General features: G+C 68.2%; 52 protein-coding genes and 1 pseudogene (2 of these 53 cut by a window edge). 32 read left to right on the top strand and 21 right to left on the bottom strand.

Translation table 11 applies throughout. The features are described 5' to 3' along the window. From purD to SB786_RS13365, 12 genes are all read left to right on the top strand, one after another. Window positions 1-471, top strand: the 3' portion of a protein-coding gene (gene purD, locus SB786_RS13420) for a phosphoribosylamine--glycine ligase (RefSeq protein ID WP_006752215.1). 810 nt of this gene lie to the left of the window's left edge; only the last 471 of its 1281 coding nucleotides appear in the window; its start codon lies off the left edge, out of view; its stop codon occupies window positions 469-471. Window positions 472-578: 107 nt separating this feature from the next. Beyond that, window positions 579-1499: an oxygen-dependent coproporphyrinogen oxidase gene (hemF, locus tag SB786_RS13415; protein ID WP_410727887.1), complete on the top strand. Its 921-nt coding sequence runs from the start codon at window positions 579-581 to the stop codon at window positions 1497-1499. Next, window positions 1496-2254, top strand: a complete 759-nt coding sequence (locus SB786_RS13410; protein WP_410727886.1) for a nicotinate-nucleotide adenylyltransferase — start codon at window positions 1496-1498, stop codon at window positions 2252-2254. The genes hemF and SB786_RS13410 overlap by 4 nt, the downstream gene beginning before the upstream one ends. A gap of 4 nt (window positions 2255-2258) precedes the next feature. Next, window positions 2259-2699, top strand: a complete 441-nt coding sequence (rsfS, locus tag SB786_RS13405; RefSeq protein ID WP_410727885.1) for a ribosome silencing factor — start codon at window positions 2259-2261, stop codon at window positions 2697-2699. A 19-nt stretch (window positions 2700-2718) separates the two neighbouring features. Beyond that, window positions 2719-3189, top strand: coding sequence for a 23S rRNA (pseudouridine(1915)-N(3))-methyltransferase RlmH (rlmH, locus tag SB786_RS13400; RefSeq protein ID WP_059468149.1), 471 nt, complete (start codon window positions 2719-2721; stop codon window positions 3187-3189). A gap of 50 nt (window positions 3190-3239) precedes the next feature. After that, window positions 3240-3872, top strand: a complete 633-nt coding sequence (locus tag SB786_RS13395; RefSeq protein WP_410727884.1) for a Maf family protein — start codon at window positions 3240-3242, stop codon at window positions 3870-3872. A gap of 8 nt (window positions 3873-3880) precedes the next feature. Further along, complete coding sequence (gene rng / locus SB786_RS13390) at window positions 3881-5350, top strand: ribonuclease G (RefSeq protein ID WP_006752221.1); 1470 nt, start codon at window positions 3881-3883, stop codon at window positions 5348-5350. 119 nt (window positions 5351-5469) lie between these two features. After that, window positions 5470-5805: a YggL family protein gene (locus tag SB786_RS13385; protein WP_006752222.1), complete on the top strand. Its 336-nt coding sequence runs from the start codon at window positions 5470-5472 to the stop codon at window positions 5803-5805. 453 nt (window positions 5806-6258) lie between these two features. After that, window positions 6259-7428: a collagen-like triple helix repeat-containing protein gene (locus SB786_RS13380; protein WP_410727883.1), complete on the top strand. Its 1170-nt coding sequence runs from the start codon at window positions 6259-6261 to the stop codon at window positions 7426-7428. 265 nt (window positions 7429-7693) lie between these two features. After that, the gene (locus SB786_RS13375; RefSeq protein ID WP_410727882.1) at window positions 7694-8662 is read left to right on the top strand and encodes a PRC-barrel domain-containing protein; all 969 of its coding nucleotides are present in this window, start codon (window positions 7694-7696) and stop codon (window positions 8660-8662) included. Continuing rightward, complete coding sequence (locus SB786_RS13370) at window positions 8659-9918, top strand: MFS transporter (RefSeq protein WP_410727881.1); 1260 nt, start codon at window positions 8659-8661, stop codon at window positions 9916-9918. Before SB786_RS13375 ends, SB786_RS13370 begins: the two co-directional genes overlap by 4 nt. 36 nt (window positions 9919-9954) lie before the next feature. Further along, window positions 9955-10521 (top strand): FUSC family protein, encoded by a 567-nt coding sequence (locus SB786_RS13365; protein ID WP_410727880.1) that lies wholly within the window; start codon window positions 9955-9957, stop codon window positions 10519-10521. Between the two features lie 53 nt (window positions 10522-10574). On the opposite strand, the gene SB786_RS13360 is transcribed toward SB786_RS13365, so the two are convergent. Together SB786_RS13360 and msbA are read right to left on the bottom strand one after the other, a co-directional pair. Next, a complete protein-coding gene (locus tag SB786_RS13360; RefSeq protein ID WP_410727879.1) occupies window positions 10575-10964 on the bottom strand; it encodes an RcnB family protein in 390 nt (129 codons plus the stop codon). Window positions 10965-11046: 82 nt separating this feature from the next. Beyond that, window positions 11047-12798 carry a lipid A export permease/ATP-binding protein MsbA gene (gene msbA / locus SB786_RS13355; protein ID WP_006761061.1) on the bottom strand — a complete coding sequence of 584 codons (1752 nt, stop codon included), beginning with the start codon at window positions 12796-12798 and terminating at the stop codon, window positions 11047-11049. A gap of 223 nt (window positions 12799-13021) precedes the next feature. On the opposite strand from msbA, the gene SB786_RS13350 reads away from it, so the two are divergent. From SB786_RS13350 to SB786_RS13340, 3 genes are all read left to right on the top strand, one after another. Next, window positions 13022-13774, top strand: a complete 753-nt coding sequence (locus SB786_RS13350) for a glycosyltransferase family 2 protein (protein WP_410727878.1) — start codon at window positions 13022-13024, stop codon at window positions 13772-13774. A 143-nt stretch (window positions 13775-13917) separates the two neighbouring features. Next, a complete protein-coding gene (locus SB786_RS13345; RefSeq protein WP_410727877.1) occupies window positions 13918-14760 on the top strand; it encodes a glycosyltransferase family 2 protein in 843 nt (280 codons plus the stop codon). 137 nt (window positions 14761-14897) lie between these two features. Next, window positions 14898-16178, top strand: coding sequence for an O-antigen ligase family protein (locus SB786_RS13340; protein ID WP_410727876.1), 1281 nt, complete (start codon window positions 14898-14900; stop codon window positions 16176-16178). 197 nt (window positions 16179-16375) lie between these two features. On the opposite strand, the gene SB786_RS13335 is transcribed toward SB786_RS13340, so the two are convergent. From SB786_RS13335 to dnaE, 3 genes are all read right to left on the bottom strand, one after another. Further along, on the bottom strand, window positions 16376-17554 hold the full coding sequence (locus tag SB786_RS13335; RefSeq protein ID WP_410727875.1) for a glycosyltransferase family 9 protein: 1179 nt from the start codon (window positions 17552-17554) through the stop codon (window positions 16376-16378). A 316-nt stretch (window positions 17555-17870) separates the two neighbouring features. Then, window positions 17871-18971: a glycosyltransferase family 9 protein gene (locus SB786_RS13330; protein ID WP_410727874.1), complete on the bottom strand. Its 1101-nt coding sequence runs from the start codon at window positions 18969-18971 to the stop codon at window positions 17871-17873. A gap of 319 nt (window positions 18972-19290) precedes the next feature. Beyond that, the gene (gene dnaE / locus SB786_RS13325) at window positions 19291-22824 is read right to left on the bottom strand and encodes a DNA polymerase III subunit alpha (RefSeq protein WP_410727873.1); all 3534 of its coding nucleotides are present in this window, start codon (window positions 22822-22824) and stop codon (window positions 19291-19293) included. Window positions 22825-23046: 222 nt separating this feature from the next. On the opposite strand from dnaE, the gene SB786_RS13320 reads away from it, so the two are divergent. Together SB786_RS13320 and gluQRS are read left to right on the top strand one after the other, a co-directional pair. Continuing rightward, window positions 23047-23901, top strand: a complete 855-nt coding sequence (locus SB786_RS13320; RefSeq protein WP_410727872.1) for a sulfurtransferase — start codon at window positions 23047-23049, stop codon at window positions 23899-23901. A gap of 22 nt (window positions 23902-23923) precedes the next feature. Beyond that, window positions 23924-24817, top strand: a complete 894-nt coding sequence (gluQRS, locus tag SB786_RS13315) for a tRNA glutamyl-Q(34) synthetase GluQRS (protein WP_410727871.1) — start codon at window positions 23924-23926, stop codon at window positions 24815-24817. A gap of 126 nt (window positions 24818-24943) precedes the next feature. Here gluQRS and SB786_RS13310 read toward each other — a convergent pair whose 3' ends face one another. The 4 genes from SB786_RS13310 to purT form a co-directional block, all read right to left on the bottom strand. Then, the gene (locus SB786_RS13310; protein ID WP_410727870.1) at window positions 24944-26503 is read right to left on the bottom strand and encodes a DEAD/DEAH box helicase; all 1560 of its coding nucleotides are present in this window, start codon (window positions 26501-26503) and stop codon (window positions 24944-24946) included. A gap of 442 nt (window positions 26504-26945) precedes the next feature. Beyond that, entirely contained in the window at window positions 26946-27329 is a 384-nt protein-coding gene (locus SB786_RS13305; RefSeq protein WP_410727869.1) for an MliC family protein, read from the bottom strand. A gap of 105 nt (window positions 27330-27434) precedes the next feature. After that, window positions 27435-27629: a DUF6726 family protein gene (locus tag SB786_RS13300; RefSeq protein WP_410727868.1), complete on the bottom strand. Its 195-nt coding sequence runs from the start codon at window positions 27627-27629 to the stop codon at window positions 27435-27437. 18 nt (window positions 27630-27647) lie between these two features. After that, complete coding sequence (purT, locus tag SB786_RS13295; RefSeq protein ID WP_410727867.1) at window positions 27648-28862, bottom strand: formate-dependent phosphoribosylglycinamide formyltransferase; 1215 nt, start codon at window positions 28860-28862, stop codon at window positions 27648-27650. Window positions 28863-29078: 216 nt separating this feature from the next. Here purT and SB786_RS13290 point away from each other — a divergent pair, with 216 nt between their 5' ends. Beyond that, entirely contained in the window at window positions 29079-29624 is a 546-nt protein-coding gene (locus SB786_RS13290; RefSeq protein ID WP_006753762.1) for an META domain-containing protein, read from the top strand. Window positions 29625-29804: 180 nt separating this feature from the next. Then, complete coding sequence (locus tag SB786_RS13285; protein WP_410727866.1) at window positions 29805-34541, top strand: DNA translocase FtsK; 4737 nt, start codon at window positions 29805-29807, stop codon at window positions 34539-34541. Window positions 34542-34641: 100 nt separating this feature from the next. Here SB786_RS13285 and SB786_RS13280 read toward each other — a convergent pair whose 3' ends face one another. Then, a complete protein-coding gene (locus SB786_RS13280; RefSeq protein WP_410727865.1) occupies window positions 34642-35889 on the bottom strand; it encodes a lactonase family protein in 1248 nt (415 codons plus the stop codon). Window positions 35890-36055: 166 nt separating this feature from the next. On the opposite strand from SB786_RS13280, the gene SB786_RS13275 reads away from it, so the two are divergent. After that, entirely contained in the window at window positions 36056-37885 is a 1830-nt protein-coding gene (locus SB786_RS13275; protein ID WP_410727864.1) for a glycoside hydrolase family 15 protein, read from the top strand. 211 nt (window positions 37886-38096) lie between these two features. Further along, complete coding sequence (locus SB786_RS13270; protein ID WP_410727863.1) at window positions 38097-39587, top strand: polyhydroxyalkanoate depolymerase; 1491 nt, start codon at window positions 38097-38099, stop codon at window positions 39585-39587. A 102-nt stretch (window positions 39588-39689) separates the two neighbouring features. Here SB786_RS13270 and SB786_RS13265 read toward each other — a convergent pair whose 3' ends face one another. Further along, window positions 39690-40322: a TetR family transcriptional regulator gene (locus SB786_RS13265; RefSeq protein WP_034176600.1), complete on the bottom strand. Its 633-nt coding sequence runs from the start codon at window positions 40320-40322 to the stop codon at window positions 39690-39692. Window positions 40323-40477: 155 nt separating this feature from the next. On the opposite strand from SB786_RS13265, the gene rsxB reads away from it, so the two are divergent. Together rsxB and nth are read left to right on the top strand one after the other, a co-directional pair. Next, on the top strand, window positions 40478-41497 hold the full coding sequence (gene rsxB / locus SB786_RS13260) for an electron transport complex subunit RsxB (RefSeq protein WP_410727938.1): 1020 nt from the start codon (window positions 40478-40480) through the stop codon (window positions 41495-41497). Next, window positions 41494-42138, top strand: coding sequence for an endonuclease III (gene nth, locus SB786_RS13255; protein ID WP_410727862.1), 645 nt, complete (start codon window positions 41494-41496; stop codon window positions 42136-42138). Before rsxB ends, nth begins: the two co-directional genes overlap by 4 nt. Before the next feature lie 79 nt (window positions 42139-42217). Here nth and SB786_RS13250 read toward each other — a convergent pair whose 3' ends face one another. Continuing rightward, window positions 42218-43147, bottom strand: a complete 930-nt coding sequence (locus SB786_RS13250; protein ID WP_410727861.1) for a DMT family transporter — start codon at window positions 43145-43147, stop codon at window positions 42218-42220. Between the two features lie 249 nt (window positions 43148-43396). Between SB786_RS13250 and SB786_RS13245 the strand changes: the two genes are divergently transcribed. Next, the gene (locus SB786_RS13245; RefSeq protein ID WP_410721207.1) at window positions 43397-43864 is read left to right on the top strand and encodes a DUF1841 family protein; all 468 of its coding nucleotides are present in this window, start codon (window positions 43397-43399) and stop codon (window positions 43862-43864) included. A gap of 72 nt (window positions 43865-43936) precedes the next feature. Here the strand turns inward: SB786_RS13245 and SB786_RS13240 are convergent, their stop codons facing one another. Next, window positions 43937-44296: a c-type cytochrome gene (locus SB786_RS13240; RefSeq protein WP_410727860.1), complete on the bottom strand. Its 360-nt coding sequence runs from the start codon at window positions 44294-44296 to the stop codon at window positions 43937-43939. A 41-nt stretch (window positions 44297-44337) separates the two neighbouring features. Next, window positions 44338-44697, bottom strand: a complete 360-nt coding sequence (locus SB786_RS13235) for a c-type cytochrome (protein ID WP_006754446.1) — start codon at window positions 44695-44697, stop codon at window positions 44338-44340. A gap of 244 nt (window positions 44698-44941) precedes the next feature. On the opposite strand from SB786_RS13235, the gene SB786_RS13230 reads away from it, so the two are divergent. From SB786_RS13230 to SB786_RS13210, 5 genes are all read left to right on the top strand, one after another. Further along, window positions 44942-45784: an AAA family ATPase gene (locus SB786_RS13230; protein WP_006761211.1), complete on the top strand. Its 843-nt coding sequence runs from the start codon at window positions 44942-44944 to the stop codon at window positions 45782-45784. A gap of 21 nt (window positions 45785-45805) precedes the next feature. Beyond that, on the top strand, window positions 45806-46981 hold the full coding sequence (locus SB786_RS13225; RefSeq protein ID WP_410727859.1) for a vWA domain-containing protein: 1176 nt from the start codon (window positions 45806-45808) through the stop codon (window positions 46979-46981). A 56-nt stretch (window positions 46982-47037) separates the two neighbouring features. Continuing rightward, complete coding sequence (locus tag SB786_RS13220; RefSeq protein WP_410727858.1) at window positions 47038-48249, top strand: benzoate/H(+) symporter BenE family transporter; 1212 nt, start codon at window positions 47038-47040, stop codon at window positions 48247-48249. Window positions 48250-48417: 168 nt separating this feature from the next. Then, window positions 48418-49371 (top strand): transaldolase, encoded by a 954-nt coding sequence (gene tal / locus SB786_RS13215; protein ID WP_410727857.1) that lies wholly within the window; start codon window positions 48418-48420, stop codon window positions 49369-49371. A 246-nt stretch (window positions 49372-49617) separates the two neighbouring features. Then, on the top strand, window positions 49618-50073 hold the full coding sequence (locus SB786_RS13210; protein WP_410727856.1) for a VOC family protein: 456 nt from the start codon (window positions 49618-49620) through the stop codon (window positions 50071-50073). A gap of 69 nt (window positions 50074-50142) precedes the next feature. Here SB786_RS13210 and mctP read toward each other — a convergent pair whose 3' ends face one another. The 3 genes from mctP to SB786_RS13195 all read right to left on the bottom strand — a co-directional run bounded on the left by mctP (window position 50143) and on the right by SB786_RS13195 (window position 53048). Next, window positions 50143-51693: a monocarboxylate uptake permease MctP gene (mctP, locus tag SB786_RS13205; RefSeq protein WP_410727855.1), complete on the bottom strand. Its 1551-nt coding sequence runs from the start codon at window positions 51691-51693 to the stop codon at window positions 50143-50145. After that, window positions 51690-51932 (bottom strand): DUF3311 domain-containing protein, encoded by a 243-nt coding sequence (locus SB786_RS13200; protein ID WP_006761217.1) that lies wholly within the window; start codon window positions 51930-51932, stop codon window positions 51690-51692. The genes mctP and SB786_RS13200 overlap by 4 nt, the downstream gene beginning before the upstream one ends. A 198-nt stretch (window positions 51933-52130) precedes the next feature. Next, complete coding sequence (locus tag SB786_RS13195; RefSeq protein WP_410727854.1) at window positions 52131-53048, bottom strand: spermidine synthase; 918 nt, start codon at window positions 53046-53048, stop codon at window positions 52131-52133. A 217-nt stretch (window positions 53049-53265) separates the two neighbouring features. On the opposite strand from SB786_RS13195, the gene SB786_RS13190 reads away from it, so the two are divergent. Then, a complete protein-coding gene (locus SB786_RS13190; protein ID WP_410727853.1) occupies window positions 53266-53520 on the top strand; it encodes a hypothetical protein in 255 nt (84 codons plus the stop codon). A 129-nt stretch (window positions 53521-53649) separates the two neighbouring features. On the opposite strand, the pseudogene SB786_RS13185 reads toward SB786_RS13190, so the two are convergent. Further along, a pseudogene (locus tag SB786_RS13185) lies at window positions 53650-53862 on the bottom strand (DNA-deoxyinosine glycosylase); the annotation flags it as partial. A 98-nt stretch (window positions 53863-53960) separates the two neighbouring features. On the opposite strand from SB786_RS13185, the gene SB786_RS13180 reads away from it, so the two are divergent. Continuing rightward, the gene (locus SB786_RS13180; RefSeq protein WP_410727851.1) at window positions 53961-54554 is read left to right on the top strand and encodes a nucleotidyltransferase domain-containing protein; all 594 of its coding nucleotides are present in this window, start codon (window positions 53961-53963) and stop codon (window positions 54552-54554) included. Then, on the top strand, window positions 54547-54966 hold the full coding sequence (locus SB786_RS13175) for a hypothetical protein (RefSeq protein ID WP_410727850.1): 420 nt from the start codon (window positions 54547-54549) through the stop codon (window positions 54964-54966). Before SB786_RS13180 ends, SB786_RS13175 begins: the two co-directional genes overlap by 8 nt. A gap of 35 nt (window positions 54967-55001) precedes the next feature. On the opposite strand, the gene SB786_RS13170 is transcribed toward SB786_RS13175, so the two are convergent. The 3 genes in view from SB786_RS13170 to htpG are tightly spaced (at most 8 nt apart) and all read right to left on the bottom strand, a layout consistent with a single transcriptional unit that may run on beyond the window. Then, entirely contained in the window at window positions 55002-55478 is a 477-nt protein-coding gene (locus SB786_RS13170) for a DNA-deoxyinosine glycosylase (protein WP_410727849.1), read from the bottom strand. Continuing rightward, a complete protein-coding gene (locus tag SB786_RS13165; protein ID WP_410727937.1) occupies window positions 55478-56059 on the bottom strand; it encodes a chorismate--pyruvate lyase family protein in 582 nt (193 codons plus the stop codon). Before SB786_RS13165 ends, SB786_RS13170 begins: the two co-directional genes overlap by 1 nt. Window positions 56060-56067: 8 nt before the next feature. After that, window positions 56068-56463, bottom strand: the final stretch of a protein-coding gene (htpG, locus tag SB786_RS13160; RefSeq protein WP_410727848.1) for a molecular chaperone HtpG. It continues 1503 nt past the right edge of the window; the window shows 396 of its 1899 coding nt (coding positions 1504-1899); its start codon lies off the right edge, out of view — the gene reads right to left on this strand; it ends in the stop codon at window positions 56068-56070.

The raw sequence follows: 56463 nt of genomic DNA, 5'->3' as shown, positions 1-56463 counted from the left end.
GGCCTGATGATCGACAAGGAAGGCAATCCGCGCACGCTCGAATTCAACTGCCGGATGGGCGACCCCGAGACGCAGCCGATCATGGCGCGCCTGAAGAGCGATTTCTCGAAGGTCGTCGAACAGGCGATCGCGGGCACGCTCGATTCGGTCGAGCTCGACTGGGATCGCCGCACCGCGCTCGGCGTCGTGCTGGCCGCGCACGGCTATCCGGACGCGCCGCGCAAGGGCGACCGCATCAACGGGATCCCGGCCGAGACGGCCCAGGCCGTGACGTTCCATGCAGGCACGACGCTCGCCGAAGGCGACAAGCTCGTCACGTCGGGCGGCCGCGTGCTGTGCGTGGTCGGCCTCGCCGATTCGGTGCGCGAAGCGCAGCAGCATGCGTACGACACGATCAACCAGATCAATTTCGAAGGCATGCAGTACCGGCGCGACATCGGCTTTCGCGCACTGAACCGCAAGAGCGCGTGACGCACTGACCGCCTGCCCGCGCAGGCCCCTCTGCCGGGGTTCGATAGAATGCCCGGCAGTGGCCTTTTTTACGGCCCCCGCTTCGCGCGGGGGCACCCAGTCCAGACATGACCGATTCCACCTACGACGTGCCACGCGTGCGCACCTACCTCCAGGGCCTGCAGACTCGCATCGCCGACGCGCTCGGCGCGCTCGACGGCACGCCGCTTGCAACCGACGCATGGCAGCGCGGCCCGGAAGAGCGGCTGCGCGGCGGCGGCTGTACGCGGATTCTCGAAGGCGGCCGCGTGTTCGAGCGCGCGGGGATCGGTTTTTCCGACGTCGCGGGCGACGCGCTGCCGCCGTCGGCGAGCGCCGCGCGCCCGCAGCTGGCCGGCCGCGGCTTCGAGGCGCTCGGTGTGTCGCTGGTGCTGCACCCGCGCAACCCGTACTGCCCGACCGTACACATGAACGTGCGGATGCTGATCGCGACGAAGCCGGGCGAGGCGCCGATCTTCTGGTTCGGCGGCGGCATGGATCTGACACCGGTTTATCCGTTCGAGGACGACGCGCGGCATTTCCACCAGGTCTGCAAGGACGCGCTCGATCCGTTCGGCGCCGAGCTCTACCCGCGCTTCAAGACCTGGTGCGACGAGTATTTCTTCCTGAAGCACCGCAACGAGACGCGCGGCATCGGCGGAATCTTCTTCGACGATTTCTCCGAGCCCGGATTCGAACGCTCGTTTGACACGATGCAAAGCGTCGGCGACGCGTTCCTGAACGCGTACCTGCCCATCGTCGAACGCCGCGCCGCGCTGCCGTACGGCGAGCGCGAGCGCGACTTCCAGGCCTACCGGCGCGGCCGCTACGTCGAATTCAATCTCGTGTTCGACCGCGGCACGCTGTTCGGCCTGCAAAGCGGCGGCCGGACCGAATCGATCCTGATGTCGATGCCGCCGGTCGCGAACTGGCGCTACAACTGGCAACCCGAGCCGGGCTCGCCGGAAGCGCGCCTGAGCGAGTTTCTCGTGCCGCGCGACTGGGTGTGAGCCCGCCGCGCCCCGCCGCCCCAAGAACAGGACACGTTTTTCTGGACACCACCGCCCGCCCCGCCCCGCAGCCGCACCTGCCGTTACGTCGCATCGGCCTGCTGGGCGGCACGTTCGACCCGATCCACGACGGTCACCTCGCGCTCGCGCGCCGGTTCGCCGACGTGCTCGGCCTGACCGAGCTCGCGCTGCTGCCGGCCGGGCAGCCGTACCAGAAACGCGACGTGTCGGCCGCCGAGCATCGGCTCGCGATGACGCGCGCCGCCGCCGGCTCGCTGCATCTGCCCGGCGTGACGGTCACCGTCGCGACCGACGAGATCGAGCACGCCGGGCCAACCTATACGGTCGAGACGCTCGCGCGCTGGCGCGAGCGGATCGGCCCCGATGCATCGCTGTCGCTACTGATCGGCGCCGACCAGCTGGTTCGGCTCGACACCTGGCGCGACTGGCGCAAGCTGTTCGACTACGCGCACGTGTGCGCGTCGACGCGCCCGGGTTTCGACCTTGGCGCGGCGTCACCGGCCGTCACGCAGGAAATCGCGCGGCGGCAGGCCGGCGCCGACGTGCTGAAAGCGACGCCGGCCGGCCATCTGCTGATCGATACGACGCTGGCGTTCGATATCGCCGCAACCGACATCCGCGCGCACCTGCGCGAATGCATCGCGCGTCATGCGCAAATGCCCGATGCGTCGGCCGAGCATGTGCCGGCCGCCGTCTGGGCCTATATTCTTCAACATCGTCTCTACCATTCCTGATTCCATGGATATCCGCAAACTGCAGCGCGTGATCGTCGACGCTCTCGAAGACATCAAGGCGCAAGACATCAAGGTGTTCAACACCAGCCACCTGACCGAACTGTTCGACCGCGTGATCGTCGCGTCGGGCACGTCGAACCGCCAGACCAAGGCACTCGCGTCGAGCGTGCGCGACAAGGTCAAGGAAGCCGGCGGCGACATCGTCAGCTCCGAGGGCGAAGACACCGGCGAATGGGTGCTGGTCGACTGCGGCGACGCGGTCGTGCATATCCTGCAACCGGCGCTGCGCCAGTATTACAACCTCGAGGAAATCTGGGGCGACAAGCCCGTGCGGATGAAGCTCGGCGGCGGCAAGGACGGTTTCGCGACGGCCAGCGAAGGCGAGGACGACGACGAAGAAGCGCCCGCACGCCCGGCGCGCAAGACGGCGGCCCGCCGCCGCTGAGCCGCAGCGAGTCGCCCCGATGAAGCTTTTCATCCTCGCGGTCGGCCACAAGATGCCCGGCTGGATCGCGTCCGGCTTCGACGAATACACGAAGCGGATGCCGCCCGAGCTGCGCATCGAGCTGCGCGAGATCAAGCCCGAACTGCGTTCGGGTGGCCGCAGCGCGGAAAGCGTGATGGCGGCCGAGCGGCAGAAGATCGAGGCCGCGCTGCCGAAGGGCGCGCGCATCGTCGCGCTCGACGAGCGCGGCCGCGACTGGACCACCATGCAGCTCGCGCAGGCCTTGCCCGGCTGGCAGCAGGACGGCCGTGACGTCGCGTTCGTGATCGGCGGCGCCGACGGGCTCGATCCGGAACTGAAAGCGCGCGCCGACGTGCTGCTGCGCATCTCCAGCATGACGCTGCCGCACGGGATGGTCCGCGTGCTGCTTGCCGAACAGCTTTACCGGGCGTGGAGCATCACGCAGAATCATCCCTATCATCGCGCATGACGTGCCGTCCTCGGACGCGCGCCGCGCGCGCTCACCGAGATAACGACACCATGCCGTCCAGCACGCCTTCCGCCCTTTTCCCGCTCCTTTACCTCGCTTCACAAAGCCCACGCCGCCAGGAATTGCTGCAGCAGATCGGCGTGCGCTTCGACCTGCTGCTGCCGCGCCCCGACGAGGACGCCGAGGCGCTCGAAGCCGAACTGCCCGGCGAAGCCCCCGACGCGTACGTGCGGCGCGTCACCGTCGCGAAGGCCGAGGCCGCGCGTGCGCGCCTCGTCGCGAGCGGCAAGCCGGCCGCGCCGGTGCTCGTCGCCGATACCACGGTGACGATCGACGGCGCGATCCTCGGCAAGCCGGCCGACGCCGACGACGCGCTCGCGATGCTCACCCGCCTCGCGGGCCGCGAACACGAGGTGCTGACCGCGGTTGCCGTGATCGGCGCCGACGGCGAACTGCTGCCGCCCGCGCTGTCGCGCTCGTCGGTGCGCTTTTCGGCTGCACCGCGCGACGCCTTCGCGCGCTACGTCGAAACCGGCGAGCCGTTCGGCAAGGCGGGCGCGTATGCGATCCAGGGCCGCGCCGCTGAATTCATCGAGCGAATCGACGGTTCCCATTCGGGTATCATGGGTCTGCCCCTTTTTGAGACTGCCGCGTTGCTGCGCACCGCGCGCCTCGCCTTCTGAATCCCACCATGAACGAAGAAATCCTGATCAACCTCACGCCCCAGGAAACGCGGGTCGCACTCGTCCAGCAAGGCGCGGTGCAGGAGCTTCACGTCGAGCGCACGCTGTCGCGCGGGCGGGTCGGCAACATCTACCTCGGCAAGGTCGTGCGCGTGCTGCCCGGCATGCAGTCGGCGTTCATCGACATCGGCCTGGAGCGCGCGGCGTTCCTGCACGTCGCGGACATCTGGCATCCGCGGCTCGCCGGCGAGCCGCAGTCGGGCGCGCCGCACCAGCCGATCGAGAAGATCGTGTTCGAAGGCCAGACGCTGATGGTCCAGGTGATCAAGGATCCGATCGGCACGAAGGGCGCGCGCCTGTCGACGCAGGTCAGCATCGCGGGCCGCACGCTCGTGTATCTGCCGCAGGAGCCGCACATCGGCATCTCGCAGAAAATCGAGAGCGAAGCCGAGCGCGAGGCCGTGCGCGCGCGCCTGACCGCCGTGATCCCGCCGGACGAGAAAGGCGGTTACATCGTGCGCACGATCGCCGAGGATGCCACCTCCGAGGAGCTGGCCGGCGACGTCACGTACCTGCGCAAGACCTGGGCGACGATCGTCGCGCAGGCGCAGCGGCTGCCGGCGACGAGCCTGCTGTACCAGGATCTCGACCTCGCGCAGCGCGTGCTGCGCGATTTCTCGAACGACGACACGACGCGCATCCAGGTCGATTCGCGCGAGACGTACCAGCGCCTCGCGGAATTCGCGGACGAGTTCACGCCGGCGGTGAGTCCGAAGCTGCATCACTACACCGGCGAGCGGCCGCTGTTCGACCTGTACAACATCGAGACGGAGATCCAGCGCGCGCTGTCGCGCCGCGTCGACCTGAAGTCGGGCGGCTACCTGATGATCGACCAGACCGAGGCGATGACGACGATCGACGTGAACACCGGCGGCTACGTCGGCGCACGCAACTTCGACGACACGATCTTCAAGACCAACCTCGAGGCCGCGCACACGATCGCGCGGCAATTGCGGCTGCGCAATCTCGGCGGGATCATCATCATCGACTTCATCGACATGGAGAACGCCGAGCATCGCGACGCGGTGCTGTCGGAGCTGAAGAAGGCGCTGTCGCGCGACCGCACGCGCGTGACGGTCAACGGCTTCTCGCAGCTCGGGCTCGTCGAGATGACGCGCAAGCGCACGCGCGAATCGCTCGCGCACGTGCTGTGCGAGCCGTGCCCGACCTGCCAGGGCAAGGGCCAGGTGAAGACGTCGCGCACCGTGTGCTACGACATCCTGCGCGAGATCCTGCGCGAGTCGCGCCAGTTCAATCCGCGCGAATTCCGCGTGATCGCCGCGCAGCAGGTGATCGACCTGTTCCTCGACGAGGAGTCGCAGCATCTCGCGATGCTGATCGACTTCATCGGCAAGCCGGTGTCGCTGCAGGTCGAGTCGAACCTGAGCCAGGAGCAGTACGATATCGTGCTGATGTGACGCCTGCCTGCCCGCCGCCGGCTTTGCCGCGCGGCGCCCCGACGCGGCCACCCGGACCGCTTGCGCATGTCGCGCCAGCGCCCGCCGCCGCCTTTTTCTTTTCATGTACATCACACACCATGAGCCAACGCCACAACCGCCGCCAGCGCAAGAAACTCCACATCGCCGAGTTCCAGGAACTCGCGTTCAACGCGACCGCGCAATACCGCAACGAGCTGTCCGATCTCGAGCGCGGCCAGCTGATCGATTCGTTCATCGATTTCGTCGAAGCGAACGGGCTGCTCACCGTCGCGTCCGCCGACGAAGGGATCGGCGCATACGTGATCTCCGGCGCGCCGCGCGGCACGACGACCGATGCCGACCGCGAGAGCGTGCGTGCGTGGCTGGCCGCACGGCCGGAGCTGACCGACGTCCAGGTCAGCGAATTCAGCGACGCGTGGTATCCGGACGCCTGACGTTCCGGTTGCTCCGCCCATCGCGCGGCGCCCGCGCCTGCCCGCGTGAGGGCGGCCCGGGCTGGCGCCGCCGCTTCTCCCGCACGTCTTGACTCTCCCCCCTTCTCCTCGAATCACACGACGCGCCCCGCGTCGACCGTGATTACCCCGATTCCGGCAGTGAATCGGACGCTTACTTCAATTTAACGATCATTAAAAGACGGCTCGCGCAGACGGACCTACTCTGATCGTACGAATCCGGTGATTTCCGGCACGATCGGCAAGCAAGACGAAAGAATGCAAACGACTCGTCTTGCAAGCGCTCCGGATTCCGACTCAGGCGAAGACGCGACACGGCGACAGGTCAATCAGGGAGACAACAACGATGCGCCCGCCGCTTCACTTCCGCAGCGACGACACGTCGGCGCACACGAAGACCGCCTGATCCATTTCCATAATCGAGACGAGGACGACATGAACACGCCCACCACCCATCAAGTAGGACTCCGAATGATCATGATCGCGGCAGGCGTTGCGGCGCTGATGTCGCTGTCCGCGTGCGGCGGCTCCGGCTCGCTGAGCCAGGGCACCGGCGGCTCCGGGTCGGGGTCCGGCGACACGACGGCGTCGACCGGCGGCACCAGCAACGGTACGAGCGGCACGTCGGCGTCGACGGGCGGCACCGGCAGCACCGGCAGCACCGGCAACGGTGCGAGCGGCTCGTCGGCCAACGGCGTCGGCCAGTCGATCGCTGCGTCGAGCAACATCGTGACGGCCGGCGGCGGCGCCGTCTCCGGCGTCGGCACGGCGATCGCGGCCCAAACGCTGCCCGGCACGACCCCCGCGACCACGCAGGTGCTCGGCGCGGTCGTGCAGGATGTCGGCGCGGCCGTCACCACGCTCGGCAGCGGCCTCGGCTCGGGCCTCGGCCAGCTCGGCGCGTCGTCGAATCCGGTCGGCACGACGGTCGCGAGCACGGGCGGCGTGGTCACGGATCTCGGTCAGGCCGTCGCCGCGACGGGCGGAGTCGTGTCGAGCCTGGGGGCCACCGGTTCCGCACTGGCGCCGCTTGCGCCCGTCACCTCGCCCGTCGGCGGTGCCGTGACGATGCTCGGCAACACGATCGCGGGCGGCGGCGCGACGCTCGGCACGCAACTGTCGACCGGCCCCGTCGCGCAGGTGACGGGCGCGGCCAGCTCGGCGATCACGCCGATCACGACGACGGTCGGCTCGCTCACGCAGACAGCCGCCGCAAGCACGCCGCTCGGCGCGCCGCTGACGAATCTCGTCACGACCGTCGGCAACGGCGTCGCGAACGCCGGCACGACGATCGCGAAGACGGGCAACAATCCGGTCACGACCGGCGTCGGCAACGTCGTGACCGCGACCGGCAACACGGTCGCCACCGCAGGCACCGCGCTGCTCGGCGGCGGCGCGGCCGCGACGAGTCCGCTCGCCCCCGTAACGGGGCTCCTGTCGACCGGTGCACTCGGCGGCACGACGGGCGGCGGCAACCCGGCCGGCGCGCTCACGTCGGCGGTCGGCGGCCTGACGGGCGGCAGCGGCAGCGGCGCGCTGTCGAACACCGGCGGCGGCCTGCTCGCCCCGGTTACGACGACGCTTGGCACGCTGGCCAAAAAGTAACGTCACGCCGGCAGCCCGTGCGGCGCCCGTACCGTCGTCGACGGTCGGGCGCCGCGCGCGTCAGGGCACCCGTACACCCGATGCTGCCCGCCCCGCGATCGATCGCTACCCTTTCCCCGCCATTCCGCGCCGAATCCTCCGCGGAAATCGGTCCTGAAAGGAAGACACGTTAAACTCTCACCTCGCGAGGTGCGCCGCCCGCACCCGCCATCCATCGCCAGCCGCGCGCCTCCCGCCCGGCCCCCGACCCATGGAGTGAGTGTCAATGAGCGGCGGACTCCCGTTTCCCGCATCCCGCATGTCGTTCCCGTCCTCGACGGTCTTCCTGGTGCTCGCAGCCGCCGCGCTGCTGTCCGGCTGCGGACTGCTGCCGACCCAGAATCCGCCCGCGCCGATCAGCGAGGCGCTCATCGAGCCCGTCGAGGAAACCGCCGGCAAGCCGCTGACGATGCCGCCCGTGCCGCCGCTCGTGCAGCCGGAGGAACCGGAAGCGCCGAAAAAGCCGCACCGCGAGGCGACGCGGCCGAAGCCGGTGCAACGTGCCGAACCGCCGACCCCGCCGCCTCCGCCGCCGCCCCCGCTCGTCGCGACCCGCCCGCTCGACCGCACCCAGATCCATGCACTGCTCGACAGCGAAGTCGCGCGCCGCAACGGCAAGGTGATCGGCCGCGCGGTCGACATGGTGATCGACGCGAGCGGCAAGCCGCGCGAGATGATCGTCAACCTGCAGGGCTTCATGGGCATCGGCGACCGCAAGGTCATCTTCCCGTGGAACGTGTTCCGCTTCACGCCGGGCGGCAAGCATGAGCCGATCGTGCTCGACGTGCCGTCGGGCGACCTGCCGCCTGCCGCGAGGCCCAAGGCCGTGCCGCTGTCGGGTTCGGCCGCGGCATCGCCCTCAACGCGACTGCCGATGCTCGACAGCGACGTCGAGCGCCCGAACGGCACCAAGATCGGCCGCGTCGTCGACGTGCTGATCGACCGCGCCGCGCAGCCGCAGGCCATCGTGCTCGACCTCGGCGGGCTCGTGAACCCGGACCGCCGCTCGATCGCCGCGAGCTGGGGCGCACTGCGCTTCGTCACGCGTGACAAGGCGCTGCACCCGCAGCTCGACCTGAACGACGCACAGATCAAGGCGGCGCCGCCCTACGCGGCCGACAAGCCGATCGTCGCGGTCTACCCGCCCGTTGCCCCGGCACCGGCGCAGGCTTCCTCTGCGAGTGCGACCCGATGACGATCAAGCATTCCGTCACCGTACGCAGTCTGCGGTCGCTCGACTGGCTCAACTTTTTCGTTGCAAACGTTCAAACCGGGTTCGGTCCGTTCATCGCGTCCTACCTCGCGTCGCACAAGTGGACGCAGGGCGAGATCGGCATGGTGCTGTCGATCGGTACGATCAGCGCGATGGTCAGCCAGGTGCCGGGCGGCGCCGCCGTCGACGCGCTGAAGAACAAGAAAGGCGCGGCCGCTTGGGCGATCGTGGCCATCATCCTGTCCGCGGTGCTGCTCGCGTCGAGCCCGACGATCGTGCCGGTGATCGCGGCCGAAGTGTTCCACGGCTTCGCGAGCTGCATGCTCGTGCCGGCGATGGCCGCGATCTCGTTCTCGCTGGTCGGCCGCGCCGACCTCGGCGACCGGCTCGGCCGCAACGCGCGCTGGGCGTCGATCGGCAGCGCGGTCGCGGCGGGCCTGATGGGGCTCACCGGCGAGTATTTCTCCGCGCGTGCGGTGTTCTGGCTGACCGCGGTGCTGGCATTGCCCGCGCTGTTCGCGCTCGCGATGATCCAGCCGACGCACGAAGTGATTCCGCAGTCGTCGAAGCCCGACGATCACGACGAAGGCGAGCACCGCGAGACGCTGCTCGAGCTGCTGCGCGATCGCCGGATGCTGATCTTCGCGTCGTGCGTCGTGCTGTTCCACCTGTCGAACGCGGCGATGCTCAACCTCGCGGCCGGCGAAGTCACGGCCGGGATGGGAGAGAACGTGCAGCTCGTGATCGCCGCGTGCATCATCGTGCCGCAGGCGATCGTCGCGATGCTGTCGCCGTGGGTCGGCCGCTCGTCGCAACGCTGGGGACGAAGGCCGATCCTGCTGCTCGGGTTCTCCGCGCTGCCGGTGCGCGCGCTGCTGTTCGCCGGCGTGAGCAGCCCGTACCTGCTCGTGCCGGTGCAGATGCTCGACGGCATCAGCGCGGCCGTGTTCGGCGTGATGCTGCCGCTGATCGCGGCCGACGTCGCGGGCGGCAAGGGCCGCTACAACCTGTGCATCGGGCTGTTCGGTCTTGCGGCCGGAATCGGCGCGACGCTCAGCACGGCCGTGGCCGGCTATGTCGCCGATCACTTCGGCAACACGACCAGCTTCTTCGGGCTCGCCGCGGCCGGCGCGCTCGCGGTGCTGCTGGTCTGGCTCGCGATGCCCGAAACGCGCGTCGACAACGGCGACGTGACCGCCGGCGAGCCCGCCGCCGCGTCGCCCGAACAGGCGCACTGACGCGCCCGCACCGCCCCCGCTTCTTGGCACGACACGATGGATACGATCAGGACACTCAACGAAGCCCGCCAGCAGATCCAGCAGTCGATCTTCGATCTGTTCAAGGGGCTGACCTTCGGCGAACGGCTCACGCAGGGCGTGCTGATGGCGCTGCAGGCGGTCTGCGGCGCGTGCCTCGCGTACACGATCGGCCGTGCGCTGCACACCGAACAGGCCGTGTGGGCGGCGGTCACCGCGATCGCCGTCACGCAGCACAACTACTCGGACACGATGTCGCTGTCGCGCGACCAGTTCATCGGCGCGATGATCGGCGGCCTGCTCGGCTTCGCGGGCGCAGCGCTCGGCGGCGATCGCCTCGTCGCCTATGCGATCGCGGTCGCGCTCACGATCGTCAGCTGCTGGTGCCTGAACGTCGGCAGTGCGGCGCGGCTCGGCGGCGTGACCGCGACGATCGTGCTGCTGTTTCCGGGCAACGGCCCGCTATGGGACATTCCGCTGATGCGGCTCGGGGAAGTGGCGCTCGGCACCGTATGCGCGCTGGCCGTGTGCTGGGCGATGTCGCTGATCGAGCGACGCTGGTTCCGCCGGGCGGCGGCAAAGTGACGCGGCGCCGGGCAACGCGCCCGGCAGCCGGATGAACCATCGAAAAGAAACGGTTACGGACCGACCCGCAGCACGATGCCCGAACCGATCTGCACCAGCAAATAGTCGCCGCCGACGCCGACCCACTGATAGCCGCGCGGCGGCGCACTCAGATGATAGCCGCGCCAGTCCTCGACCACGTACTGGCGATCGCGGAATTCGCCGGGAAGCCGGTCGCCCTTGTGCCACTCGCGACGCGGCTGGTCGGCCCAGCGCGGCGGCACGTCGTCCTCGTGGCGCATCTGGCCGGGCGGCATGTGCTTCGGGCCATGCCCGCGGTGCATGCCACGATCGCCATGATCGCCGTGGTTGTCGTAGTTGCCGTGACCCTGCGCCATGGCTGCGGGTGCCGCGAAACCCGCCACGATCAGCGCGGCCAGCATCGTCCCGTGCATCTTCTTCATTGTTCTTCCCTCCGAGTTGTTACGTCGAACCGGAAACAACGGTGCCTGCCGATCCAGACTAGCACACCGGCGTGACCCGGCGTCACGCCGCCTGCTGCTGGTATTGAATCCGGTGGAGGTGCGCGTACAGCCCGCCGTGGCGCAGCAGTTCTTCGTGGCTGCCCTCTTCGACGATCTTGCCGGCTTCGAGCACGAGGATTCGGTCCGCGCGCTCGATCGTCGACAGCCGGTGCGCGATCACGAGCGTCGTGCGCCCTTCCATCAGCCGCTCGAGCGCGGCCTGCACGTGGCGTTCGGATTCCGAATCGAGCGCGGAGGTCGCCTCGTCGAGGATCAGGATCGGCGCGTCCTTGTAGATCGCGCGCGCGATCGCGAGCCGCTGCCGCTGGCCGCCCGACAGACGCATCCCGTTGCCGCCGACCAGCGTGTCGAGCCCGTCGGGCATCGCGGCGACCGCGTCGGCAAGGTTCGCCGCCTCGAGTGCCGCCTGCACGCGTGCGCGGTCGGGCGTCTGGCCGTACGCGACGTTCGCGGCGATCGTGTCGTTGAACAGCACGACGTCCTGGCTGACCATCGCCATCTGGCCGCGCAGCGCGTGGATGTCGTAGTCGGCCACCGGCACGCCGTCGACCAGGATCGCGCCGCCCGTGGGGTCGAAGAAGCGCGGCAGCAGGTTCACGAGGGTCGTCTTGCCGCTGCCCGACGGCCCCGCCAGCGCGATCATCTCGCCCGGCGCGACCTTGAACGAAATGCGGTCGAGCGTCGGCCGCTCGGATGCGCCGTAGTCGAACGACACGCCGCGGAATTCGATCTCGCCGCGCGCGTGCGGCAACGCACGGCCGCCGCCCTGCGGCTCGGCCGGCTCGTCGATCAGCCCGAAGATCAGCTCGGCGGCCGTCATCCCGCGCTGCAGCGGCTGGTTGACGTCGATCAGGTGCTTGAGCGGCGAAATCACCAGCAGCATCGACGTGACGAACGCGACGAAGCCGCCGACCGTCGTTTGATCGTTGGTCGACTGCACGACCGCGATCGTGATCACGACCGCGAGCGCGATCGACGCGAGGAACTGCGTCAGCGGCTGCGCGAGCCCGCCGGAGATCGTCATGCGCATCGCATAGCCGCGCAGGCGCTTGCTCATCGCCGCGAAGCGGTCCATCTCGTACGTCTCGCCGTTGTGCACCTTGACGACCTTGTAGCCGCCGACCGTCTCCTCGACGATGTACGACAGCTCGTTGGTCAGCGTCTGGTGCTCGCGGTTCAGGCGGCGCAGGCGGCGGTTGATCTTGCTGACGAGCCAGCCGATGCCCGGCAGGATCACCGCGACGATCAGCGTGAGCCGCCAGTTCAGGTAGAACAGGTAGCCGAGCAGGAACATCACGGTCAGCGAGTCGCGCACGAGCGTGACCATCACGCCGGTGAGCACCGACAGGATCTGGTTGACCTCGAACACGATCGCGTTGATCACCGTGCTCGCCGTCTCGCGCTGGAAGAACGACGCGCCCGTGTGCAGCATCCGCTGGAACATTTCGAGCCGCAGCTGCAGCAGGATGCGGTTCGATACGTAGTTGAGCAGGTAATTCGACGCGTACTGCGACACGCCGCGCACGAGCGCGAGGCCGATCACGGCCATCGGCACGTACCATTTCGCGCGGTCGCTGCCGTGCGAGCCGAAGCCGTGGTCGAGCAGCGGCTTGAGCAGCGCCGGAATCCCGGCTTCGGTGGCCGCGACGACGCCCATCGTGACGACGGCGAGCACCACGATGCCGATCAGCGGCCGGATGTACGGCCACAGGCGCTTGAGAACCGTGAACGGCGACGTGCCCGTGCCGTCCATCGGTTTGCGAAGAGTGTTCTGGGTTTCCAAGGCAATCCTTCTTGAGCCGCGACGCGGCGCCCGGGGCATGGCTGCCCGGGATTCGCCCAGTCCGGCGGTTGCCGAAAAAGGCCCAACATTATAGCTGTACCGCCCACGCCGGCACGGCCGTTGCCGAAGGGGCCGCCGACCGGTGCGCGGGTATACTGCCGCTCACCGTTTTCTCCGCCTTTTCGACGATTTCATGGCAGAACCCACCCTCGGCGTCGCTCTCATCGCCCTCAACGCGGCCGCGCGGCTCGCGCAGTGCCTCGACGCGCTGGCCTTCGCCGACGACGTCGTCGTGATCGACGGCGGCAGCACCGACGACACCGTCGCGATCGCCCGTGCACATGGCGCCCGCGTGATCGTCGAGCGTGACTGGCCCGGCTTCGGCCCGCAGAAGAACCGCGCGCTCGCCGCGCTCGACACCGACTGGATCCTGTCGCTCGACACCGACGAGGTGGTCAGCCCCGAACTCGCGCAGTCGATCCGTGCGGCCATCCGCGCGCCCGGCGCGCAAGTCTACGCGCTCGACCGGCTGTCGAGCTTCTGCGGCCAGTGGATCCGCCACAGCGGCTGGTATCCGGACTGGGTGCCGCGTCTGTTCCGGCGCGGCGCCGCACGCTTCTCCGACGACCTGGTGCATGAACGGCTCGTGTTCGACACGCCCGCGCAGCGGCTGCCGGGCAAGCTGATGCACTATTCGTACGAGGATTTCGAAACCGTCGTACGCAAGCTCGATGCATATTCGACGGCAGGCGCGCGCCAGCGCCGCGCGGCAGGCCAGCGCGGCGGCTTCGGCAAGGCGCTCGCGCGCGGCGCATGGGCGTTCGTGCGGACCTACGTGCTGCGGCGCGGGTTTCTCGACGGACGCGCGGGCTTCATGATCGCCGTGTTCAACGCGGAAACGGTGTACTACCGCTTTCTGAAGCTCGGCCACGAGCCGGCCCGCTGAGCGCGGCCCGCCCCGCCCCATCCTGACGCCGCCGGCATGCCGCCGGCCCGGCGTTACAATGCCGGGCTGCCCGCGCGCGATGCGCGCCCCAAGCGGCGCCGCGCCACGCGCCGCCGCCACGACGACCACCGAATCCGACCGCCATGTTCTCCATCATCATCCCGACCTGGAACAACCTGCCGTACCTCAAGCTCGTCGTCGACAGCCTGCGCCGTCATTCGGCGTACGACCACCAGATCATCGTGCACGTGAACGACGGCTCGGACGGCACGCTCGACTGGGTGCGCGGCGAAGGCATCGAGCACACCGCGTCGCCGACCAACATCGGCATCTGCCACGCGGTGAACCTGGCCGCCGCGCGCGCGACGCGCGACTACGTCGTCTACATGAACGACGACATGTACTGCTGCCCCGGCTGGGATGCGGCGCTCGTGCGGCGCATCGAGCAGATGCCGACCGACCTGTTCATGCTGTCCGGCACGATGGTCGAGCCGGTCGACACGCGCAACCCGTGCGTCGTCGTCAGCAATTTCGGCCGCGACGCCGAGCAGTTCGACGCGGCCGGCCTCGTCGCGGCCACGCCGCGGCTCGCGCGCGCGGACTGGCTCGGCTCGACCTGGCCGCCGACGCTCGTGCACCGCGACTGGTGGAACCGCATCGGCGGCTACAGCAGCGAACTGTCGCCGGGCATGAGCAGCGACAACGACTTCTCGATGAAATTCTGGGACGCCGGCTGCCGGATCTTCCTCGGCGTCGGCGACAGCCTCGTCTATCACTTCCAGCAGAAGAGCACCGGCAAGATCGTGAAGAACGACGGCCGCCGCCAGTTCCTCAACAAATGGGGCATGACGCAGGCCACGTTCGACCGCTATTACCTGCATCGCGGCGAGCCGGCCGGCTCGCGTATCGCGCTCGACACGCCGGCCGTCGCCGGGCGCCTCAAGCGCGCGCTGCTGCGCTCGCGGATCAAGCGCGCCTTCAGCTGATCCGGCCCCGGAAACCTCGCGGAAACGCGCGCCGCTTCGCGTATACTGCGCGCTTCGTCCCGGGGCACTGCCGCCGCGGGGCGGGCGGCGCGCAGCACGGTGCCCGCATGCCGCATTCGTCCATTCGACAGGTTCCGATGCTTTCGTTTTCCCCTCCCGCCACGCGGCGCCTGACCGCCGCCCGCGCCTTCGCCGTCATCGCGCTCTGCATGGTGCCCGTCTCGACCGCGCTGACCAATGTGTTCTGCGGGCTGTTCGCGGCCGCGCTCGTCATCTCCCCCGAATTCTGGCGCGACCTGCGCTCGTTCGTCACCGAACCGGCGTCGCTCGCCGCGCTGCTGATCCTCGCGGCGCTGATCGTGAGCGTCACCTATACCGTCGCGCCGCACCCGAAGGCGTGGAACTGGATCGGCAAGTACGACAAGCTGCTGCTGCTGCCGTTTGCGGTGCTCGCGTTCCGCCATTCGAACTGGGCGCCGATCGTGCGGCGCGCATGGTTCGGCACGCTGTGCGTGATCCTGTTGCTGTCGACCACCAACTATCTCGGCCTGACCGCGATCGGGCCCGCGCATGCGACCGATCTGCCGCTGTCGCGCGCGTGGGTGTTCAAGAACCACATCGCGGCCGGCATGTTCGGCGCGCTGCTGTTCTATCAGGCCGCCGACCTCGCGCTGTCGGCCCGCACCGCGCTGTCGCGCGCCGCGTATGCCGCCGTCGCCGCTTGGTCGTTGATCAACGTGTTCGTGATGCTGCAGGGGCGCACGGGGCAGGTCATCGCGCTGCTGCTGATCCTCGTCGTCGCGGTGCGTTTCGTGTTGTTGCTGCGCCGCCAGTCGGCACTGCGCGCGACCCTCGCCGCCGGAACGCTGGTCCTGGCCGGCGTCGCGCTCGTCGCCGCCGCGTGCACGGTGCACAACGGCCGCCTCGTGAAGGTCGTGACGGAAGTGCAGCAGTATCGGCAGACCGATGCGGCCACGTCGACCGGGCTGCGTCTCGAGTGGTACAAGAAGGGGCTCGAGCTGTATCGCATGCGCCCCGTGATCGGCTACGGCTCGGGCGGTCTCGAGTTCGAGTTCCAGAAGCTCACGGCGGGCAAGACGGCCGCCGAAGGCCAGCTCACGTCAAACCCGCATAACGAATACCTGCTGATGGCCGTGCAGCTCGGCACGCTCGGGGTACTGCTGTTCGTGAACCTGATCGTGCAGATCGCGCACGGCAGCCGCGCGCTCGACCCGCGTTCGCAGCACTTGCTGCTCGCGTGGCTCGCGATCTTCGCGATCGGCAGCCTCGCGAATTCGCTCCTGCTCGATTTCGCCGAAGGTCACCTGCTGGTGCTGCTCGCCGGCATCCTGCTCGGCTGCGCCGAGCGCGGCGAAGCGCTGCCGCGCGAGACGTCGGCGATCCGGCGCAGCGCGTAACGCATCACGCGCCGGGCTGGCGGGCTGGCGGGCTGGCGGGCTGGCGGGCTGGCGGGCGGGCGGCGCATGATGTCGGCCGCCCCCGGCTCGTCTTCAACGCCGGCGCGCTGCCGGATGCGCGGGCGCACGCCTTCGACGCGTGGCGCCGCGGTGCCACGCTCTGCCTTTCAAATCAGGAAACGTCCGGGGCTCGCGCGTCAGTCCGAGCGCGCGCGATGCAGCCGCGACGTGTCGATGACCGCGTCGGCGGCGTCCGGCGGATTCAGCCCGAGCATCTCGGCCGCCGCCATCTTCACACGCTGCGTGCCGAGGTTGACGAGGCAGTCGCTGTGGCTGTCCACATGGCGCTCGCAGCCCTCCTGCCGGCACGGCACGCAATCGCCCTCACCCTGCAGCAGCCATACGTTGCCGTGCCGCGCGGAACCGCGCAGCGCCCACGGGTTTTCGGTCGGCGGCCAGTGCTGCGGCCACGGCCCCCAGCGCACCGGGTCGGACGGACCGAACAGCGCGATCGTGTCGACGCCCGTCGCGGCCGCGACGTGCGTCGCGCCCGTATCGGGCCCGATGAACAGCCGCGCGCGCCGCACCAGCTCCGCGCTTTCGCCGAACGTGAGGCGGCCTACAAGGTTCAGGACGTCGCCGCCCGCCCCGGCCGCGACCTGCTCCGCGTACTCGCGCTCGCGATCGGCCGGGCCGCCCGACAGCGCGATCGCGAACCCCTGCGCGCGCAGCCATTCGATCATCTCGATCCAGCCTTCGAGCCGCCATTGCTTGTAGCGAAACATCGGGTACGGATGCAGCACGACGAGCGGCTTGCCGTCGCGGATGGCCGGCGACTCGGCGAGCCACGCGTCGAAACGCGCGCGCCGCGCGGGATCGTCGCCGATCCCCGGCGCGACGACCTCGGACACCGGCTCGATGCCGATCACCGGCGCGAGCGCGAGCGTGCTGACGACCGTGTGCGCGGACTCGTGGTGATTGATCGCGATGCCGTTCAGCATCATCCGCGTGAGCCACGTGACACGGTTCGGATCGACGAGGCCGACGCGCTTGCGGCCGGCGAACCAGCTATAGAAGCGCGGCCGGTCGGAACTCAGTGCCGCGCACGCGAGATCGTAGCGGCGCCACATCGACAGCGCGTCGCGCAGCCGCTCCCGGAACCCGGCGCGCTGCGCGACGACGATCACGCGCCGCACGTCGGGGTTGTGCTCCAGCACGCCCTCGGTGCCGCGAAACACCAGCATGTCGATCTGCGCATCGGGCCAGCGCGCCTTCAGCGAACGCACGAGCGGCGTCGTCAGCAGCACGTCGCCGATGCGGCGCGGTGCGGCGACGAGGATGGTTCTGGGCGGGCGGGCGGAAGAAAACAGGGCCACGGCGATCGTTCCGTCTAGCAGGCTGGACAAGGCTCGCAATGTACAGGATTTTGTGGCCGCAGGCGTGGCGTCGGGCTTCGGGCTTCGGGCTTCGGGCTTCGGGCTTCGGACAGCGGGCAGCGGGCAGCGGGCGTCGAGCGTCCGGCAGCTGGCGTGGGCGGCACGTCCCGGCGGCTGGCAGCCGGTGCCCCTCCGTTCCGGCTACGCGGTAACGGCGCGCCGCGCGCGGCGGGACCTGAGGCCACCGCGTCCGGTTGCGTCCGGTTGCTCCCGTTTGCTCCCGCGGGCCTCTCAAGCAGCAGCGCCGGCCGGGACGCTACGAAACGATCGCACCGACCTCGGGTGCCGCGAGCGTGACGTCCGGAAGCGGCAGCGCGCCGCCTGTCGCATCGTCGGCCTGCCCTGCCTTCTCCAACAGATGCAGCACCGCGCGCTCTACCGCGTCGACGCCGATCGCGTCGACCGTCGCGCCGGCCCGCAGGATCATGTGCGGCACGCCGAGCGGATGCCAGCGCCTGTATTTCTCGGGACGGTCCTCGAACAGCGCGGCCACCGGCACGCCGAGCGCCGACGCGAGATGCACGGGAGCGCTGTCGGCCGACACGATCGCGTCGAGCAGGCTCGCGGCGGCCACCAGTTCGGCCACCGACGACGGCGCGACATGCCGGGCGTTCACGTCCCGCCACGCGTCGCCGTCGCCGTCGCAGTCGGCCTCGGCCGACACCGCGGGATCGCGGAACACGATCACGTCGGCGAACGGTGCGAGCCGCCGGCCGAGCTCGCACCATCGATCGGCCGGCCAGCGCCGCTCCGCCGCCTTGTTCGTGACGAACAGCCCGACGCGCGGCTTCGTGCGCGGGCCGAGCAGCCGATACCAGGTGTCCTGCAGCGCGCGATCCGGATGGACGGACAGCGCGAGACCGTCGAGATCGGTACGACCGAGTTCGGGCACGAGCCGGAATCCCGACAGCGCTTCATGGCACATCGGCCGCGACGCAACGTGTGCGGGCTTGCGATCGTCGAATTCGGAATCGGCATCGTGCCAGCGGCAATCCTTCACGCCGAGCTGCCGTGCCAACTGGATACTGCTGCGATGCATGCCGCCGTTCGGCACGACCGCGAGGTCGAACCGCAGGCGGCGCAGCCGACGCACGAGCCGCAGCCGGTCGAAGAACGCGCGCATCCGTCCGGGGCGGTCGTTGCGCTCGCACTGACGGCTGTACACATACGTATGGACCATGTGCACGTTCGGGTTGCCGGCGAGCGCGCTCGCGTTGTAGCGGTTCGCGACCACGTGCAGTTCCGCGTCCGGCCAGCGGCGTTTCAGCGCGCCGAGGAACGCGGTCGTGCACAGCATGTCGCCCAGAAAATCAATCCGGATCACGAGGATCCGCCGCTTCGGTGTCTCGTTGGCCATTGTTAGCGTGTAACTGTCGATTTCTTGTCGTCACGCACCGACCGGCATCCTGACGTCCAGCGCCGTGCCGGGCTCCTCGCGAGGTCGCTCACGGCACCGCGCCGCATCGTGTGCCGCGCGCAACCGTCCTCGTTTTCAAGCGTGCGTCGCCGCCCGCCGGTGGACGGACCGCGGCCGGCGCCGAATCTGCATCGCGCGCGACGGATTGTATAGCGTCCGGATGACAGCCCCAAGCACCCGCCAAAATGAAAACGGCCCGCCGCACCGCACGAAGGCGATGCGACGGGCCGCGCAACCCGACCGTCCGGCGGGGACGCGCTCAGTACGTGATTTCTACGACGCTGCCGTCGAAGGTCGCGCGCAGCTCCGCGAGCAGCGTGTCGCTTGGCTTCACGCGCCACGCGTCGCCCAGACGCATTTCGCCCTGCGCGCGCGCGTTGCTGTAGTGAACCTGCACCGCGAGGCCGTTCGGCAACGGTGCCTGCGGACGACGGCCGCCGTCGCGCCCGCCGCCACGCGGCACGGGCGCCTCGAACGCGGGCGCGGCCGCCGAATCGTCCTTCGACACATGCGATTCGAGCACGCGGCGCAGCGCCGCCGCATCCGCGTTGCCGTTCATCGTGAGCCGCACCGCCTGCGCATAGCGGCTGCGCGCACGTTCGAGATCCATCACCGTGTCGGCCGTGAAGCGCAGACCGCCGGTGAACGCGTCGTTGCGCGCCTGTCCCTGCACGATCAGCAGTTCGTCCTCCTTGAACAGCGCCTTGTTCGCTTCGAACTGCTCGTTGAAGATCGTGATCTCGCACTGGCCCGAACCGTCGTCGAGCAGCGCGATCAGCATCTTGCCGCGCTGGGTCATCTGCGTGCGCAGCGACGCGATGATGCCCGCGACGAGCTTGTCGCGCCCCTCCTTCAGATCGCCGATCTTCTGCCGGACGAACCGGCGCACTTCGTCGCGATACGCGTCGAACAGGTGGCCGGACAGGTAGAAGCCGAGCGCGCCCTTCTCTTCCTGCAGGCGGCGCTTGTCGTCCCACGCGGGTTCGTCGACGAGCGCATGCGCGTGCGGCGACTCGGCGCCCATGTCGAACAGGCCGGCCTGCATCGCGTTCGCCGCGGCCTGCTCGGCCGCTTCCATCGCGAGCGGCACCGACGCGAGCATCTGCGCGCGGTTCGCGTTCAGCGAATCGAACGCGCCGGCGCGGATCAGCGCCTCGACCGTGCGGCGATTGACGACGCGCCGGTCGATCCGCTCGCAGAAGTCGAACAGGTCGGTGAACGGCTTTTCCTCGCGCGCACGCAGGATTTCCTCGATCGCGTTCTGGCCGCTGCCCTTCACCGCGCCGAGGCCGTAGCGGATCGTGCGCGAGCGCTTGCCGTCGGCTTCGCCGACCGGCTCGAAGCGGTAATGCGACTGGTTGATGTCCGGCGGCAGCACGACGAGGTTGTTCACGACGCAATCGTCGAACAGGATCTTCACCTTGTCGGTGTCGTCCATCGCGAGCGTCATGTTGGCCGCCATGAATTCGGCCGGATGGTGCGCCTTCAGCCACGCGGTGTAATACGCGAGCAATGCGTAGGCTGCCGCGTGCGACTTGTTGAAGCCATAGCCCGCGAACTTCTCCATCAAGTCGAAGATCTCGTCGGACTTCTCGCGCGTGAGGCCGTTCTTCGCCGCACCCTCGGCGAAGATCTCGCGATGCTTGACCATCTCTTCGGGCTTCTTCTTGCCCATCGCGCGACGCAGCAAGTCGGCGCCGCCGAGCGAGTAGCCGCCGATGATCTGCGCCATCTGCATCACCTGCTCCTGATAGACCATGATGCCGTAGGTCTCTTTCAGGACGGGTTCGACGCGCGGATCCGGATACTCGACCTTCTCGCGGCCGTGCTTGCGTGCGCAAAAGCTCGGGATCAGGTCCATCGGGCCCGGACGGTACAACGACACGAGCGCGATGATGTCCTCGAAGCGGTCGGGCTGCGCATCCTTCAGCATGCCCTGCATCCCGCGGCTTTCCAGCTGGAACACGGCGACCGTGTTGGCCTTCTTCAGGATCTGGAACGACGCGGGATCGTCGAGCGGCACCTGCGCGAGCGACCAGTCGGCCTTCGACGCATCGAGGCGGCGGATATAGCGCTCGGCCCAGTCGAGGATCGTCAGCGTCGTGAGACCCAGAAAGTCGAACTTCACGAGGCCGACGGCTTCGACGTCGTCCTTGTCGTACTGGCTGACGACGCCGCCGTCGTCGCCCTGCGTGTACAGCGGGCAGAAATCGGTCAGCTTGCCGGGCGCGATCAGCACGCCGCCCGCGTGCATCCCGACGTTACGCGTCAGGCCCTCGACGCGCTGCGCGAGGTCGAGCAGCTGGTGCACTTCGTCCTCGTGGTCGTAGCGCTCCTGCAGTTGCGGCTCTTCCTTCATCGCGTCGGCGATCGTCACATGCTTGCCCGGCTTGAACGGGATCAGCTTCGCGATGCCGTCGGTGAACATGTAGCCGAGATCGAGCACGCGGCCGATGTCGCGCACGGCCGCCTTCGCGGCCATCGTGCCGAAGGTGGCGATCTGCGACACGGCGTCCGCGCCGTATTTTTCCTTCACGTACTGGATCACGCGATCGCGGCCGTGCTGGCAGAAGTCGATGTCGAAGTCGGGCATCGACACGCGTTCCGGATTCAGGAATCGCTCGAACAGCAGGTTGTAGCGCAGCGGATCCAGATCGGTGATGCCGAGCGCGTACGCGACCAGCGAGCCGGCGCCCGAGCCGCGGCCCGGGCCTACCGGCACGCCGTTGTTCTTCGCCCAGTTGATGAAGTCGGCAACGATCAGGAAGTAGCCCGGGAAGCCCATCTTCGTGATGGTCCCGCACTCGAATTCGAGCCGCTTGTAGTACGTGTCGCGCTGCGCGTCACGCTCGGCCGTATCCGGATACAGCTGTTCGAGGCGCTTCTCGAGCCCCTCCTTCGACAGCTGGACCAGGTAGTCGTCGAGCGACATGCCGTCCGGCGTCGGGAACAGCGGCAGCTTCGGCTTGCCGAGTTCGAGCTTCAGGTTGCAGCGCTTCGCGATCTCGACCGTGTTCGCGACCGCCGACGGCAGGTCGGCGAACAGCGCGACCATGTCGTCCTGCGTGCGGAAGTACTGATCGGTCGTGAAGCGCTTCTGGCGCCGCGGATTCGCGAGCATGTCGCCTTCCGAGATGCACACGCGCGCTTCGTGCGCGGTGAAATCATCGTCGGTCATGAACTGCGTCGGATGCGTCGCGACGACCGGCAGACCGAGCGACGCGGCGAGCGTCGCGGCCTGCTGGATGTACGCCTCGGCGCCCGGCTGGCCGTAACGCTGCAGCTCGATGTAGAAGCCGCCCGGGAACACCTTCGCCCAGCGCTCGGCATGCCGGCGCGCGGCTTCCTCGTTACCGGCCGCGAACGCGAGCCCGATATCGCCCTGCTGCGCGCCCGACAGCGCGAGCAGCCCTTGCGACAGTTCGCCGTCGAGCCAGCTCGCGTCGAGCTCCGCGCGGCCGCGGTACTGGTTCGTGAGCCATGCCTTCGACAGCAGCTCGCACAGGTTCAGGTAGCCGACCTTGTCCTTCACCAGCAGCAGCAGGCGCGACGGTTTGTCGCGATCGTCCGGATTGGTGATCCAGACGTCGCAGCCGGCGATTGGCTTGATGCCCTTGCCGCGGGCTTCCTGGTAGAAACGGACGAGGCCGAATGCGTTGCCGAGATCGGTGAGTGCGAGCGCGCCCTGGCCGTCCGCGGCCGCCGCCTTGACGATGTCGTCGAGACGCACGATGCCGTCGGCAATCGAGAATTCGGAGTGAACGCGAAGATGGACGAAGCGGGGATCTGACATGGGCGTTATTGTAGCCGCGTCGTCGCGCAGGCTGCCCAAAAAATCCCCGCGCCCGGCCGTTCGGCCGATGCACGCGACGCTGGCCGAACGCTCAGGTGCCGGCGCAAGCGCAGTTTGCGGGATAATACGGGTTTTCGAATCTTCGCCCCGGCTTCGCACCCTTTTTTGCGGGGCCGCCGTGCGCCCCGCCGCACGGCCGCGGCCGTTTCCCGTCGGACCATCATGACCATCGTCAACCTCGCCGCTTACCACTTCGTGTCGATCGACACGACCGAGCAATGGCGCCCCCTCGTCACCGCCCGCTGCAACGAACTCGGCCTGCGCGGCACGATCCTGCTCGCGCCGGAAGGCATCAACCTGTTCATCGCCGGCCCGCGCGAAGCGACCGACGCGTTCATCGACTACATCCGCCACGATCCGCTGTTCGAAGGCAAGTTCGCGACGCTGCAGTTCAAGGAGAGCCTGTCCGACTCGCAGCCGTTCCGCCGGATGCTCGTGCGCCTGAAGCGCGAGATCATCACGATGAAGAAGCCCGCGATCAAGCCCGAGCTCGGCCGCGCGCCGTCGGTCGACGCGCGCACGCTGAAGGCGTGGCTCGACCGCGGCCACGACGACGCCGGCCGCCCCGTCGTGATGCTCGACACGCGCAATGCCTTCGAAGTGGACGTCGGCACGTTCGACGGCGCGCTCGACTACCGGATCGACAAGTTCAGCGAGTTCCCGGAAGTGATCGACGCGAACCGCGCCGATCTCGAGGGGCGCACGGTCGTGTCGTTCTGTACCGGCGGGATCCGCTGCGAGAAGGCCGCGATCCACATGAAGGAAATCGGCATCGACAACGTGTACCAGCTCGAGGGCGGGATCCTGAAGTATTTCGAGGAAGTCGGCGGCGCGCACTATCACGGCGACTGCTTCGTGTTCGACTACCGCACCGCGCTGAACCCGCAACTGCAGCCGACCGAGAACGTCACGTGCTTCGCGTGCCGCGCGGTCGTCACGCCGGACGCCCAGCAATCGCCGAGCTACGTGCCCGGCAAGTCGTGCCCGGCCTGCGCACAGGCGGCCAGCGCCGCGTAAGCGCGCGTTGCGCCGCGCCCCGATGAACGGCTACCGCGGCCGCTTCGCGCCGTCGCCCACCGGCCCGCTGCATTTCGGCTCGCTGGTCGGTGCGCTCGCGAGCTGGCTCGATGCGCGCGCGCACGGCGGCGCATGGCTCGTGCGCGTCGAGGACATCGACGGCCCGCGCACGGTGCCCGGCGCCGGCGACGACATCCTCGCGACGCTCGCGCATTTCGGCATGACGCCCGACGAGCCGCCCGTATGGCAAAGCACGCGCGATGCCGATTATGCGGCCGCGCTCGAACGGCTCGCCGCCGCGGGGCGCGTCTATCCGTGCGGCTGCACGCGCAAGGAAATCGCCGATTCGCTGCGTGCCGCGCACGAGCGCCACACGACGCTCGCGTACCCGGGCACCTGCCGCACCGGCCTGCACGGCAAGCCCGCGCGCGCGTGGCGACTGCGCGTGCCGGACGGCGACGATGCGATCGTCACGTTCGACGACCGCTGGCAGCACACGCAAACGCAGAACCTCGCGACCGAAGTCGGCGATTTCGTGCTGAAGCGCGCGGACGGCCAATGGGCGTATCAGCTCGCGGTCGTGGTCGACGATGCGGACGCGGGCATCACGCACGTCGTGCGCGGCGCCGACCTGCTCGATTCGACCGCGCGCCAGATCTACCTGCAGCGCTGTCTCGGCGTGCCGACACCCGCCTACCTCCACGTGCCCGTCGTCGTCGACGCGAACGGCGAAAAGCTCAGCAAGCAGACGGGCGCGATCGCGCTGGAACGCGCCGATCCGCTGCCGGCGCTGCGGGCCGCCGCCGCGCATCTCGGCCTGACGATCGATGGCGATCCATCGGGCGAGACGATGGATGCGTTCTACGCGGCCGCGACCGACGCGTGGGCGCGTCGCTTCGGACCGCGCGCCGATTGAATCTGGTCCCAGCTCAACCACCTGCTCGCAATCCACGCGCCCAATGAAAAACGGGCACATGCTCATCGCATGCACCCGTTTCTGCGGCGGCGCCCGCGCGCCGCACCAACCGCTTGAACCGCCCGCTTACGCCGACGGCTTGCGCGGCATCCCGAAGCCGCCGAGCAGCGCGGCGACCTGACGCTTCGGCCCCTTCTTCTCGTGCTGCTGCGCGGACTGCGTCTCGTCCGGCTGCGTCGCCGGCACCGTCGGTTCGTACGGCTTCAGGAAGAAATCGTCGACCGGCGCCTCGTGGCGACGATGATGGCCGCTACGCTCGGACCCGCCCGGACGACGCGCCGACGCACCGCGATGCTCGTCGCGCTCGCGACGGCCGCCGCGCTCACCGCCGCGTTCGCCGCTGCGCTCCCCGGCACGCTCCCCGCCGCGCTCGTCGTGACGATGACGCGACGGCTTGTCGAGCGCGAGCGTCTGCACCTCGAGCGGACGCTTGATCAGCTTTTCGATATCGGCCAGCTGCTTGCGCTCGTTCGGGCTGCACAGCGACAGCGCATCGCCCGTCGCGCCCGCGCGGCCCGTGCGGCCGATCCGGTGCACGTAGTCTTCCGCGTTGAACGGCAGGTCGAAGTTGATCACGGCCGGCAGTTCGGCGATGTCGAGACCGCGCGCGGCCACGTCGGTCGCGACCAGCGCCTCGATCTCGCCACGCTTGAACGCGTCGAGCGCCTGCATTCGCTCGAGCTGCGACTTGTCGCCGTGGATCGCGGACGCGACCACGCCGTCGCGCTCAAGATTGCGCGCCAGCCGGCTCGCGCCGATCTTGCTGTTGCAGAACACGAGCACCTGCTTGAGCCCGCGATCGCGCAACAGCTGCACGACGGCCCCGTGCTTGTCGCCTTCGGCGACGTCGTAGACGATCTGCGTGACGTTCGCGTTGGTCGAGTTGCTGCGCGCGACCTCGATCGTCTGCGGGTTGCGCAGGTAGGTCGATGCGAGCTTCTTGATTTCCGGCGAGAAGGTGGCCGAGAACAGCAGCGTCTGGCGTTCCTTCGGCAGCAGGTTCAGGATGCGCTGCAGGTCGGGCAGGAAGCCCATGTCGAGCATCCGGTCGGCTTCGTCGAGCACGAGGATCTGGACCTGACCGAGGTTCGCCGTCTTTTGCTGCACGTGGTCGAGCAGGCGGCCCGGCGTCGCGATCAGGATCTCGACGCCGCGGCGCAGCTCGGCCATCTGCGGATTCATGTCGACGCCGCCGAACACGACCGCGCTGCGCAGCGACGTGTGCTTCGCATACGCATGCACGTTCGCGGCGACCTGGTCGGCGAGCTCGCGGGTCGGCGTGAGGATCAGCGCACGCACCGGGTGGCGCGCCGGGGACGCGCTCGTGCTGGCCTGCGGCAGCAGCCGCTGGATGATCGGCAGCGAGAAGCTCGCGGTCTTGCCGGTACCCGTTTGCGCGGCGCCCATGACGTCGCGGCCGGCGAGCACGACCGGAATGGCCTCCGCCTGGATCGGCGTCGGCGTCGTATAACCCTGCTCCGCAATGGCTTTCAGGATATCGGCGGCAAGGCCGAATTGATCGAAGGTTGCGTCGACTGGCTTGGCGACAGAATCGGACATGGTGGCGTTTCGCTCAAAAGGCGCGGCGGGGACATCGTGCGTCAGGCCCGCCGGGCCTGCGCTCATCACAATTCGGAAGTAGACGGAGCCGCGGCGCGCCGCGCGGCGCCGCTCTGGCGCTCGGGACCGGTTCGATTCGAACAACGGGCACCACAGGCCGTGCGGACTCCGTTCGGCGCGAATGCCGGCGGAAAGGGCCGTATTGTAGCACTGCGCGGCCATCTGTCCGTGACAACACCGCGAACGGCCCTGGCCGGCGGTTCGCGGCGTGCGCCGGGAGGCTGGGCGCGGGCGCTGTACCGGGCGATCGGGCTATCCCGATGGGCCGATGGCCGCCATTCGGGGCCGGATCGCTGCGGGGTAACGGGGAGATTCACCGGGCGGCCGGCGAGCCGGGGGGGGCCGCGGGGCCGCCCGAGCCGCCGTCCGGTTCAGGATGCGCCCCGGCTGGCCCGGCCGGTCGCAGCGATCGGCTTGCCCGCATCGCGTATCCGATCACGTACGGCGTTCAGTCCTTCTTCTTTTTCTTCTTCTCGATCTGCATGCAGTCGCCCAGCAGCGGTGCCGCATTCTGGTCGGCGATCTCGTCGCGCAGCGTCGCTTCCCTACCCTTCGTCCACCACGTATAGCGTCCGGCCTGGTAGCGCGCGCCCGACGCCGATACGGTGTCGACGAACAGCAACTGCCGCCCGTTGACCGGCACCAGCGCGAAGCTCTGGCCGTTGGCCGCGCGCCAGTACGACACGCGTACCGGCTGCTTCAGGTTCGCGCACTGATAGACGGTCTGCTCGCGCGCATCGGCGTCGATCTCCTCGACGGTCAGTTGCGCGGCATGCGCCGCGGAAACGGCGGTGCCGGCCAGCGCGAGCGCGGTGAAGGTTTGGCGAATCATGCAGATCCTTTCACGAGACGGATGGAAGCGCGCCCTCGCGGCAGGCGCGGTTATCGTTGGTGATGGGCCGAGCGGCCGAGGGACGAGGGGTTGAGGGTTCGGCGCTCAGGGATCGATGACGTCGGCACACGCGTCGGTCGGTGCGGCCGCGACATGGCCGACGAGCGGCACGATCTTCAGCCCGGCCGATGCGACCCGGCACGGCGCGGCCGCGAGGCCGCACCCCGTGAGACTCGCGACCAGCGCCAGCGCGGCGCCCAGCCTGCCGATTCGTCCGAGCCACCGCCATGTCGATGTCATCACGCGCGCCTCGTCTCGTCAGCGCGCCGACACGGGCCGCACGGCCGCCGCGGCACGCTTCGCGCGTTCGCGGGCTTCGTCGACGCTCGCGCCCGTCGCCAGGGCGACGCCCATGCGCCGCTTCGCAAAGCTTTCCGGTTTGCCGAACAGGCGCAGGTCGGCGCCCGGCACGGCCAGCGCGTCGCGCACGCCCTCGAACGCGATGCCGCGCTCGTCGAGCCCGCCGTAGATCACCGCCGACGCGGCCGGCGAACCGAGCGTCGGATCGACCGGCAGCCCGAGAATCGCGCGCGCATGCAGCTCGAACTCCGACTGGCGCTGCGACGCGAGCGTGACGAGGCCGGTGTCATGCGGCCGCGGGCTCACCTCGGAGAACCAGACGTCGTCGCCGCGCACGAACAGCTCGACGCCGAACATCCCGCGCCCGCCGAGCGCCTCGGTCACCTTGTGCGCGATCTCGCGCGACTTTTCCAGCGCGAACGCGCTCATCGGCTGCGGCTGCCACGATTCGACGTAGTCGCCCTCCACCTGCACGTGGCCGACCGGCTCGCAGAAGTAGGTACGCGTCTCGAGCGTCGCCGGGTCGATCGCGCGCACGGTCAGCTGCGTGATCTCGTATTCGAAATCGATGAAACCCTCGATGATCACGCGGCCGTGGTTCACGCGGCCACCCGCCATCGCGTAGTCCCACGCGGGCTTCACGTCGGCTTCGGTCCGCACGACCGACTGCCCCTTGCCCGACGACGACATCACGGGCTTCACGACACACGGCATGCCGATCTTCGCGACGGCCGCGCTGAATGCGTCGAACGAATCCGCGAACGCGTACGGCGACGTCGCGAGCCCGAGTTCCTCGGCCGCGAGCCGGCGGATGCCTTCGCGGTTCATCGTGAGCTGCGTCGCACGCGCGGTCGGGATCACCTCGGCCAGGCCGGCCGCCTCGATCGCGGCGAGCGCGTCGGTCGCGATCGCCTCGATCTCCGGCACGATCAGGTGCGGACGCTCGGCCTCGACGACCGCGCGCAGCGCGGCGGCGTCGGTCATGTCGATCACGTGCGCGCGATGCGCGACCTGGTGGCCGGGCGCGTCCGGGTAGCGGTCGACCGCGACGACTTCGACGCCGAGCCGCTGCAACGCGATGATGACTTCCTTGCCGAGTTCGCCCGCGCCGAGCAGCATGACGCGCGTGGCCGAGGGAGAAAGCGGCGTACCGAGCCGCTGACCGATCTGCATGTGATTTCCCGCTGGTTCTGTTGGAGGACGAAAACGGCTTCGATGTTAACACGCGCACCCGCGCCGGTTTGGCCGGTTTCGTCGCGCCGCGGCCCCACCGCGCGCGGCCCGCGGGCGGGCCGCGAACGTTTTCACGCGCGAAGTGTCGGCTCGCCTCGCGCGGGGCGGGTGCGTTACTCTTACGCCTTGATCAGAATCCGATGAGGAACGAGGCTCATGTCCCACTTGTCCGCCGCCGCACGCGCACGCACCGGTCTGCTTCGCCCGTTGCGCGCGCCGCTCTGCGCGTTGACGCTTGCCACGCTTCTCGCCGCCTGCGCGATGCCGACCCACCCCGATTCCGCCGCCCCCGCACCCGACCCGTACAACCCGGCCGCCGTCCAGTTGCTCGACGACACGAGCTGGGAGCTCACGAGCTGGCTGAACGCCGACGGCACGTCGCGCACGATTCCGCACGGCGACAACGGCGAGCCGATCAAGCTCGCGCTGTCCACCGAATCGGGCGTGCGGCGCGCCAGCGGCTTTTCCGGCTGCAACCGTTACATGGGCACCTACGCGCTCAAGAACGGCCTGTTGAGCTTCGGGCCGCTCGCCGGCACGCGCATGGCGTGCCCGAACGCGCTCGGCGGCCAGCTCGAGCACGCGTACCTCGATGCGCTCGCGCACATCGAAAAGACCGGCGTGCAGATGCGCGAGCCGCAGCAACTGCAGATCGTGACCGAAGCCGGCGCGACGCTGACCTTCACGCGCCGGAGCCCCTGATGCGGCGCGCGGGCGAAGGCCGACCGGCCGCCTTCGCCACGCGCGGAACCCGGACGCATGTGTCCCGCAGCGTGGAAGCGCACCGCTGCCTTCATGCTGCATTAGAGTCCTGTTCGTCGGCCGGTTAAACTCGGCGGGTCGCGCACCGCGCTCCCCGCCCTCTTCCTGTTTCATCAAAGCATGCACACGGTTGTCTTCGGCTGGTTCGGCATCTCCGCCGTCTGGTTCCTCCTTCTCTTCTGGCGTCTCGTTCAGGCGATGCTGCCCGCTGGCGGCGGCCTCGCCGGCCGCGGCTCGATTCGCCTGTGGCTGGGCTTCGCGGCCGTGTTCGTCGCAAGCTGCGCACTGACGAGCCCGTTGTCGGGCCCCGACACGAATGCGCTCGGCCACGCGCTCTCGAACGGCTTCGCGCACGTGCTCGGCCCGATCGGCACGCCGGTCGCGATGGTCGTGCTGTTCTTCGCGGGCCTGCCGTGGCTGACCGGCATCGGCTGGCGGCAGTTCGCCGCTTGGGTCGACACGTCGTTCGGCGTCAAGCTCGCGCGCGACGTCGACGACGACGATGTGCGCGGCGTCGCCGATCTGCCGCGCAGCGCGCTGCACCGTGACGACGACCTCGTGCAGCCGACGACCGCCCATACCGTCAACTCGATGGCGCCGCGGCAGAACGGCCGGTATTCGCGCCCGACGGTGTGGAAACCCGATCCGCAGACCCGCCCGAAGCCGCGCAGCAAGGCAGCGCCGCGTCCGCCCGCGGAGCCGGTCGCGCCGTCGGGCTGGCTGAAGCCAACGCCGGCCAGCCGGATGCCGGCACCGCCCGCACCCGGCACGGCGAGCGCAATGCCGCCCCCGACGACCGGCAGCACCGCCAGCCTCGCGCGCGCCGCCGCGAACGCACAAGTACCGCGCCCCAATCCGGCCCCGCTGCCGGCCGGGTTCGAGCCCGTTCGGCCGCAACCGACCGCCGCCCGGCCGGCCACGGCCGCGCTGAAGCAGCCGGCCGCGCCGCGCACCGCGGTCACGCCGCGTCCGGTGGGCGCGACGCAGCCGCGCACGCCGGTGCGCCCGGTGACGGGAGCCGGCGCCGCCGGCCAGTCGCAGGATGCGGCACGCCGTCGCCCCACGCCACCGGCACCGGCACGCGCGCCGCTCTATGCATGGGTGCAACAGCCCGCGGAGCCGATCACGCCGGCGCCGAGCGTTCACGACACGCTGCGCTCCATCGAGGCCAGCACCGCGCAGTGGGCGGCGCTGGATGGCGTGCGCCCGACCGATGCGTCGCCGGCGACGGCCGCCGCGGCGACCGTGGCCGGCACGGTTGCCGCCGCGGGCAGCGTGGCCGCGGGGGCATCGGGGGCATCGGGGGCATCGACCGCATCGACCGCCGTACCGGCTGGCGTCATTCAGGATGCGCGTCAGTTCGCACCTCACGACACAGGCCGTCCGGATGCGCACGAAGCCGCGTCGGCATACGACGACGCACCGATCGTGCTGGATGCGTTCATGCCGACCGAGCCGACCGTGCGCGCGCCTGCTGTTGATGCTGTTGATACCGGCACGTCGGCGTTCAGTGACGCCGCGCGGCATGCCATGTCGGATTCCGCCGTCGAGGCCGACGCGCCGACGCGTCATGCGGAGCGCGAGCATCGGCATGGTGCCGATGTCCCTGCCGCGCCGGCATTCGATGCGCCGATCGACTTTGCGCCGTGGGAAGACATCGTCAGCCAGCCGGTTTCCGGACTCGGCGAATCACACCAGAGCCCGGTTGCCACGCCGCTGTCGGCCACGCGCGAGCCGTTGGCGGCACACGCGGTCGCCGTCACACCGACGGCAAGCGATATGGGCCGCCCCGTCGATGCGAAGGACGCGGCCACGGCCGCCCGGATCGGCGGCCAGTTCCAGCCGCAATCCACGCCTCCTGGCGATACCGGCATATCGGTCGAGGCGAAACAACACGCACACGCACCCGTTGACGACGTGAAGCCCGTCCAGCAGGTCGCGCCGGGCACTCCCCTCCCCGCTTCGTCGATCGCGGCAACGCCGATGCGTCCGTCCGCCGACCCAATGCCCGTCGCGGCAGCGACGACGGCGCCCTTTGCCGCGTCGAATGCCGCACCGGCCGACGCCGTGACGGGAACGGTCTGGAAGGCAGCGGAAAAACACGCTGGCGAAACCGCGCCGTTGCCCGCAGATACGCAACGCGCGACGTCTGTGGCGTCTGCTGCGACCTCCGCGAGCGCTGACCCTGCTTCCGTTGATTCCGCTGCGCCCGCGTCATGGTCGAAACCGTTGTCCGCTGAACCGTTCGCTGCCGCGCAGACGGCCCCGATAGCTGGCGCGCCGTCGCATATGGGCGCCGCGCCCGGCGCCGCTGCGCCGGCGCCGGCGAATACGTCGAGCAGCACGCCGCTCGCCGCCACGCCTTCGTTTACCGGTGTGACGAGCATGATCTCCGGTTCACTGTCGCAACCGGCCGCACCGGTCGCGACATCCGTCCCGACGTCCGCAGCGAGCACTTCCAGCCCGACCACAGCGCCGTCTTCCGTATCGGCACCGTTGGCAGCGGCCGCGACCTCCGCGACGGGCGCCGCGGGTCTGCCCCCCGCGCAACGTGCTGCGACAGCGCCGACCGTGACGGCCTCGTCGTCACCTGCATCGACCGGCACGTCCGTCAACGCAACCGCCCCGCAACCGGCGCCAAGCACGCCGGTGCCGCCTGCCGTCGTGTCGTCCGCCGCGTCGGGTAGCACATTTACCGCAGCATCGAGCGCGTCGGCCACGCCTTCGGCAGCCCCGTCGAATCGCATGCCCGACGCTTCGGCGATCGGTCAACCGTCCATGTCAGCTGCCGCAGCGCAGACGGCAACCGGCGGCACCGCGCCCGCCGCTGCCGCTGGCGTTGCCGCCTTCCCGACATCGTCTTCCGGCACGCTCGCCCCGACGAGCCCGGTCGCGGCCGCTTCGCCCGCCGCATTTGGCGGCACGCCAGTCTCGACGAGCGGCGCGCTTGCGTCGATCGCCGCGGCCCCCGACGCGACGGCATCGGCCGCGCCCCCGACTTCCGCGAGCCAGTCGGCGTCGGCATTGCCGACCCTCTCCGTTCCGGGCGCCTCCATCGACGCGGCGACACCGACGCCACCCATCGCGCCCACCCCGGCGCCGCAGGCCCAACCGTTCGCCGCCCCGCCCGCTGCCGCTGCCTCGCTGTCGAGCTGGGCCATGCCCGGCGCAGCCGCAATGCCCACGACGACCAGCACCTCGATCCCGGCCGCGACGATCGCGCCGGTCCCGGCCGCCACGCTTCCCGCGGCCCCCCTGTCGCCTGCAGCCGAACCCGCCGCACTCGCGGAATCGAGCGCCCCGGCCCCCGACGCGCCAGCCGCGCCCGAACGCCCGCCGCGTCCGAACGCATTCGAATTCCACGCGCCCGCATCGTTCAACGTCGAACTGCCGACGCTCGATCTTCTCGAGCCCCCCTCCGGCGACGTCGAACCGATCACTGAAGAACATCTCGCGCAAACGGCCCAGGTGATCGAACAGCGCCTGCAGGAGTTCAAGGTGCCGGTGACGGTGGTCGGCGCATCGGCGGGCCCGGTGATCACCCGCTTCGAGATCGAACCCGCGCTCGGCGTGCGCGGCAGCCAGATCGTCGGCCTGATGAAGGACCTGTCGCGCGGCCTCGGCCTCACGTCGATCCGCGTCGTCGAGACGATTCCCGGCAAGACCTGCATGGGCCTCGAACTGCCGAACGCGAAACGCCAGATGATCCGCCTGTCGGAGATCCTCGAATCGCGCCAGTACCAGCATTCGACGTCGCAGCTGACGATCGCGATGGGCAAGGACATCACCGGCCACCCGGTCGTCACCGATCTCGCGAAGGCGCCGCACATGCTGGTCGCCGGCACGACGGGCTCCGGCAAGTCGGTCGCGATCAACGCGATGATCCTGTCGCTGCTGTACAAGGCGACGCCCGAGGACGTGCGACTGATCATGATCGACCCGAAGATGCTCGAGCTGTCGGTCTACGAAGGCATCCCGCATCTGCTCGCGCCGGTCGTCACGGACATGAAGCTCGCGGCGAACGCGCTGAACTGGTGCGTCGGCGAAATGGAGAAGCGCTATCGGCTGATGTCGGCCGTCGGCGTGCGCAACCTCGCGGGCTTCAACCAGAAGATCCGCGACGCGGAAGCGAAGGAAAAGAAGATCGGCAACCCGTTCTCGCTGACGCCCGAAGATCCCGAGCCGCTGTCGAAGCTGCCGCTGATCGTCGTCGTGATCGACGAGCTGGCCGACCTGATGATGGTCGCCGGCAAGAAGATCGAGGAACTGATCGCCCGTCTCGCGCAAAAGGCGCGCGCGGCCGGCATCCACCTGATCCTCGCGACACAGCGCCCGTCCGTCGACGTGATCACCGGCCTCATCAAGGCCAACATTCCGACGCGCGTCGCGTTCCAGGTGTCGTCGAAGATCGACTCGCGCACGATCCTCGACCAGATGGGCGCCGAGTCGCTGCTCGGCCAGGGCGACATGCTGTTCCTGCCGCCGGGCACCGGCTACCCGCAGCGCGTGCACGGCGCGTTCGTCGCCGACGAGGAAGTGCACCGGATCGTCGAATATCTGAAGCAGTTCGGCGAGCCGCAGTACGAGGAAGGGATTCTCGACGGCCCCGCCGCCGACGGGGCGACGCAGGACCTGTTCGGCGACGCGCCGGATGCGGAAGCCGATCCGCTGTACGACGAAGCGGTCGCGTTCGTCGTGCGCACGCGGCGCGCGTCGATCTCGTCGGTGCAGCGTCAGCTGCGCATCGGCTACAACCGTGCCGCGCGCCTCGTCGAGCAGATGGAAGCGGCCGGACTCGTGTCCGCGATGGGCATCAATGGCAGCCGCGAGGTGCTCGTGCCGGCCGCGGCCGACTGAGCATGGCGGCCGCATGGCCGCCGACGATCGATCCGGGCGCCCCGCGCAAGCGGCCGCCCGACACGGAAAGGGCGCTGCCGCGGCAGCGCCCTTCGTGCATTTACTGCGCCACCGGCACCAGCTTGAAGTCGACCGGGCTGCCGAGCGCCACCTTCTGCGGATTCGGGCCGAGCTGCCCCGTTTCGACATCGCGGCTGAACACGTAGAACGTGTCGCTGTCCTGGTTGCCGACGATCAGCCACTTGCCGGTCGGATCGATCAGGAATTCGCGCGGCGTCTTGCCGAGGCTCGACTGGCGGCCGACGAGCTTCAGCCGGCCGTCGGCCTGATTCACCGCGTAGATCACGATCTCGTTCACGTCGCCGCGGTTGGTCACGTACAGGAAGCGGCCGTCCGGCGACAGGTGGATCGCGCCGCCGCCGACCTTGCCCTTGAAGCCCGGCACCGTCATCGGCTGCGTCTCGACCGGCGTCAGCTTGCCGTCGCGGTAGCCGAACACCTCGACCGATGCGTTGAGTTCGCTCGTCACGTATGCGAACCGGCCGTCGGCGCCGAACACCATGTGACGCGGGCCGGAGCCGGCCTTCACGGGCGTGTAGCGCGTGTCGGTCGGGCTGAACAGCCCGCGGCTGCCGTCCACCGTGTAGCGGTAGCCATAGAGCTTGTCCGCGCCGAGGTCCTGCACGAACAGGTAGCGACCATCGGGCGAGAACACCGTCGAGTGCACGTGCGCGCCGTCCTGGCGGCCTTTCACGGGCCCCGTGCCTTCGTGGTGCACGGTCAGCACGGCGGAACCGACCGCGCCGCCGTCGCGGGTCGGGAACACCGCGAAGCTGCCGCCCGGATCGGCCGCGACCGAGTAGTTGGCCGTGACGAGATACTTGCCGTCCGGCGACAGCGCGAGATAGCACGGGTCGTTTCCTTCCGACGACACGCGGTCGATGAACGTGAGCGCCCCCGTTTTCGGATCGAAGCTGAACGCGCTGATGCCGCCGCGCTGCGTGGCCGGTCCGTTGTCGCCGGGCAGTTCATTGACCGCGTAGACGGTGCGACCGTCGCGGCTCGGCAACAGATAGGACGGATTCACCGTCTTCGCCGACGACACGGGCGCGACGCTGCCCGTTTTCGTATCGAAGTGGTACACATAGATCCCGTCGCTGCCGCGCCCCGTATAGGTGCCGACGAGGAGGTTGTAGACGCCGTCGGCCGGCGCCGGCGATTGTTGTGCGAAGCTGGAGGTCGCGGACAAGGAAAGCACGATCGCGAAACCTTTCATCCAGTGAGCGAGCCTAAGCGGGAACCCTCGTGTCGAAGCGCGTGCGTCATGCTCGCGTAAACGGTTGGGCATTGAATCCTCCTTGCGTCGAGTCGCTTCAAGTGTTGAGATAGGACGAAACGCCGGCCGTTCATGCGCTCCGCCGCCCGGCCGAGTATACGGGGCGCGACGCCGACACGTGAAGCCCGGGCGACGCAGCCTGCATTGTGAACTCGAATAACCCAAGGACCGCTTGCCCATGCCCGCCCTGATCGAAGACTACGCCCTCGTCGGCGACGGACACACCGCCGCGCTGATTTCGAAAGACGGCTCCGTCGACTGGCTGTGCTGGCCCCGCTTCGATTCGGGCGCCTGTTTCGCGGCGCTGGTCGGCACTCCCGAGCACGGCCGCTGGCTGCTCGCGCCGGCCGCCGACGCCGCGATCACGCATACGTCACGCCGCTACCGCGGCGACACGCTGATCCTCGAAACCGACTACGAAAGCGCCGACGGCGCCGTCACCGTGATCGACTTCATGCCGCCCGGCAACGGCTGGTCGGAACTCGTGCGGATCGTCGTCGGCCGGCACGGCACGATGAAGATGCGCATGGAACTGGTGTTGCGCTTCGACTACGGTTTCTCGATCCCGTGGGTCACGCAGCTGTCGCGCGAGAGCGGGATGAAAGCAATCGCCGGACCCGATACGGTCGTGCTGCGCACGCCGGTCGCGCTCACCGGCAAGAACCTGCACACGCTCGCCGAATTCACGGTGAGCGCCGACGAACGCATTCCGTTCTCGCTCGGCTACGCGGCGTCCCACCTGCGGCTGCCGCCCGCGCGTGATCCGCTGTCGATGCTCGCGCGCACCGAGAACTACTGGCTCGAATGGTCGGGCCGCTGCCAGGTGCAGGGCCGCTACGCGGCCGCCGTGCGCCGCTCGCTGATCACGCTGAAGGCGCTCGCATACGAGCCGACCGGCGGCATCGTCGCGGCGCCCACCACGTCGCTGCCCGAGAAGATCGGCGGCAACCGCAACTGGGACTATCGCTATTGCTGGCTGCGCGATGCGACGATCACGCTGCTCGCGCTGATGCGCGGCGGCTACTACGACGAGGCGCGCGCGTGGCGCACGTGGCTCGGCCGCGTGATGGCCGGTTCGCCCGAGCAGATCCAGATCATGTACGGGATCGCCGGCGAGCGCCGGCTGCCGGAAATGGAGCTCGACTGGCTGCCCGGCTATCAGGATTCGAAACCGGTGCGCGTCGGCAACGGCGCGGCGAACCAGTTGCAGCTCGACGTGTTCGGCGAAGTGATGGCCGCGCTGCACCTCGCGCGCGTAGGCGGCCTGCAGGCCGACGACACGGTGTGGTCCGTGCAATGCGCGCTGCTCGACCATCTCGAGAAGATCTGGCAGGAGCCCGACGAAGGCATCTGGGAGACGCGCGGCGGCCGCCGCCATTTCACGTTCTCGAAGGTGATGGCGTGGGTCGCGTTCGATCGCGCGATCAAGTCGGCGGAGATGTTCCGCCTGCCCGGCTCGCTGGACCGCTGGCGCGCGCTGCGCGACCGAATCCACGCGGACGTATGCGAGAACGCATGGCATGAAGGCAAACGGTCGTTTGCACAGAGCTACGGCAGCGACGAACTCGACGCAAGCGTGCTGCTGATGCCGCTGCTCGGCTTTTTGCCGCCGGAGGATTCGCGCGTCGTCGGCACGGTCGAGGCGGTCGAGCGGGAATTGCTGCACGACGGGCTCGTGATGCGCTACCGCACGACCGAATACGACGACGGCCTGCCGCCCGGCGAAGGCACGTTTCTCGCGTGCAGCTTCTGGCTGGTCGACAATTACGCGCTGCTCGGGCGGATCGACGACGCGCACCGGCTGTTCAGCCGGCTGCTCGCGCTGTCCAACGACCTCGGCCTGCTTGCCGAGGAATACGACCCGGTCGAAGGCCGGCTCGTCGGCAATTTCCCGCAGGCGTTCTCGCACGTGGCGCTGGTGCATACCGCGATGAACCTGATGCACCACGAAGATGCAATGGCGCGCGCGGCAGGCCAGCCCGCGCCGGCCATGGCGACGGGGCGCTGACCGGCGGCGGGGCGGCTTGTTCAGAGATCGTCAATTCGCAAAAATTTGATGAAAAATCGGGGAAATGTTGCATTGCAACATCCATCGTTGTCCGATATGATCAAGTCGATTGTCCGGCCGCACTGCAATATGGCCGGTCGCTGACCCACACGGCACGCCGCGACGCCCCACGCCGCCCCTGCGCACCGTCCCCCAAGCGGGAGTAGTCTGCATGCTTTACCAACTGCACGAATTCCAGCGGGCCATGTTGAGCCCGCTCACGGCCTGGGCCCAGGCCGCCTCCAAGTCGTTCGCCAATCCGTCCAGCCCGTTCTCGCTGATGCCCGGCGCGACGCGGATGGCGGCCGCTTACGAGCTGATGTACCGGCTCGGCAAGGATTACGAAAAGCCCGAATTCAACCTGCACCAGATCGTCAAGGACGGCCACAACATCCCGATCGTCGAGCAGACGATCATCGAGAAGCCGTTCTGCCGGCTGCTGCGCTTCAAGCGCTATTCGGACGACGCCGACGCCGTCACGCAACTGAAGGACGAGCCGGTCGTGCTGGTCTGCGCGCCGCTGTCGGGCCACCATTCGACGCTGCTGCGCGATACCGTGCGCACGCTGCTGCAGGATCACAAGGTGTACATCACCGACTGGATCGACGCGCGGATGGTGCCGGTCGAGGTCGGCCCGTTCCACCTGCACGACTACGTCGCGTACATCCAGGAATTCATTCGTCACATCGGCGCGCGCAACCTGCACGTGATCTCCGTGTGCCAGCCGACGGTGCCGGTGCTCGCGGCGATCTCGCTGATGGCGAGCCGCGGCGAGGACACCCCGCTCACGATGACGATGATGGGTGGCCCGATCGATGCGCGCCGCAGCCCGACCTCGGTGAACTCGCTCGCGACGCAGCACTCGACCTCGTGGTTCGAAAACAACGTGATCCACACGGTGCCCGCGAATTATCCGGGCGAAGGCCGCCACGTATATCCGGGCTTCCTGCAGCACACGGGCTTCGTCGCGATGAACCCGGAGCGGCACGCGCGATCGCACTGGGACTTCTACCAGAGCCTGCTGCGCGGCGACGAGGACGACGCCGAAGCGCACCGCCAGTTCTACGACGAGTACAACGCGGTGCTCGACATGGCCGCCGAGTACTACCTCGAGACGATCCGCGTCGTGTTCCAGGAATTCCGGCTCGCGGAAGGCACGTGGGATGTCGACGGCGAGCGCGTGCGTCCGCAGGACATCAAGCACACCGCGCTGATGACGATCGAGGGTGAGCTCGACGACATCTCGGGCAGCGGCCAGACGCACGTCGCGCACGAGCTGTGCACGGGCATCCCGCAGGACGATCGCCGCAGCCTGACCGCGGAGAAGTGCGGTCACTACGGAATCTTCTCGGGCCGCCGCTGGCGCACGATCATCTACCCGCAACTGCGCGACTTCATCCGCGAGCATGCGCCGGAGCCGAAGAACGGCATGGCGAAGACGCCCGCCGATGCACCGGCCACGACGACGCTCACCGCCGTGCCGTCCAGCACGCAGCCCGAACCGACGCGCGCCGCCGTCGCCAAACGCGTGCGCGCGAAGGCGCCGGCCCCGACGGTTGCCCCCGCCAGGACGGCAAGCGTGAAGGCTGCGCCGGCCGCGCCGGCCGCGAAAAGCGCGGGCAATACGCGGGCCAAGCCCATTCGCGCGCGCAAGGCCGCCTGACACGCCGCATTCCGACGCAAAAACGCCGCCGTTGCTTGTGTGCACGGCGGCGTTTTCTTATGCAGCGGGCGGCCGCGAGTGGGCCGCGCATCGGCGCACGGCTCAGCGTCGCAGCAGATACGCGAGCAGCACCTCGGTGTTCATCCTGACCATTTCCGCACGCTCGTCGGCTTCGCTGAAGTCGCGTCCGAGCGTCGCGGCGAGCGTGAAGCGGTTCGACACGATGTAGTAGCCGAGCCCCGACAGCGTCACGTAGAAGTGCAGCGGATCGACGTCGCCGCGGAACAGCCCGGCCTTCTGGCCGCGCATCAGCACGTTGCCGAGCTTCGCGACGATCGGCGACATCATCTCGCGGATCCGCGTCGACTTGTGCAGGTAGCGCGCTTCGTGCAGGTTCTCGTTGTTGATGAGCCGCAGCAGCTCAGGATGATCGCGGTAGTAATCCCACACGAAATGCGCGAGCCGCGTGACGGCTTCGACGGGTGCGACGCCATCGAGATCCAGCACGCGCTCCGCCTCGGTCAGCGCGGAGAACGCGTGCTCGAGCACGGCCGTAAACAGCTGCTCCTTGCTGCCGAAGTAGTAATAGAGCATGCGCTCGTTGGTTTCGGCCCGGCGTGCGATCTGATCGACGCGTGCGCCGAACAGCCCTCCACTCGCGAACTCTTCGGCTGCCGCCATCAGGATGCGACGGCGCGTACCTTCAGGATCTCTTTTGATTTTTGGCTGATTCATGTGGCGTTTTGCTATGTGAGCCGCGTGATCCGGACCGGCACCCCGACCGCCTCGGCGCCGGCCGCCCTGGAACGGGCGCACCACGTGCGGCCGCCCTCCTGCTGAGCCCCTGCAAAAAAGCGGTTCGATTATGCGCACAGACGGCCTCCAGCGCAATGCGGGAAATCGGCGATAATCAAGGTTTGGCAAACCTTTCCGGCCGCGCCACACGCGGCCGAGAGCCATTCGGCGCCGCAGCGCCCGTTGTCACCGTGACTGATTCCAAGACCCTCGCGGATCGCATCGAAGATCTGCTTCCCCAGACGCAATGCACGAAGTGCGGCTATAACGGCTGCCGTCCGTACGCCGACGCGATCGCCGCCGGCGATGCGAACTACAACCAGTGCCCGCCCGGCGGCGCCGAAGGCATCGCGCGCCTCGCGAGCCTGCTCGGCAAGCCCGTGATTCCGCTGAACCCCGTCAACGGCACCGAGCATCCGCGCGCCGTCGCGTTCATCGACGAAAGCCTGTGCATCGGCTGCACGCTGTGCATGCAGGCATGCCCGGTCGATGCGATCGTCGGCGCACCGAAACAGATGCACACGATCGTCGAATCGCTGTGCACGGGCTGCGATCTCTGCGTGCCGCCCTGCCCGGTCGACTGCATCGCGATGGTCCCCGTGACCGGCGATCGCACCGGCTGGGACGCGTGGTCGCAGCAACAGGCGGACGCCGCGCGCGAACGCCACGACCGCCGGCTCGCCCGCCAGCGCCGCGAACGCGAGGCCGCCGAAGCGCGCGCCGCCGCCCGCCGCGCAGCCAGCGCCGGTGCGGCCAAGGCGGCGCCGGCCGCGGCAGAACCCGGCAAACAGCCTGACGCACCGAGCGCCGCGCCGGCCGACGACGCCGACGCGAAGAAACGCGCGATCATCGCCGCCGCGCTCGAACGCGCGCGCAAGAAGAAGGAAGAACTGTCCGAGCAAGGCACCGGGCCCAGGAACACCGAAGGCGTGAGCGCGGCCGTGCAGGCGCAGATCGACGCGGCCGAAGCCCGCCGCAAGCGGCTCGCCGAGCAGCAGGCGCAGCGCGACGCGCAAGCCGCGGCAGCCGGCGACGAAAACGGCAACGACAACGACGATCCAGACAACAACGACGACCGGACCAGCCCGTCCGCGCCGCCCAAGAACCGTCCATGAACGCCACCAAACGACGCGCGATCTACGAAACGCTGCAAAGCCTCAATCCGCATCCGACCACCGAGCTCGAATACACGACGCCGTTCGAGTTGCTGATCGCGGTGATGCTGTCCGCGCAGGCGACCGACGTGTCGGTCAACAAGGCGATGCGCAAGATGTTTCCGGTCGCGAACACCCCGCGACAAATCGTCGCGCTCGGTGAAGAAGGCGTCGCCGACTACATCAAGACGATCGGCCTCTTCCGCACCAAGGCGAAGAACGTGATCGCCGCGTGCAACATCCTGCTGGAGCGCTACGACGGCGAGGTGCCGGCCGATCGCGAAGCGCTCGAGAGCCTGCCGGGCGTCGGCCGCAAGACCGCGAACGTCGTACTGAACACCGCGTTCGGCCAGCCGACGATCGCGGTCGACACGCATATCTTCCGCGTCGCGAACCGCACGGGGCTCGCGCCCGGCAAGGACGTGCGGGCCGTCGAGGCCGCGCTCGAGAAGTTCACGCCGAAGGAGTTCCTGCAGGACGCGCATCACTGGCTGATCCTGCACGGGCGCTATGTGTGCAAGGCCCGCAAGCCCGAATGCTGGCACTGCGCGATCGAGCCGCTGTGCGAATTCCGGCCGAAGACGCCACCGCCGAACGAGTGAGCGCGAGCCGCGGCTGACGGGCCGCGCGCGTTGCAACCGGCCGGCTCCATTGCTGCGCCGGTGGCTTTCCCTTTTCCTGCTATGCGTTGGACGTCGCCGTCGCGTCGTCGGCCGCCGCGCCGCCCGCGCGCACCAGCGCCAGCACGGCCGCGAGGATCGCGACGCCGCCGGCCCACTGCAGCGGCGACAGCGCCTCGCCGAACAGCAGCGCCGCGAGCGCGACCGTCACGACCGGTTCGAGCGTCGACAGCATCGACGTACGCGCGGCCCCGAGCCGCTCGAGCCCGGCGAAGAACGCGAGCATCGCGGCGACCGTCGACACCAGCGCGATCGCGAGCATCGACACCCAGCCGGCGGCCGTCGCCGGCCAGCGCGGCGCCACGCCGAACGCCGTGGTCCGCACGATCGCGATCGCGACGAGCGTCGCGGTCGCCGACAGGCAGATGATCGCGGTGGTCGCGAGCGGATCGACGCCGCGCGTCGCCTTGGTGCCGCCGACGATGTACAGCGAATAGATCACCGCGGAGGCCAGCGCGAGCGCGATGCCGAGCGGCTCGCCGTGGCCACCGCCGACCATCAGCGCGGAGCCCGCGACACAGAGCACGAGCGCGACCGCCTTCGCGCGTGTCAGGCGCTCGCCGAGCCACCACGCGGCGAGCAACGTGACGAAGGCCGGATACAGGTACAGCAGCAATGCGACGAGGCTCGCCTGCGCATGCTGGAGCGCGCTGAAATAGCAGAACGACTGTCCGACGTAGCCGAGCGCGCCCATCGCCACGAGCGGCACGAGCGTGCGGCCGCGCGGCCATGCGACGCGGCGGTGCCGGGCGATCGCGGCGAGGATCGCGCCGCCGATCGCGAAACGCACGATCAGCAGCCCGAGCACGTCGACGCCGGCCGCATACGCATAGCGGCCGAAGATCGCCATCGCGCCGAATGCGGCGGCGGACAGCGCGACGTAGAGCGCGCCCTGCAGCGCGGCGGACGATGAACGGGCGGTGGCGGACATGTTGAGCGAGTTGAGCGGGGGCGAGCGCGACGACGGGAATCGTCGGAGTGTAGCGGCGCGGCGCCCGGCAGCCTAGCCCGCGCTTACCCGTTGCGCGGCGCCGCGGCCCGCGCAGGGTGGCTCCCGTCCACGCCACCTACGTCGCCCACGTCGCCCGTGGACCGCCACGATGCGCGCCCCGCCCGCGCGCCATCGCCGCCAGCGCCGCCAGCACCGTGCGCCGACCCGGCGTACAATGCGCGACGCGGCATGACGCCGCCCGAATCACGACGTTTCCCCACCATGTTCAATCCGAGTCGCGACGAAGTCCGTCGCTTTTTCACCGAGACCTGGCGCAAGCAGCGCGCCGGCGAGATCCTGACGCCGCTGGAAGCGATGGCTGCCGACTGGATCGTCGAGCACCCCGAATACCATGCAGACCTCGCGGACGCCGACGGCGCCGCCGCGCGCGACTACACGCCCGAGGAAGGCCGCACGAACCCGTTCCTGCATCTGTCGATGCACCTCGCGATCAGCGAGCAGCTGTCGATCGACCAGCCGCCCGGCATCCGCGCCGCGCACGACAAGCTGGCCGCGAAGCTCGACTCGACGCACGAAGCGCAGCACATGATCATGGAATGTCTCGGCGAGACGATCTGGGAAGCGCAGCGCACCGGCACGCCGCCCGATACGGACGCGTACCTGCAGCGCATCCTGCGCCGCGCGTCGCGCGACTGAGCGCCGCACCCAAAAAAATACCCCGCCATGGCGGGGTATGCCTGCTGCACGGGTCGTCAAGGCCCAGCGTGCTTACTTCTTGAAGACGAGATCGGTCTCTTTCAGCGACTCGATGTAGGCCGCGATGTCCTTCATGTCGCTGACCGACAGGTTCTGGACCTGCGCCTGCATGATCGCGTTGTTGCGGCCGAGCAGCGGGTTCGTCAGCCCCATCTGGTACTGGCGCATCGACCACACGAGGTAATCGGCGTGCTGGCCCGCGAGGCGCGGATACTCGGCGTTGATCGGCTTGTTCAGTTGCGCGCCGTGGCAGGCCGCGCAGTTGTGCGACTCGACCAGTTCCTTGCCCTTCACGGTGTCCGCCGCATGCGCGGTACCGATCGCGAGGCCGGCCATCAGTGCAACCGCCGCCGTCTTGAATGCGTTGTTCATGAATGCTCCTGTCCCGCCGGTAAGAATCGGCGGCGCGCGCTTTACTTGTAGGGATTGTCCTTCGTGTCGGCCTTCTGGGCGGCGTAGTAGGCCGCCAGATCCGCGATGTCCTGGTCCGTCAGCGAACCGGCGATCGCATTCATCGACGGGAAATGACGATCCTTCTTGCGGTACGCCTTCAGCGCGTTCTCGAGGTATTGCTGGTTCTGGCCGCCAAGGACGGGCACCCGGTAGACCTCCGGGTACGCCGCGCGGTAATCCTGGATGCCGTGGCAACCGATGCACATGGCGGCCTTGCCCGCCCCGTCCTTCGGGTTGCCGACCACACCGGCCGCCTGCGCGCTGCCCGCGAGCGCCACGAGCGCCGCGACAACGACGTGTTTGCCGACGAATTTGTTCATAGCTCTTGTAACCTAGCTTGAGGGGAAACTGGCGCCGAAGCGGCAACGGCCCGCGCCGTTTTGCTTATCGGATCGCCACGCAGGCCAAAAAAAACGGCCAGATTGTACCGCGTCGGCGGGGAACGCGTCCACCAGGTGCCCCGGCCCGCCCCGCCGCAGCTCCGCAACGATACGCGGCCCCGGCCCGACTGGACAGCCCTTCTGACTTATACTGGGTTTTTTTGCGATTAAGAAGAGCGCCGCCATGCGTTTCGAAGGATCCTCGCACTACGTCGCCACCGACGACCTGAAACTCGCGGTCAACGCCGCGCTGACGCTGCAACGCCCGCTGCTGATCAAGGGCGAGCCGGGCACCGGCAAGACCATGCTCGCCGAGGAAGTGGCCGCCGCCCTCGACATGCCGCTGCTGCAGTGGCACATCAAGTCGACGACGAAGGCGCAGCAGGGCCTGTACGAATACGACGCGGTATCGCGGCTGCGCGACTCGCAGCTCGGCGACGAGCGCGTGAAGGACATCTCGAACTACATCGTGAAGGGCGTGCTGTGGCAGGCGTTCGACGCCGAGCGCCCGAGCGTGCTGCTGATCGACGAGATCGACAAGGCCGACATCGAATTCCCGAACGACCTGCTGCGCGAGCTCGACCGGATGGAATTCCACGTGTACGAGACGCGCGAGACCGTGCGCGCGAAGCACCGCCCGCTCGTGATCATCACGTCCAACAACGAGAAGGAGCTGCCCGACGCGTTCCTGCGCCGCTGCTTCTTCCACTACATCCAGTTTCCCGACGCGTCGACGATGCAGCAGATCGTCGCGGTCCACTTCCCGAACATCCGCGAGGAGCTGCTGCGCGCGGCGCTCGAGAGCTTCTTCGAATTGCGCACCGTATCGGGGCTGAAGAAGAAGCCGTCGACGTCCGAACTGCTCGACTGGCTGAAGCTGCTGCTCGCCGAGAACATCCCGGCCGACGCGCTGCGCGGCGTCGATGCGAAGCAGATCGTGCCGCCGCTCGCGGGTGCGCTGCTGAAGAACGAGCAGGATCTGAGCCTGCTCGAGCGGCTCGTCTACATGAACCGGCACAACCGGTAACCCACCCGCGAAGGCCCGGCCATGCTGCTCAATTTCTTCTACGCGCTGCGCGCAGCCAAGCTGCCCGTCTCGGTGAAGGAATACCTGACGCTGCTCGAATCGCTGAAGGCCGGGCTGATCTCGCCGTCGATCGACGCGTTCTACTTCCTCGCGCGCATGACGCTCGTCAAGGACGAGCAGTATTTCGACAAGTTCGACCAGGCGTTCGGCGCGTATTTCCACGGCGTGTCCGCGTTGCCGTCCGACGCGTTCGATCTCCCGCTCGACTGGCTCGAGAAGCGGCTGGAGCGCGAGCTGTCGCCGGAGGAAAAGGCGCAGATCGACGCAATGGGCGGGCTCGACAAGCTGATGGCGCGCCTGAAGGAACTGCTCGACGAGCAGAAGGCGCGCCACGAAGGCGGCAACAAGTGGATCGGCACGGGCGGCACGTCGCCGTTCGGGCACGGCGGCTACAACCCCGAGGGCATGCGCATCGGCGGCCCGTCGAACGGCAACCGCACGGCGGTCAAGGTGTGGGAGGCGCGCGCGTACCGCGACTACGACGATTCGGTCGAGATCGGCACGCGCAACATCAAGGTCGCGCTGCGGCGCCTGCGCCGCTTCGCGCGCGAAGGCGCGGCCGAGGAGCTCGACCTGCCCGGCACGATCCGCAGCACGGCCGCGAATGCCGGCTGGCTCGACCTGCGGATGGTGCCCGAGCGCCACAATAACGTGAAGGTGCTGATGCTGCTCGACGTCGGCGGCTCGATGGACGACCACATCAAGCGCACCGAGGAGCTGTTCTCCGCCGCGAAGGCCGAGTTCAAGCACCTGGAGTTCTACTACTTCCACAACTGCGTGTACGACCACCTGTGGAAGAACAACCGCCGCCGTCATGCGGAGCGCACCGCGACGTGGGACGTGCTGCACAAGTTCACGCCCGACTACAAGCTGATCTTCGTCGGCGACGCGACGATGAGCCCGTACGAGGTGCTGCAGCCCGGCGGCTCGGTCGAATACAACAACCCGGAAGCCGGCGCCGTCTGGCTGCGCCGCCTCGCCGACCAATTCCCCCGCCATGCATGGCTGAACCCCGAGCCCGAGCGGCTATGGGAATACCGGCAATCGGTCGCGGTGATCCGCGACCTGCTCGGCCAGCGCATGTATCCGCTCACGCTCGCGGGCCTCGAAACCGCGATGCGCGCGCTCAGCAAGTAACGAACCCAACCTGCAACACGAAGGCCGCGTCCGAGCGGCCCTCCCCCGGAGATAGCATGAATCCTTCGCCCACCGCGAGCGCAGCCCGCGCCGGCGGCCGCCGCTTTTTCACCGATACGTCCGTCTCCGCGCTCGTCGCCGGCTTCGTCGCGATGATGACGGGCTACACGAGCTCGCTCGTGCTGATGTTCCAGGCCGGTCGCGCCGCGCACCTGAGCGACGCGCAGATCTCGTCGTGGATCTGGGCGCTGTCGATCGGCATGGCGCTGACGACGATCGGGCTGTCGCTGCGCTTTCGCGCGCCCGTCGTGGTCGCCTGGTCGACGCCCGGCGCAGCGCTCTTGATCGCGTCGCTGCCCGGCGTGCCGTATCCCGAGGCGATCGGCGCGTTCGTCGTGTGCGCGCTGCTGCTGACCGCGGTCGGCGTGAGCGGGCTGTTCGACACGCTGATGCGGCGCATTCCGGCCGGGATCGCGGCCGCGTTGCTCGCGGGCATCCTGTTCGAGATCGGCATCGAGATCTTCCGGGCCGCGCAGTTCCAGACCGCGCTCGTGCTCGCGATGTTCTTCACGTACCTGATCGTCAAGCGGCTCGCGCCGCGCTACGCGATCGTCACGACGCTGATCGTCGGCACCGCGGTGGCCGGCGGCCTCGGCCTGCTCGACTTCAGCCGCTTCCACATCGCGCTCGCGCAGCCCGTGTTCACGATGCCCGCGTTCTCGCTCGCTTCGATCGTCAGCATCGGCGTTCCGCTGTTCGTCGTCGCGATGGCGTCGCAGAACGTGCCGGGCATCGCGGTGCTGCGCGCGGACGGCTACTCGACCCCTTCGTCGCCGCTGATCGCGACCACCGGCCTCGCGTCGCTGCTGCTCGCGCCGTTCGGCTCGCACGGCGTGAACCTCGCGGCGATCACCGCGGCGATCTGCACCGGCCCCGAAGCGCACGAGGAGCACGCGAAGCGCTACACGGCCGCCGTGTGGTGCGGCACGTTCTACCTGATCGCCGGCATCTTCGGCGCGACGATCGCCGCGCTGTTCGCCGCGCTGCCGAAGGCGCTCGTCGTGTCGGTCGCCGCGCTCGCGCTGTTCGGCTCGATCATGAGCGGCCTCGCGAACGCGATGCAGGACGTGAAGCAGCGCGAGGCCGCGCTCGTCACGTTCATGGTCACCGCGTCGGGACTCACGCTGCTGTCGATCGGCTCGGCGTTCTGGGGGCTCGTCGCGGGGATCGTCACGCAGGTGATCCTGAACGCGCGGCGCCCCGCGTAGCGCCGCCCGCCGCAGGCCCGCCCTGCAAACGGCACGCCAAAACGTGCGCGACGCGAATCGGGCCTAAAATGATGAATCGGAGGCGGCGCCCGGCGCCGCTTCGCTTCGCCGCCGCGCTCGCGCGGCCCGTGAGAACCTCGGCGCCCCGCGCCCTCCTCCCGAATCGCCATGACTACCGCACTCGACCAGCTGAAGCAGTACACGACCGTCGTCGCCGACACGGGCGATTTCCAGCAGCTCGCGCAATACAAGCCGCGGGACGCCACCACGAACCCGTCGCTGATCCTGAAGGCCGTCCAGAAGGACGCGTACAAGCCGATCCTCGAGAAAACCGTCCGCGATCACCGCGACGAACCCGCCGAATTCATCATCGACCGCCTGCTGATCGCATTCGGCACCGAGATCCTGAAGCTGATCCCGGGCCGCGTGTCGACCGAGGTCGACGCGCGCCTGTCGTTCGACACGCCCCGCTCGATCGACAAGGGCCGCGAACTCATCAAGCTGTACGAAGACGCCGGCATCGGCCGCGAGCGCATCCTGATCAAGCTCGCGTCGACGTGGGAAGGCATTCGCGCGGCCGAAGTGCTGCAGAAGGAAGGGATCAAGTGCAACATGACCCTGCTTTTCTCGCTCGTGCAGGCCGCCGCGAGCGCGGAAGCCGGTGCGCAGCTGATCTCGCCGTTCGTCGGCCGTATCTATGACTGGTACAAGAAGCAGGCCGGCGCCGACTGGGACGAAGCGAAGAACGGCGGCGCCAACGATCCGGGCGTGCAGTCGGTGCGCCGCATCTACACGTACTACAAGACGTTCGGCTACAACACCGAAGTGATGGGCGCGAGCTTCCGCACGACGAGCCAGATCACCGAGCTCGCGGGCTGCGACCTGCTGACGATCAGCCCCGACTTGCTGCAGAAGCTGCAGGACAGCAACGACACGGTCGAGCGCAAGCTGTCGCCGGACGCGCTGCACGACCAGCCGACCGAGCGCGTCGCGATCGACGAGGCCTCGTTCCGCTTCCAGCTGAACGACGAAGCGATGGCGACGGAAAAGCTGTCCGAAGGCATCCGCGTATTCGCCGCCGACGCGGTGAAGCTCGAAAAGCTGATCGACTCGCTGCGCTGATCCGCAGCGCGCACGGCTGCTGTCAGTTGAACTGTCAGCAACGCTGACAACAGCCGTCAGCACGCGCTGCGAACGGCCGCGAACCTCGTGTTCGCGGCCGTTTTTATTTTTCATTCCATCGTCAAGCGCGCGCACTACAATCCACGTCACGAGTGCGCCGGCCGCATCCCGACGCGCTCTTCCCGGTCAATCTTCGGACTACCCGGGCCGGCCCCGACACGCCAGCCCGGTCAACAGGAGACAACGATGCAAGTCCAACCGTACCTGACGTTCTACGGCCGCGCGGAAGAAGCCCTTCAGTTCTACGAAAAGGCGCTCGGCGCGAAGACAATGTTCAAGATGCATTTCAAGGATGCGCCGCCCAATCCCGATTACCCGATGACGCCCGACATGGCCGACAAGGTGATGCATGCGAGCTTCACGATCGGCGACTCGATGATCATGTGCTCGGACGGCGACTGCAGCCAGCCGGGCGGCGGCATGCACGCCGGCTATTCGCTGTCGCTGAACCCGGCGACGGTCGAGGAAGGCCAGAAGCTGTTCAATGCGCTCGCCGATGGTGGCGAAGTGACGATGCCGTTCGGCAAGACGTTCTGGGCGCTCGGCTTCGGGATGGCGAAGGATCGTTTCGGCGTGCACTGGATGGTCAACGTCGAGGACCTGTCGCAGCGCGAGGATCTCGCGAAACGCGCGCAGGGCTGACGCCAGCGAAAACGCCCGCCACTTCGCAGTGACGGGCGTCGTTGTCGCGGCGCGGCCGCGCCGCCCGTATCAGCCCTCGACGACGTCGAGATAATCCTCCGGCCGCGTGCGATCCTCCGCGTGCGTCATGCCCATCACGCGCACCAGCACGCTCACCGCCACCGACACCACCAGGTTCACGATCAGCGACCACACGGCCGCGTAGCCGGGGATCGCGAGGCCGAACAGGTGGATCGTGAAGATCGAACTCGCCAGCTTCAGCGAGACCGCCATCCACGTGCCGCACACGATGCCCGCCGCCCAGCCGGCCAGCAGGCCGCGATGGTCGAGCACACGCGTGTACAGGCCGAGCACGATCGCCGGCAACGTCTGGATGATCCAGATCCCGCCGAGCAGCTGCAGCTGGATCGCATACGTCAGCGGCAAGCCGAGGATGAACGCGACCGCGCCGACCTTCACGATCAGCGACACGAGCTTCGCGACGTGCGTCTCCTGCTGGTGCGTCATGTTGCGGTTCACGAACTCGCGGTGGATGTTGCGCGTGTACAGGTTCGCGGCCGCGATCGACATGATCGCCGCCGGCACCAGCGCGCCGATGCCGATCGCCGCGAACGCGACGCCGACGAACCACGACGGGAAATACTCGAGGAACAGCGCGGGCACCGCGAAGTTCGGGCCGAACGCCTTGAAGTACGGCGCGTACTGCGGCATGTCCTTCACGCCCGCCGCGAGCGCCATGTAGCCGAGCAGCGCGAGCAGGCCGAGCACGAACGAGTATGCGGGCAGCATCGCCATGTTGCGGCGGATCGAGTTGCCCGACGACGACGACAGGATCGCCGTGACCGAGTGCGGATACAGGAACAGCGCGAGCGCGGAACCGATCGCGAGTGTCGCGTACGCGCTGTAGCCGTTCAGGCTCATCGCGTCGGGCGCCTTCAGCAGCAGCTTGGCCGGCGGCACCGACGCGAAGATGTGCCCGAAGCCGCCGAGCTTCGCGGGAATCACGATGACCGCTGCGGCGATCGTGATATAGATCAGGACGTCCTTCACGATCGCGATCATCGCGGGCGCGCGCAGCCCCGACGTGTACGTGTACGCGGCGAGGATCGCGAACGCGATGATGAGCGGCAGGTCGCCGACGAAGCCGGTCGTGTCGAAACCCAGCGCGCCGATCACGACTTCGATGCCGACGAGCTGCAGCGCGATGTACGGCATCGTCGCGAGGATGCCCGTCACCGCGATCGCGAGCGCGAGCATCCGGCTGCCGTAGCGTGCGTTCACGAAGTCGGCGGCCGTCACGTAGCCGTGGCGCTTCGCGATGCTCCACAGCTTCGGGAACACGACGAACGCGAACGGATAGATCAGGATCGTATAGGGCAGCGCGAAGAAGCCCATCGCACCGGCGCCGAACACCAGCGCGGGCACCGCGACGAACGTATAGGCCGTGTAGAGGTCGCCGCCGAGCAGGAACCACGTGACGATCGTGCCGAAGCGGCGTCCGCCGAGGCCCCATTCGTCGAGATGGGCGAGATCGCCGCGCCGCCAGTTCGCGGCCAGGAAACCGATGATCGTGACGCCGATGAACAGCAGCACGAAGACGAAGGTTGCGCCGAGGTTCATTGCGCACCTCCCTGCGGGCCGCCCGCCTTCCACGCGTTCTTTGTCTTGAAATAGACGAACGCGGTAATCACCGCGCTAATGAAGACCCACAGCAGCTGGTACCAGTAGAAAAACGGAAAGCCGAACCATTGCGGTTCGATCTTGCTGTACGACGGTACCCACACCATCGCGATCAGCGGCAGCACCAGCAGCCAGAGCCAGCGCTTGGCGGCCCGATTGGCGTCGGCATCGTGAGCCATGACGTCTCCTCTTGTTTCCCGGTTATCGATCTTGTTGAGCGGGTACGGCGCCGGGAGGAGCGGCGAAACGGGTGGGCTGCGGCTCCCCTGGCTTCGCGCCAGTATAGGAGCCGCGGGCACGCGGTCAAGCAGGGGCGAACCCGAGGTGATCCGCCCCCAGTCGCGCGGTTGCACCGGCATGCGGGCGGTGCATGAGCGTCAGATCGCGAACGAGGATTCGCGTGCGCCGGTCGTTTCTTTCAAAGCTTTCACCCACTTGCGCGCGGGCAGCTTCAGCGTGTCCTCGATCAGCTTCGCGCGTGCTTCCAGCTGCGCGAACGACACGTCGAGCACGGGGCCCGAGAACGCGATCGCGATCCGGTTGCCGTCGTGCACTTCCGGCAGCGCGATCACGCGATGGTCGAACGCCGCGTTCAGGTGCTTCATGTTGCGCACGAAGCTCGGATGGTCGCCGAACAGGTTGATCGTCGCGATGCCCGCGCGGGCCAGGCAGCCGCGCACCGCGCGGTAGAACGCGACGCTGTCGAGCACCGGGCCGCGCGCGGTCGCGTCGTACAGGTCGATCTGCAGCGCGCCCGTCGTGCCGCGGTTGGCCGGATCGTTGACGAAATCCCATGCGTCGGCTTCGTGCACGACGAGACGTTCGTCGTCGGGCGGCAGCGCGAACATCGTGCGCGCCGCGACGATCACGGCCGGATTCAGTTCGACGGCCTCGACCTTCGCGTGCGGCAGGAAGCGGTGCGAGAACTTGGTCAGCGCGCCGGTGCCGAGCCCGAGCTGGACGATCCGTTCGGGCGTTTCGAGGAACAGCAGCCACGCCATCATCTGCTGCGCGTATTCGAGCTCGATGTGCAGCGGCTTCGAGATCCGCATCGCACCCTGCACCCATTCGGTGCCGAAGTGCAGGAAGCGCACGCCGCGCTCTTCCGAGAACGTGACGGGCGCGAAGCGCGGCTTGCGCGGCGCTTCGAGCACGGGCACGTCGTCGTGTTCGTCGATTTCCGGGCGGCGCTTCATGCGCGGCGGCTGAAGCTTGTCGGAGCCGTTGTAGGCGGACGCCTTGCGTTGCTTGAACGCGCGCGCCTCGGCGGACGCGCGCTTGATGAGTCGGGACATGTTTGAATCTCGCTGGGTGATGCTGGGTGATGCCGGATGAGCGGACGAGAGGATAGCATTGGTGGGAGTTGGCCGGCCGCCAGCCAAGTGCACGACGGGTCGCACGGCCATTCGGTCGGCCTGCATGCGCTGCGGCACGCGGGACATGCCGAACGGTGACGATCCTTGGAGTTCGCCGTCCGCGAGAAAACGACTACCACTGACGACAGGGAATCCTATGACCTCGAACGACAAAACGATCTGGTTTCCGGCCAAGCGCTACGGATGGGGATGGGGTTTGCCGGTCGCGTGGCAGGGCTGGGTCGTGTTGTTGCTGTTCGCGATCGGGATCGTCGTCACCGCATGGCTTTTGCCGCCGACACGATCGCCGCTTGCGTACGGCGCCTGCATCGTGGTGTTGGTCGCGCTGCTGACTGCCGTTTGCTGGCTCAAGGGCGAGAAGCCCCGCTGGAGATGGGGCAAGGACGAGTGATCATCGGGCGCGCCGCGCAAACGTCCACGCTGATCTTCATCACGGCGCGCACATGCATGCTGCGCTCGATAACGCCCCGCCAACGACTTTGCAGCGCTGGCGTGAGCGCTGTCGCCAGCGCTTGGACGCTCAGCGAGCAATGTGACGCCACTGCTCCAGCTTCTGCTCGAACGACAGCATCGCATTCGCCGGGCTCGACGAAGGCAGCACCAGCGTTTCATACCCGGCCTGCCCGATCACGTCGGCAAAGCGCCCCGCCGTCTTCCCGTTGAAACATACCTTCTTCAGCAACGGCGCATGCTCGCGCAACGACGCAAAGTCGTTCGGCTTCGCATTCGCGATATCCCTGCGATCCAGATCCGCCGAAACGGTCGCCCATCGAGCTAAAATTTGGCTCGATCGTGCTAAATTTTGGCTCGATCGTGCTATTCTCACGGCTTATGACAAAGCTCGGCGACGCCCTCTTTTCCAGCGCACAGCAACCCATTTTGGCCTGCCTGTTTGGGCAGCCCGAACAGTGGTTTCACATCAAAGAGTTGATCCGGCTCACCAGTCTCGGTAGTGCCAGCGTCCAGCGTGAACTGAATCGTCTCGAAAAAGGTGGCCTCATCGAAACCAGACGCATCGCCAATCTCAAACAGGTGCGAGCGTTCGCCGGCAGCCCCATTTTCAGCGAGCTGCGTCTCATCATCCTCAAAACCTTCGGGGTCGTCGAGGTGCTCCGTGAAGCGCTGTCACCGCTGACCTCAGAGATACAACTCGCCTTTGTATACGGTTCGGTTGCCCAAGGCAGCGACCACGCCGGTAGCGACGTCGATGTTATGTTGGTCAGTGAGACGCTCAGCTATGGACAAATCATGGCCGCACTCGAATCGGCTGAAAGACAGCTCGGCCGCTCGGTCCAGATCACACAATACACTCACGAGGAATTTCTCGAACGGAAACGCAAAAGTCATCCGTTCCTCGCGGAAGTGCTGCGCCAACCGAAGCTGATGATTATAGGAACCGAGGACGACATTGACCGCATTGGATAACCTCGTACGCATCGGAAAACTCAAACCCCTTCCGGCGAACCGCGGCGAATTCGAGCATCTGCTCGGCCTCGCTCGAACCTTGCTCGATACCGTCACAAGCAGTAACGGAATGGCAACGGAGAGCCAGTTCATCCTCGCCTACGATGCCGCTCACGCCGCGTCACGCGCTGCGTTACGGGCTCACGGATACCGGAGCGACGACCGATATCTGGTCTTTCAGTGTCTCGAACACACGATCGGCTGGCCGACCGAAAAATGGCGCGTGCTCGATACCTGCCATCGCAGGCGCAACGCGGCCGAATACGAGGGCAACATAGATCTTCCGGCCAGTCTGACCGCCGAGTTGGTTCGGCTCACTGCTGAACTCATTGAAACCGTATCTCTACTCGACCACCTGCTGCCGTCCAACTGATACTGCTTCGCGGGATACTCTGAATCCAACGAGTTTCAGGGACGAATCCCGCGCCACTGCTCCAGCTTCTGCTCGAACGACAGCATCGCATTCGCCGGGCTCGACGAAGGCAGCACCAGCGTCTCATACCCGGCCTGGCCGATCACGTCGGCAAAGCGCCCCGCCGTCTTCCCGTTGAAACACACCTTCTTCAGCAACGGCGCATGCTCGCGCAACGACGCAAAATCGTTCGGCTTCGCATTCCGGATCGCAGAATCGAGACTGCCTTGCCGATGGCATGCATCGAGGACATCCCAGATGCCGATGCCGTGCAAAAGCACGCGTTCGAGCCGCGCGTCGTACGCAAGCTCGTGCAGCCCACGCTCGCCGAGCACCGCACCGAGCAACCGCCAGAACTGATTGCGCGGATGCGCGTAGTACTGCGCGGCATCGAGCGACGCCTCGCCCGGAAAGCTGCCGAGAATCATCGTGTGCGTGTTCGGCCCGACGACCGGCGGAAAACCTTGCAGCATCACGCGGCCCCGCGCGGCCCGTCGCCATGCGCATCGAGATGGCGCCACAGCGCGGGCAGCATGCACTCGGTGACCATCAACGGCTTGCCGTGCCGCTGGAACACCGAACGCCGCGCGACGAACGCGTGCGGCGCCCGCGTACCCTGCAACGCATGGCTTGCGAGCGCATACAGCGGATGACCGGCGATCACGCGCCGGCTGACGAGCGCCGAGCGCTCGACCTGCGGATCGCTGTACAGCAGCTCCGCGAGCGGCCGCGTGCGCAAGCGCCGCATCGCTTGCCATACACCCTTGCTGGCCGCGAGCGGCGCGATGCTGTGCGCGGCGACGTACGGCGTGCCGTCGACCGACAGGATCACCTCGCGCACCCACATCGGCGCGCGCGGCGCACTGTCGAGCGCGGCGGGCTCGTCGAACCACGGACAGTCGACCGCCTCGCGCGTCACGCGCACGCTCACGCTGCCGAGCCGCGCGAGATGCGCGGTCAGCGACCCGCCGCGCGTCAGCCAGTCGCGCTGGTCGAGCGTGCAGCCGGGCCGGGGCGTTGCGCGCCAGCCCGCCTGTGCGCCGTCGAATCGAATCCGCTTGCTCACGCAGCGCGCGACAGCAGCAGCGCGTTGGTTCGCTTCACGAAGCTCGCCGGATCGTCGAGCATCCCGCCTTCGGCCAGCAATGCCTGGTCGAACAGCAGATGGCACCAGTCGCCGAAATTGGCGCTCTCGGCGTTCAGCTGCTTCACGAGCGCGTGCTCCGGGTTGATCTCGAGGATCGGCTGCATCGCCGGCGCGGTCTGACCGGCCGCCTTCAGCATCCGCTGGAGATAGCCGCTCATGTCGTTGTCGTCCGCGACGAGGCACGACGGCGAATCGGTCAGGCGGAACGTGACGCGCACTTCCTTCACCTTGTCGCCGAGCGCTTCCTTCATCTTCTCGACGACCGGCTTGATCGCCTCGCCCGCCTGCTCCTGCGCCTTCTTTTCCTCGTC

Origin of the sequence: Burkholderia sp. SIMBA_062, from assembly GCF_046534765.1 — a bacterium.
In the GTDB taxonomy this organism is placed as follows: Bacteria; Pseudomonadota; Gammaproteobacteria; order Burkholderiales; family Burkholderiaceae; genus Burkholderia; species Burkholderia ambifaria.
Note: the sequence above shows the minus strand (reverse complement) of the source record. Positions and strands in the feature narration are given on the sequence as shown.

What these genes read in the sequence shown, in the direction of transcription:
- hemF (WP_410727887.1), top strand. Translation starts at nt 579, where the DNA reads ATGACCGATTCCACCTACGACGTGCCACGCGTGCGCACCTACCTCCAG.
- rsfS (WP_410727885.1), top strand. Translation starts at nt 2,259, where the DNA reads ATGGATATCCGCAAACTGCAGCGCGTGATCGTCGACGCTCTCGAAGAC.
- rlmH (WP_059468149.1), top strand. Translation starts at nt 2,719, where the DNA reads ATGAAGCTTTTCATCCTCGCGGTCGGCCACAAGATGCCCGGCTGGATC.
- SB786_RS13395 (WP_410727884.1), top strand. Translation starts at nt 3,240, where the DNA reads ATGCCGTCCAGCACGCCTTCCGCCCTTTTCCCGCTCCTTTACCTCGCT.
- rng (WP_006752221.1), top strand. Translation starts at nt 3,881, where the DNA reads ATGAACGAAGAAATCCTGATCAACCTCACGCCCCAGGAAACGCGGGTC.
- SB786_RS13385 (WP_006752222.1), top strand. Translation starts at nt 5,470, where the DNA reads ATGAGCCAACGCCACAACCGCCGCCAGCGCAAGAAACTCCACATCGCC.
- SB786_RS13380 (WP_410727883.1), top strand. Translation starts at nt 6,259, where the DNA reads ATGAACACGCCCACCACCCATCAAGTAGGACTCCGAATGATCATGATC.
- SB786_RS13375 (WP_410727882.1), top strand. Translation starts at nt 7,694, where the DNA reads ATGAGCGGCGGACTCCCGTTTCCCGCATCCCGCATGTCGTTCCCGTCC.
- SB786_RS13370 (WP_410727881.1), top strand. Translation starts at nt 8,659, where the DNA reads ATGACGATCAAGCATTCCGTCACCGTACGCAGTCTGCGGTCGCTCGAC.
- SB786_RS13365 (WP_410727880.1), top strand. Translation starts at nt 9,955, where the DNA reads ATGGATACGATCAGGACACTCAACGAAGCCCGCCAGCAGATCCAGCAG.
- SB786_RS13360 (WP_410727879.1), bottom strand. Translation starts at nt 10,964, where the DNA reads ATGAAGAAGATGCACGGGACGATGCTGGCCGCGCTGATCGTGGCGGGT.
- msbA (WP_006761061.1), bottom strand. Translation starts at nt 12,798, where the DNA reads ATGGACGGCACGGGCACGTCGCCGTTCACGGTTCTCAAGCGCCTGTGG.
- SB786_RS13350 (WP_410727878.1), top strand. Translation starts at nt 13,022, where the DNA reads ATGGCAGAACCCACCCTCGGCGTCGCTCTCATCGCCCTCAACGCGGCC.
- SB786_RS13345 (WP_410727877.1), top strand. Translation starts at nt 13,918, where the DNA reads ATGTTCTCCATCATCATCCCGACCTGGAACAACCTGCCGTACCTCAAG.
- SB786_RS13340 (WP_410727876.1), top strand. Translation starts at nt 14,898, where the DNA reads ATGCTTTCGTTTTCCCCTCCCGCCACGCGGCGCCTGACCGCCGCCCGC.
- SB786_RS13330 (WP_410727874.1), bottom strand. Translation starts at nt 18,971, where the DNA reads ATGGCCAACGAGACACCGAAGCGGCGGATCCTCGTGATCCGGATTGAT.
- dnaE (WP_410727873.1), bottom strand. Translation starts at nt 22,824, where the DNA reads ATGTCAGATCCCCGCTTCGTCCATCTTCGCGTTCACTCCGAATTCTCG.
- SB786_RS13320 (WP_410727872.1), top strand. Translation starts at nt 23,047, where the DNA reads ATGACCATCGTCAACCTCGCCGCTTACCACTTCGTGTCGATCGACACG.
- gluQRS (WP_410727871.1), top strand. Translation starts at nt 23,924, where the DNA reads ATGAACGGCTACCGCGGCCGCTTCGCGCCGTCGCCCACCGGCCCGCTG.
- SB786_RS13310 (WP_410727870.1), bottom strand. Translation starts at nt 26,503, where the DNA reads ATGAGCGCAGGCCCGGCGGGCCTGACGCACGATGTCCCCGCCGCGCCT.
- SB786_RS13305 (WP_410727869.1), bottom strand. Translation starts at nt 27,329, where the DNA reads ATGATTCGCCAAACCTTCACCGCGCTCGCGCTGGCCGGCACCGCCGTT.
- SB786_RS13300 (WP_410727868.1), bottom strand. Translation starts at nt 27,629, where the DNA reads ATGACATCGACATGGCGGTGGCTCGGACGAATCGGCAGGCTGGGCGCC.
- purT (WP_410727867.1), bottom strand. Translation starts at nt 28,862, where the DNA reads ATGCAGATCGGTCAGCGGCTCGGTACGCCGCTTTCTCCCTCGGCCACG.
- SB786_RS13290 (WP_006753762.1), top strand. Translation starts at nt 29,079, where the DNA reads ATGTCCCACTTGTCCGCCGCCGCACGCGCACGCACCGGTCTGCTTCGC.
- SB786_RS13285 (WP_410727866.1), top strand. Translation starts at nt 29,805, where the DNA reads ATGCACACGGTTGTCTTCGGCTGGTTCGGCATCTCCGCCGTCTGGTTC.
- SB786_RS13280 (WP_410727865.1), bottom strand. Translation starts at nt 35,889, where the DNA reads ATGCCCAACCGTTTACGCGAGCATGACGCACGCGCTTCGACACGAGGG.
- SB786_RS13275 (WP_410727864.1), top strand. Translation starts at nt 36,056, where the DNA reads ATGCCCGCCCTGATCGAAGACTACGCCCTCGTCGGCGACGGACACACC.
- SB786_RS13270 (WP_410727863.1), top strand. Translation starts at nt 38,097, where the DNA reads ATGCTTTACCAACTGCACGAATTCCAGCGGGCCATGTTGAGCCCGCTC.
- SB786_RS13265 (WP_034176600.1), bottom strand. Translation starts at nt 40,322, where the DNA reads ATGAATCAGCCAAAAATCAAAAGAGATCCTGAAGGTACGCGCCGTCGC.
- rsxB (WP_410727938.1), top strand. Translation starts at nt 40,478, where the DNA reads ATGCGGGAAATCGGCGATAATCAAGGTTTGGCAAACCTTTCCGGCCGC.
- nth (WP_410727862.1), top strand. Translation starts at nt 41,494, where the DNA reads ATGAACGCCACCAAACGACGCGCGATCTACGAAACGCTGCAAAGCCTC.
- SB786_RS13250 (WP_410727861.1), bottom strand. Translation starts at nt 43,147, where the DNA reads ATGTCCGCCACCGCCCGTTCATCGTCCGCCGCGCTGCAGGGCGCGCTC.
- SB786_RS13245 (WP_410721207.1), top strand. Translation starts at nt 43,397, where the DNA reads ATGACGCCGCCCGAATCACGACGTTTCCCCACCATGTTCAATCCGAGT.
- SB786_RS13240 (WP_410727860.1), bottom strand. Translation starts at nt 44,296, where the DNA reads ATGAACAACGCATTCAAGACGGCGGCGGTTGCACTGATGGCCGGCCTC.
- SB786_RS13235 (WP_006754446.1), bottom strand. Translation starts at nt 44,697, where the DNA reads ATGAACAAATTCGTCGGCAAACACGTCGTTGTCGCGGCGCTCGTGGCG.
- SB786_RS13230 (WP_006761211.1), top strand. Translation starts at nt 44,942, where the DNA reads ATGCGTTTCGAAGGATCCTCGCACTACGTCGCCACCGACGACCTGAAA.
- SB786_RS13225 (WP_410727859.1), top strand. Translation starts at nt 45,806, where the DNA reads ATGCTGCTCAATTTCTTCTACGCGCTGCGCGCAGCCAAGCTGCCCGTC.
- SB786_RS13220 (WP_410727858.1), top strand. Translation starts at nt 47,038, where the DNA reads ATGAATCCTTCGCCCACCGCGAGCGCAGCCCGCGCCGGCGGCCGCCGC.
- tal (WP_410727857.1), top strand. Translation starts at nt 48,418, where the DNA reads ATGACTACCGCACTCGACCAGCTGAAGCAGTACACGACCGTCGTCGCC.
- SB786_RS13210 (WP_410727856.1), top strand. Translation starts at nt 49,618, where the DNA reads ATGCAAGTCCAACCGTACCTGACGTTCTACGGCCGCGCGGAAGAAGCC.
- mctP (WP_410727855.1), bottom strand. Translation starts at nt 51,693, where the DNA reads ATGAACCTCGGCGCAACCTTCGTCTTCGTGCTGCTGTTCATCGGCGTC.
- SB786_RS13200 (WP_006761217.1), bottom strand. Translation starts at nt 51,932, where the DNA reads ATGGCTCACGATGCCGACGCCAATCGGGCCGCCAAGCGCTGGCTCTGG.
- SB786_RS13195 (WP_410727854.1), bottom strand. Translation starts at nt 53,048, where the DNA reads ATGTCCCGACTCATCAAGCGCGCGTCCGCCGAGGCGCGCGCGTTCAAG.
- SB786_RS13190 (WP_410727853.1), top strand. Translation starts at nt 53,266, where the DNA reads ATGACCTCGAACGACAAAACGATCTGGTTTCCGGCCAAGCGCTACGGA.
- SB786_RS13180 (WP_410727851.1), top strand. Translation starts at nt 53,961, where the DNA reads ATGACAAAGCTCGGCGACGCCCTCTTTTCCAGCGCACAGCAACCCATT.
- SB786_RS13170 (WP_410727849.1), bottom strand. Translation starts at nt 55,478, where the DNA reads ATGCTGCAAGGTTTTCCGCCGGTCGTCGGGCCGAACACGCACACGATG.